The sequence below is a fragment of the Zavarzinia aquatilis genome (assembly GCF_003173035.1).
Classification (GTDB): domain Bacteria; phylum Pseudomonadota; class Alphaproteobacteria; order Zavarziniales; family Zavarziniaceae; genus Zavarzinia; species Zavarzinia aquatilis.
Map to the genome: position 1 here is coordinate 165979 of NZ_QGLE01000002.1, position 57247 is coordinate 223225.

Below are 57247 nucleotides of genomic sequence, written 5' to 3' on the forward strand. Positions count from 1 at the left end.
CCTATCGGACCCTGCCCTATCAGGTCCCGGCCCGCTGCCTGCTGCCCAAGGAAGCGGAGGCGAGTAACCTGCTGGTGGCATCGAACATCAGTCTCTCCGCGGTCGCGCAGTGGTCTTTGCGGATGGAAAAGGACAGGATGAACACGGGCGCGGCTGCTGGCGTCATCGCGGCGCTGGCCCTCGATGGCGGGCGCACCGTGCACGAACAGGCCAAGGACGAAATCGCGCAGGTTCAGTCAGCGCTGACCGGTCGAGGCCATGTAATCGCCCTCGACCCCTATCACCTGTGAGGCCGCCATGCTGAACCGGATTTTCTCCGACGCCACGGCACGCTGGACCTCGCAGGTCTGGTGGTGCGGCATCGCGGGCGGTACCGCCAACGCGCTCGAGCTGTCGCGCGGCGGCCTGCCCGATCTGACCGACGGCATGACGCTGCGCTTTCGCGCGGCATGGACCAATACTGGCGCGGTCACCATATCGTGGGGCGGCCGGACGGCTGTGCCCGTGATGACGCCCGCCGGGGCGTCCCTGCCAGCCGGCACGATCCGCGCCAACGCCATCTATACAGTTACATGTTATTCCGGCGTCCTTGTGATGCCGGACAGCTCGATGCCGGAAGAGGGGGCATGGACCCCTTCTCCATCCTTCTCCACGCCCGGCGATCTCGCCGTGACGTCAAATACCCTGAGCGGAAAATATGAGCGGGTCGGCAACCGGGTCGAAGCAACGCTCGATGGCAATTTTACCCCGACGTGGACGACGGCCGCCGGCAATTTCATCATCAATGGCCTGCCTTTCCTGTCTGGGGCTGTCATCGGCGGTGGCCATATCCAGCTGCTCAACGCGCGCTTTACGGGTTACACGGGTACGCCTGTGGCGCGCGTATCGCCCAACCAGGCGTACATCATGCTCCAGACCAATATCGCCGCAGCGTCGACCGCGACCATGACAATCGCGAACCTTTCGTCGGGTCTGCCTCATACCATCAACCTCGCCGTTAAATACTGGATTTGAGCCATGCTGATCGACCTTATCGAGCGCCACACCCTCGGTCCCATTCAGCTCCGCGAGGTCGACGAGGCCGGCGACTATCACCGGCGCGTCATTTCCCCCGGTGCCGACGTATCTGGCGAGACGCCAGAGGTTCAAGCCGCCTGTGCCGAGCACTGGACGCCGGAGCGCGTCGCGGCGTGGCTGGCCGCACAGGCCGTGAGCGAGGAGTAATCCCATGGAACCCGAGGAGCGTGATCGTTTGACCCGTGTCGAGACCAAGGTCGACAACATCGAGGAAGAGCTGCGGACGCTGAAAGCTGACGTGAGGGAGATCAAATCGCTGCTCACCGAAGCGCGGGGCGGCTGGCGGATGCTGCTGCTGGTCGGCGGCGCGGGGGCGGCGTTGGGCGGCCTCGTTCTCAAGCTTGTCGACTGGATGCGGCTGTGATCTCGCGCCTGACCCCCGATGACCTGACCGCTGCCGCCGGCGCCCTGGCCTGCGACCTGCCGGCTGTCAAGGCGGTGATCGCCGTCGAGAGCGGGGGGCGCGGCATGGGCGATGATGGGCGCCCGATTATCCTGTTCGAGCCGCATGTTTTCTCGCGATTGACGCAGGGGCGCTTCGACGATCAGGCCCCCGATATCTCTTATGAGAAGTGGGGCGCACTGCCCTATCCGAAGACGCAGGCGGAACAATGGGCGCGGCTGAAACGCGCCTCGGTGCTCGATCACGAGGCGGCGCTGTCGGCCACCAGCTGGGGCCTGTTCCAGATCATGGGCCACAACGCGGGCTTCTGCGGCTTCGGCTCGCTCGAGGAACCCGATGTGCCGGCCTTCACCCTGGCGATGGCTCGCGGCGAGCCGGCGCAGCTGGCGGCCTTCGTCGCCTTCCTCAAGGCCAAGGGTCTCGACCAGCCCCTGCGCCGCCACGACTGGTCTACCTTCGCGCGCGGCTACAACGGACCCCGTTACATGGTCAACGCCTACAACACCAAACTCGCCGATGCCTGGCGCAAGGCTGGCGGCAAGGAGACGTGAATGCCCGTGCTCGCTGCCCTCTTGCCGGTGCTTGGCCCCATCCTTGGGGACGTGCTCAAGAGCCTGTTTCCCGATCCCGCGCAGGCCGCCCAGGCCCAGCTGCAGATACAGATGAAGCTCATGGAGCAGAGCGCGTCCATCGAAGCTGCGGCCGCCGACATCATCAAGACCGAGGCGGCGTCCGAACACTGGCTGACCGCCACCTGGCGTCCCATCGTCATGCTGCTTTTCGCCGGCCTGATCACCGCGCGCTGGTTCGGTTGGGCCGCGCCCGACCTGTCGGAGGCCGAATACACGCACCTCTGGGACATCGTGGAATGGGGCATCGGGGGCTATGTGATCGGCCGGTCGGCGGAGAAGACGCTGCCCGCGACCGCTGGCGCAGTAGCCGCCAGTCTCAAAAGGTAGTCGGCAGGCGCTCGCCGACTGCGGACGAAATTGTGCAACTCTTCGTCCAAATACGCTCGAACGGGAATGGGTTGACGCTCTAAGGCATTGACATGCAATGACTGCACGCTCATTCGTAATCAGTAGGTCCGCGGTTCAATTCCGCGCGCCGGCACCACGGGGCACTTCCCGCCCCTGCCTCGAAGTCTCTCAGCCCATGTGCGGTCGCTACACCTATCGTCTGAGCTGGCGGGATATTCACAGGCTCTACAGCCTGACAGCGGACGCGCAGCCGTCCAACCTGCAACCCCGCTATAATGTCGCGCCGACGCAGATCGTGCCCATCGTGCGCGCGAACCGCGACCTCGCCTGGAGCCGCTGGGGCATGATTCCGCCCTGGGTCGGCAGCATTGCCGACATCCGCATCGCGACGATCAATGCGCGGGCCGAGGGGCTGGAGCAATCCCGACTCTATCGCGGCCCCTGGTATCAGGCGCGCTGCCTCGTGCCGGCGTCGGGCTGGTACGAATGGCATACGGTCGGGCGCTCCAAGCAGCCGTATCTGATCCAGCGCCCGGGAGCGGAGACGATCAGCTTCGCCGGCCTGTGGTCGCTCTGGCGCTCGCCCGAGGGGCGGGAGATCGTCTCCCACACCATCGTTGTCACCGATGCCGCGCCTGCCCTGCGCCACATCCACGACCGGATGCCGGTGATCGTCCGTGCCGAAGATCACGCGGAATGGCTGTCCGCGCCGACACCGCCCGCGCATCTGCTGCGCGCCGACCCCGGCCCGTGGGACGATGTGCTGGTCGATGCCCGCGTCGGCCGCGTGGCCGATGATGACGAAGGCCTGATCCAACCCCCGCGCCGGCTTCTCTGACCTTCCTTCAGTGGCAAGATCATCGGCTGCGGGTTGGCCCACTTAAATTAACATTTTTAAATGGTTATTTATATATTTTAACATTTTATTCGAATAGGTATTTCCAATATCTACGTTCTCATTGTAATTTGGTCCGGATCACTCGACGGAGTCCATCGTGTCCGCCCAGCAGAACGTCGTCAGCCTCGAAGCCTATCGTCTCGCCCGTCGGCCGGCCGCCGCCAGGGCGGTGGATTGCGCACAGCCTGCGACGATGCCCGTGGTGTGCTGGGTGCCGTTCTGGATCATGGTGCCGTCGCCCGTGGGCTATTGGCCGACAGCTTCATGGTAAGTGAGCCGTCGCGGGGCGCCGACGCCGAGCCGCTGCACGATGCCGAAGCCTCTCCCCTGCACGAGGAGGAAGGCGACATCCTGATCGTCACGCTGGCGCATAACCTGAAGCGCCTGCGGACCCGGCAGGGCCTGTCGCTGGAGCGCCTGTCCGCCCGATCCGGTGTCAGCCGGTCGATGCTGGGGCAGATCGAACAGGGGCGCTCCGCCCCCAGCATCAGCATCCTGTGGAAGATCGCCCGGTCGCTGAACGTACCCTTTTCCGCCCTGACCACGCCGAGCGGGGACAGTGGCACCGTCGTGCTGCGCGCCGATCAGGCGAAAAGCCTGACTTCTCGCGACGGTCGGTTCGTCTCCCGCGCTCTGTTTCCCTTCACCGCGGAACGGCGGACGGAATTCTACGAGCTGCGTCTCGCTTTCCTCGGTCACGAGGTCGCCGATCCCCATGCGCCCGGCACGACCGAGAATCTGGTGGTCACGCGCGGCCGGGTCGAGATCACGGTGGACGAGCAGCGTCACGAACTGTCCGCCGGGGACGCCATCCGTTTCGAGGCGGATGTTCCCCACGCCTATCGCAACATCGGAAGAGACGACGCGGTCATGTATCTGGTCATGACCTATGTCGATCCGCAGGACTGAAGGCCGCGCCATGACATCTGCTCTCGACCCTCGGCCGCTCGTGCGGCTCTTCGCCGAGCACCCGGGCCGGGCCGCTGCCCGCTTCGCGGCCGCCCACGATCTGACGGGCCCGACCCGGGTCGAGGTTTCGACCGGCTCCGGCCATCGCTTCACCGTCGATGAACCGGCCAGCCTGGGCGGCGCCGATGCCGCGGCGAACCCCGTGGAATATGCCCTTGCCGCCCTCGGCTCGTGCCAGGCCATCACCTATCGTGTCTGGGCGGCGCTGCTCGGTATCGCCTTCGACCGGCTGCATGTCGCGGTCGACGGCGATATCGACCTGCGCGGCTTCTTCGGCGTCGACGACGGCATTCGCCCGGGCTTCGGCGCGATCCGCGTCAAGGTAACCATCGACGGTCCGGAAACCGCGGAACGCTATGCCGAGCTGACCGCGGCCGTAAATCGCCATTGCCCCGTGCTCGACCTGTTCAGCAACCCAGTGCCGGTGACCCACGAGTTGCTGATCCCGCCCCCGGCCTAAGTCCGCCAGCGCGGACCGGACAAGCGAAAGGCCGGAGGACAACCCCCGGCCTTTTTCCGATGCTGCGGAAGACGTGGTCAGGCCACGCACATCATGGCCATGCCACCGCAGGCCATCATGCAGGGCATCCCCATCTTCATCATGTTCATCATCTGCTCGCAGCAGGTCTTGAACATCGCCATGTCCATGCCGGCCATCGGCTCCATCTTGCACATCATGCCCTGCGGCGTCATCTCGCAGGTCATCTTGCACATCATCATCGGCATCATCATGGGCATCATGCCGTTCATCATCTGCGGCATCATGCCGTTCATCATGCCCATCATCGGCATCTGGGGCATCTGCATCATCGGCATCATGCCGTTCATCATCTGGGGCATCTGCATCATCGGGGCGGTCATCATGATCGTTTCTTTCTGGCTGTATCGCCGGTCAGCACCGGCCTCCCCCTCTGATTAATTCGCCAATCCCCCGCCGTGAAACGTAACGGCGCCATGATCACCACTTTCCTCCGCTCGAATGGAGGAACGGCCGCCACAACGGACGGGCTGTCGGCGCGCGCGGCCGAACATCCGCCTTAGCGGATGTGGGCGCGGCGCGTCTCACCGGGCATCGCGGCCCCTGCTGCGCGATCAACACGGGTGATCGCGCCCTGCTGATTTTCGCGCAGGCAGACGTCGGCGCATCGAGGCGCCGGGCCGCGAACCAGACCGCCGCTTCTTGGCACGGAGATTGCTTAATACACTCTGAAATCAGAATATTTTTGATTTCACCTCATTATGACGTATTAGGGAGACCTTCCATGTCCCACCCGCTTCGCTTGACCTGCCGTCTTCCGCTTCCCTGTTGTCGCGGAACGGCCCGGCACGGGCATGACAGGCATTCTCCTTCCTCACAAGATTTCGGGCAGACCCCATGACCATCATTCCCAGGATCGACCCCGCTACCGCCCCGCGGGTAAATACACCGGAGTCCTTCGCGGCCCGGCCTAAGCCGGTGACGCCGGCCCATGTCATCGCCTCCGATGCCGAGGCCCTTGCCGTTGCCGGGCAGCTGGCGCCGCTCTTCTCCGCAGAGGCCGCACTGCGCGACCGCGAAGGCCTGCTGCCCATCGCCGAACTCGACGCCTATTCGCAGAGCGGCCTCTGGGGCATCAACATTCCCAAGGCCCATGGCGGCGCCGGGGTTTCCTACGCGACCCTCGGCAAGGTCATCGAGATCATCTCGGCCGCCGATCCGGCGATCGGCCAGATCACCCAGAACCATCTCGTGCTCTCGGTCCATCTCGCCCTCGACGGGACGGAGGAGCAGAAGCGTGATCTCTTCGGTCTCGTCCTGAAGGGCTATCGCTTCGGCAATGCCTTCTCGGAGCTGCACAGCAAGACTGTCGCGGCTTTCGAGACGATCATCCGCTTCGAGGGTGACGAGGCCGTCGTGAACGGCCGGAAGTTCTACACGACGGGTGCCCTCTTCGCCCATATCGTGCCGATCATCTCGGTCACCACGGATGGCAAAGGTTACATCGCCTTCGCCGACCGCGAGGCGCCGGGCCTGACCGTCACCAACGACTGGTCGAGCTTCGGCCAGCGCACCACGGCCTCCGGCTCGGTCACCATCGAGAATGTCCGCGTGCCGAAGAGCCGCGTCATCCCGATCAAGGTGTTCGAGCGGCCGACGGCGGCGGGCGCCATCTCGCAATTCGTCCAGGCGGCCATCGACACCGGCATCGGCGCCGGCGCCATCGCCGACGCCATCGACTTCGTGCGGACGAAATCCCGCGCCTGGATCGACACCGGCAAGGAAAGGGCGAGTGACGATCCCTTCACCATCCAGGCCGTGGGCGAACTCGAAATCGGCCTGCACGCCGCCGAAGCCCTGTTGGAGCGGGCGGGTCGTCTGATCGACGAGGCGCTGGCCGATCCGACCGAGGAAAAGGTCAACGCCGCCACCGTCGCCACCGCCGAGGCCAAGGTCCTGTCGACCCGCATCGCGCTCGATGCCTCCAACCGCCTGTTCGAGCTGGCGGGCACCCGTTCCACCCTGGCCGAGCATAACCTCGACCGGCACTGGCGGAACGGCCGGGTTCACACCCTGCACGATCCGTCGCGCTGGAAGCCCTATCACATCGGGAATTTCTACCTGAACGGTGTTTCGGCCCCCCGCCATCCCTGGAGCTGATCGACGCTTTCGCCGGTGCCCCGCGCGGCACCGGTCCTGCCTTTGGAGTTTTCTCATGTCCAAGTTTGTCACGCGCCTCGCCGGCGCGACCGCCCTCGCCTTGCCGCTTCTCGCCGGGGCCCTGCCCGCCCATGCGGGCGACCTGTTCGATTCCGCCCGGCCGACCGCGACCGGCGGCGTCAACACCATCGAAGGCGCCGGCGGCGGCGGTCTCGCCGCCTGGGCCCTCATCACCGGTTACGGCTCGGGCGAGGCCATCGGCGGCAGCGCCTATACGACCTTCGCCAAGACCGACGACTACACGCTGACCTCGAGCGGTGTCGCCATCGGCCTGTTCAACCGGGTCGAGCTTTCCTTCGCCCAGCTCGGCTTCGACACGGAAGCCGTGGGCGGGAAACTCGGCATCGGCAAGAACAAGACCTTCTTCACCAATATCGCCGGCCTGAAGGTGCGGGCGTTCGGCGACGCCCTCGACCAGGAAAAATGGTGGCTGCCGCAGGTCGCGGTCGGCGTGCAGTACAAGGATTCGGGACAGGAGAACATCCTGAAGGCAATCGGCGCCAGGGACAGCAGCGGCGTCGACTATTACCTCGCCGCCAGCAAGGCCTTTCTCGACTGGAAGCTGCTGGTCAATGGCACCCTGCGCCTGACCAAGGCCAATCAATTCGGCCTCCTCGGCTTCGGCGGCCCGGGCGAGGACAGTTACAAGCTGCAGCCCGAGATTTCGATCGAGTATCTGCTGACCTCCAACTTCGTCATCGGCGGCGAATATCGCTTCAAGCCCGACAACCTCGGCTTCGCCAAGGAAGACGACTGGCAGGACATCCATGTCGCCTATTTCCCGGTGAAGAATGTCTCCTTCACCGTCGCCTATGTGAATGCCGGCTCCATCGCCAATGAAGACGACCAGCAGGGCCTCTATGCCTCGCTGCAAGTCTCCTTCTGAAGGATACGCCCATGTGCGAGAGCAAGATCCTGCATGAAGTCACCGCCGCCAACGACGCCTATGCCGCCGATTTCGGCGACAAGGGCAAGCTGGCCCTGCCGCCCGCGCGCGGCTTCGCCATCCTGACCTGCATGGATGCCCGCCTCGACCCGGCGAAATACGCCGGGCTCGCGGAGGGCGACGCCCATGTCATCCGCAACGCGGGCGGCCGGGCATCGGACGACGCCATCCGCTCCCTCGTCATCTCGCACAAGCTGCTGGGGACGAAGGAATGGTTCGTCATCCATCACACCGACTGCGGCATGGAACTCTTCACGACCGAGATCATCGGCGACCTGCTCGCCGATGATCTGTCGACCGCCCATTTCGACGGCAAGAGCTGGAGCAACCCGCAGCACAAGGGCGGCTCCGTCGCCGGGCGCTACATCAACTGGCTGACCATCCGCGACCTCGCCGGCAGCGTGATCGAGGATGTCCGGCGTATCCGCAGCCATCCGCTGGTGCCGGGCGACATCCCGGTTTATGGCTTCATCTACGATGTCCGCACGGGCAGGCTGATCGAAGTGCCGGATGCAACGGCGGCGGGCAAGATCGTCGCTTGATCCCAGGCAAAAGGAAACCCCCGGCACCGCGCGGTGCCGGGGGTCTTTCTTTGCGCCTTGTCAGCTCCAGGCGTGGAACGGCGGCTTCACGTCGTTCAGGACGTAATTGCCGACGATGGCGTATTTCCAGCGCACCGGATCGTGCAGCGTGTGGGTCCGGGCGTTGCGCCAATGCCGGTCGAGATTATGCTCGGCGAGGGTCGAGCGGGTGCCGGCCAGCTCGAACAGGACATTGGTCGCCTCGATGGCGATTTCGGTCGACAGGACCTTGGCTTCCGCCGTCACCACCTGCGCCCAGGCGACCTTCTCGGCGGTGGCGTCGATCAGGGCGTCGTCGATGGCCTCCGCCGCCTGATAGAGCAGGGCCTGCGCGGCGTGGAGCCGGATGCTGAGGCGGCCGACGGCCTGGATCGTGTAGGGATCGTCGCTCGCCTTGTCGAGGCCGCTGTCGATCCACGGCCGGCTCTTCGATTTGACGAATGCGATGGTGTCGTCGAGGGCCGCCTTGGCGATGCCGGTGTCGACCGCGACCTGGATGATCTGGAAGATCGCGCCGTCGGCCGACGGCTTCTCGTAGCCCTTGTAACCGGGCACGACATGGCTCTTCGGCACCTTCACATTGTCGATGATCACCGTGCCGGAGAAAGTCGTGCGCTGGCCGAAGGCGGACCAGTCGTTGATCACGGTGAGGCCTTCCGCGTCGCGGTCGGCGATCACATACCAGGCGCGGCCCTGGTCGTCGGTCGCGACGATGGGCACCAGATGGGCGAGGATCGCGCCCGAGGAATAGAATTTCTTGCCGGTGACCACCACGTGATCGCCCGCGTCGACAAAGCTGGTCTCGAAATCGGCGGCGCGCTTCGAGCCGAATTCCGAGAAGGCGTTGCCGAAGCGGACGCCCTTCAGCACTTCGCCGAACAGCTGGGCCTGCTGCGCCTCGTCCGAGACCGTGCGGATGGCGGCGACGATGCCGAGATGGTTCTGGGTGATCTGACCGATGGACGGATCGGCGGCTGAGATGATCTCGATCACCTTGACCAGGGTCTTGTAGGACACTTCGGCGCCGCCGAACCGCTTCGGCACATTGATGCCCCACAGCCCGCTCTGGGAATAGAGGTCGAGTTCGGCCAGCGGCAGGCTGCGGTTCAGGTCGCGCTCGGACGCGCCCTTGACGATTTCGGCCGCGACCTTATGGGCGACCGCGATCGCCTCGGCGTCGGACGCGATCACATGGGCCGGGGTCGCCGGACGGGGCACGCCGGGAACGCCGGCCGGCGCCTTGATGGATTCATGAACGGTCATGTCGGATTTCCTGTTGATGGTGACGGGACGGGATCAGGGCGATTCCGTCAACACCGGGGCGCCGGGCGCATGGGGCGTCCTTTCGCTGCTGGCACTGAGACCGAAATAGAGGTCGCGCACGTCCGGCCGGGCGGCGATGTCCGCCGCGGGACCGTCGACGACGGCGCGGCCGTTCTCGACGATATAGGCATGGTCGGCATGGCGGAGGGCGACCGCCGCGTTCTGTTCGGCGATCAGCAGGCTGATCCCCTCCTCGTCGCGCAGGCGGTGCAGGATGTCGAAGATTTCCTCGACGACGAGGGGGGCGAGCCCCATCGACGGCTCATCGAGGGCGATGAGGCGCGGCCGCGCCATCAGCGCCCGGCCGATCGCCAGCATCTGCTGCTCGCCGCCCGAGGTGTAACCGGCATTGATACCCCGCTTCGGCACCAGACGCGGAAACAGGTCGTAGACCCGGTCGAGGGCGGCGCGCAGGGCGCGGCCCCGCAGACGGCGCGAGACGGCGCCGCTGATCAGGTTTTCCTCGACCGTCAGCTGCGGGAAGCAGTGACGGCCCTCGAGCACCTGGATGACCCCCGCCTCCACGAGGTCGGCGGTATCGAGACGGCCGATGTCCTGCCCCTCGAACAGGACACGGCCCCGGGTCACCCGGCCGCGCTCGGCCCGGAGCAGGTTCGAGACGGCCTTGAGGGCCGTGCTCTTGCCCGCGCCGTTGGCACCGAGCAGCGTCACCGCCTGCCCGGCGTCGACGCTCAGGGACAGCCCGCGCAGGGCGAGGATCGCCTGCTGATAGACGACCTCGATATCGTCGACGACGAGAAGCGGCGTGCCGGTCATGGTCCCGTCCTCAGCTCGGGTTCGCCGCCGAGCAATCGCGAAGCTGGATGCCCTTTTCCTTGGCGTAGGCCTCGGCCGACTGCTCGATCAGCGGGCGCAGCAGGGCGCGGTCGGAGGCGACCCAGTCGCTGACCACGTTCCACGTCTTGCCGTCCCATTGCTGGAACTTCACCGCGCCGCCGCCTTCGTGGTCGGCGCAGGTCACCTGCAGCGGCTGGACGAGGCCGGTGGCGCCCAGTTCGGCGATGCGCTTGTCGTCCAGCACCAGATGATCGAAGCCCCACTGCACTTCCTCGCCGGTCAGGGCGCGGTTGCCGAAATGGGCCTGGGCGATGCGCACGGCTTCCACGTTCAGGATGCCGTTCACGATGCCGAGGTTGTGGTAGACGCTGCCGATGCGCCCCTTGTCCTCGAGATTGCCGACGCCCTTGCCGTAGACCTTCTCGACGATTTCCTTGACCACCGGGAATTCGGTGCCCGAGGGATGGGTGGTGACCGAGACGTAACCCTTGGCGGCATCGCCGGCCGGGATCACATCCTCCTCCGAATTGGACCAGACGTTGCCGATGATGTGATCGACCGGGAAGCCGGTCTTCACCGCCGTCTTCAGGGCAACCGGATTCATCACGCCCCAGCCGCGCAGCACGACATATTCCGGCTTCAGGCGGCGGATGGTCAGCCACTGCGCCTGCTGTTCGTTGCCGGGGTGCGGCACTTCGATCTGGGTGACCTCGAAGCCGTATTTCTTGGCGAGGAGATCGAAGATCGGGATGGTTTCCTTGCCGTAGGGCGAGCCGTGATAGAGCACGGCGATCTTCTTGCCGGCCAGCTTGTCGAGGCCGCCGAGCTGCTGGCCGATGTAATTGACCGTGGCCGAGGCTTCGGACCAGGGATTGAGCTGGAGCGGGAAGACATAGGGGAAGACGCGGCCGTCGGTCGAATCCGTGCGGCCGTGGTTGATGGTGATCAGCGGGATCTTGTCCGAGGTCGCGCGGTCGATCAGGGCATAGGCGATGCCGACCGAGAGCGGATTATAGGCCGCCGGGCCGGCCGGCTGATGGGTCGAGCGGGTGCGCTCGTAGCATTCGACGCCGCGCTCGACCTTGTATTCGGTCTCGCATTCGTCCCAGACGAATTTGACGCCGTTCACGCCGCCGTCGCGCTCGTTGATCAGGTTCAGATAGTCGATGAAACCGCCGAAGAAGCCGGTGCCGCCAGCGGCATAGGGGCCGACGCGATAGGATTGCAGCGGAAAATAGATCTCGCCGTCGGCTTTTGCCGCGACACTGCCGAGGCCGCCGAGCAGCGCGGCGGCCAGCGCGAGGCGGCTGATGGTCTTCCTGAAGGACATGAAACGACTCCTGGGGGTGTCCGGTATCAGTTGAGGTTACGCCGGGTCAGCCGCGCGACGAGCGCGGAGAGACCGGCGGGTTCGGCGATGAGGAAAGCGATGATCAACCCGCCGACGACGATCTTCTGGGCGTTCTCGAGCACGCCCGAATCGAAGGTGTCGCCCAGCAGCGCCTGGCCGAGACGGCTGAGGATCAGCGGGAAGATCACGATGAAGCCGGCGCCGAGGAAGGCGCCCCGGATCGAGGCGAGGCCGCCGATGATGACGATGAAGAGGATCTGGAACGAGCGGTCGAGGTCGAAGCCCGCCGGCTCCACCGTGCGCAGGTAGGCGAAGGCCCAGAGCGCCCCGGCGACGCCGACGATGAAGGACGAGACGGCGAAGGCGAGCAGCTTCACCCGCAGGACCGAGATGCCGAGGCTGGACGCCGCCACGTCGCGGTCGCGAACGGCGATGAAGCTGCGCCCGATCTCCGAGCGGGTGAGACGCCAGGCGGCCAGGGTGAGCAGGGCAACGACGATGAGCGAGAACAGATAGCGCCCGACCGAGCTGTCGAAACTGATGCCGAGCACGGTCAGCGGCGGCGCGGTGATGACACCCGAGGCATTGCCGTTGGAGAACCAGTCGAATTTGGTCAGCGCCCACTGCACGAAGAATTGCGCGGCGAGGGTCGAGACAGCGAGATAGAAACCCTTGAGCCGCAGCGACGGCAGCCCGAAGACAAGGCCGACCGCCGCCGCCGTGACCCCGCCGAGCGCGAGCCCGGCGAGCAGCGGCAGCCCCTCGATCCGCAGGATGAAATTGTAACTCGCGAAGGCCCCCACCGCCATGAAGGCGGCGGAGCCGAGCGAGACCTGCCCTGCATAGCCGGTCAACAGGTTGAGGCCGACACCGGCGAGCGAGAGCGCCAGGAACGGCACCAGGATCGCGTCGAACAGATATTGATCGCCGACGAAGGGCACGACCCCAAAGGCGACGGCGAGCAACAGGGCCACCGGCAGGCGCCCGGCCCAGGCGGGCAGGCCCTGACGGGGCTGGGACAGGGTCAGATCGGTCATGGTCACACCCGCTCCACCAGCTTCTGGCCGAACAGGCCGGAAGGACGCACCAACAGGAACGCGAGGGCGGCGACATAGGCGAACCAGCCCTCGATCCCGCCGCCGAAGAGGGGACCGATGTAAACCTCGGCCAGTTTCTCGGCCGCGCCGATCAGCAGGCCGCCGACGATGGCGCCGGCAACGGAATCGAAGCCGCCGAGCACCAGGACGGGCAAAGCCTTGAGGACGACGAGGGAGAGGGAGAACTGTACCCCGAGCCGCGCGCCCCACAACAGGCCGGAGACCAGGGCGACGACACCCGCGGCGATCCAGACCGCGACCCAGACCCGGGGCAGGCGGATGCCGACGGAGAGCGCCGCCACCTGATCGTCGGCCACCGCGCGAAAGGCAAGGCCGGTGCGGGTCTTGCGGAAGAACAGCACGAGCGCGAGCACCATCGCCCCGGCGATACCGGCGGCGAAGAGATCGAACTGGCTGATGAAGATGCCCGCCGCCTCGATCGGGGCATCGTCGATGCCGAGGTCGAGGCCATGGACCTGCGCGCCCCAGAGCAGTTGCGACGCGCCTTCGATCACATAGGAGAGGCCGAGCGTCGCCATGAAGAGGGTGATCGGCGGCTGATTGACCAGCGGCCGCAGCACGAAACGCTCGATCGCAAGGCCGATGACGACCATGGCGCCGAGCGTGATCGCCAGCGCGGCGACGAAGGGCACCTCACGCTCGACGAGGCTGACGAAGGTCAGCGCGGCGAAGAGCAATTGCGCCCCTTGGGCGAAATTGAGCACGCCCGAGGTTTTGTAGATCAGCACGAAACCGATCGCGACCAGGGAATACATCACGCCGGACAACAGGCCGCCGACCAGCACTTCGAGCAGGAAATCCATGGCTTCAGCCTTTCAGTGACCGGCGCCGAGATAGGCTTCGATCACGCGGGGGTCGTCGCGCACCGCGTCCGGCGTGCCGTCGGCGATCTTCTGGCCGTAGTCGAGCACAAGGATGTGATCGGACAGGTTCATGACGACGCCGATGTCGTGTTCGATCAGGACGACGGTCATGCCGAAGCGGGCCTTGGCGGCGAGGATGGCGTCGGACAGGTCCTGCTTCTCGCCCGCGCTCATGCCCGCCATCGGCTCGTCGAGCAGGAGGAGCCGGGGCCGCGCCGCGAGCGCCCGCGCGAGTTCCACCCGCTTCTGCAGGCCATAGGGCAGCGCGCCGACCTGACGCTCGGCGAAGGCGCCCAGCTGAAGGAAATCGAGCAGGCGGAGCGCCTCCTCCCGCGCCTCGGCTTCCTCGCGGCGGGCGCGCGGCAGGCCGAGGATCTGCTCGAAAAGCCCGGCGCGATGGGCAAGGCTGCGGCCGGTGACGATATTGTCGATCACCGACAGGCCCTTGAACAGGGCGATGTTCTGGAAGGTGCGGGCGATCCCTGCGCGGGCGGCATTCCGCGCGCCGCGACCGGTCAGGTCCAGGCCCCGGAACAGCACACGTCCCGACTGCGGCCGGTAGATGCCGTTGATCACGTTGAGGAGCGAGCTTTTGCCCGCGCCATTCGGCCCGATGATCGCCAGCGTCTCGCCCTCGCGCGCGGCGAAGCCGATATCGGACAGCGCCCTCACCCCGCCAAAGGCGAGGCTGACGCCCTGCAGGACGAGGAGTGCGTCGCCCCGATACACCGGAGGCGCCGCTTCCTCCTCCTCGCGGCGCAGGAAGGCGGGGGTTACCCCGGCCTGTTCCAGCGCCCAGGCGGTCGCGATCTGTTCAGACATCACCATCATCATCTTCATCCCGGTAACCGGATCGGTGCCGCTTTGGCACCGATCCGGCCTGCCGCCCTCGTGGTTTCGGGGCAGCGATCAGGCGACGGCGGCGGTCGCCGGCAGGGGCTTCGCCCGCTCCAGCTCGCGCACCAGCGGCAGCACCTTCTCGCCGAAATAGGCGACTTCTTCCTGGAAGTGCAGGAAGCCGCCCAGCACCAGATTGACGTCCAGCGCCTTCAGGGCGTAGATGCGCTCGGCGATCTGTTCGGGGGTGCCGATCAGATTGGTCTTGAAGCCGTCGTTATACTGGACGAGATCGTTGAAGCCCGACTTCGACCACATGCCCTGCCCGTCGGGCGAGGCCTGACCGGCCTGTTTCACCGCGCCGCCAAAGGCATTCACCGCCTCGGCGTCCGCCTGGTCGATGATCGCCTGGAGTTCCGCCTTGGCTTCCTTCTCGGTATCGCGGGCGATGATGAAGGCGTTGACGCCGAACTTCACCTGACCGGCACGGCCGTTGCGGGCGGCGATCGCGTTCACGTCGTCGATCTGGGCCTTGTGGCCTTCGGGCGTGTTGCCATTCATGAAGTACCAGTCGGAGACGGCACCCGCGTTCTCGCGCGCGGCCTTGCTGTTGCCGCCCTGGAAGATCTCGGGATGCGGCGCCTGCACCGGCTTGGGCCGCAGGTTGAAGTCGTTGATCTGGTAGAAGTCGCCCTTGTAGGTGAAATTGTCCCGGGTCCAGATGCCCTTCACCACCTCGATGAACTCGCGGCTGCGGCGGTAACGCTCGTCGTGCTCGAGCCAGGGCAGGCCGAGCGCCGTGAATTCGCCCTTGAACCAGCCCGAGACCACGTTGATCGCCCAGCGGCCGCCGAACAGCTGATCGGCGGAAGCGCCGAGCTTGGCGATGACGGCGGGATGCCAGGGACCGGGCAGGATCGCGGCGATCACCTTCAGCTTCGTCGTCGCCGCGAGCAGGGCGGTCGAGAAGGTGGTCGATTCATGCTGGTATTCGGCGCCATAGGAGCCGATGAAACGGATCTGCGACAGGGCGTAATCGAAGCCCGCCTCCTCGGCGATGCGCGCCAGCTTGATGTTGTAGTCGAGGTTCCAGTCCGTCCGCTGCGGGATCTTCGAGACGACGAGGCCGCCCGAGACGTTGGGCACCCAATAGGCGAATTTCACGGCGTCCTCGGTCTTGGCGGCGATGGGAGCGATGGCGTTCATGGCGATGGTTCCTTGTGTTTCCGGTCAGGCGGTACGGGCGAGAACGACCGGCGACGGCACGACCGTCGCGCGACGCTCCAGAAGGCGGGCGGCTTCGCTGGCGGCACGGTCGATGCGGGCCGAAATGGCAGGATTCGACAGCTGGAGATCGGTGAAATCGGTCTCGGTCGCGAAAATCGTGGTCGGCACCGTGTAGGCGCCGAAGAAACCCAGCAGCGGGCGCAACTGGTGCTCGGTCACCAGCCCGTGCAGAGGCGAGCCGCCGGTGGCCGAAAGCACCGCGATCTTCCCGGCGAGGGCGTCATGTGCGACGAGATCGAACAGATGCTTGAACAGCCCGGTGTAGGAGCCGCGATAGACGGGCGTGCCGAGGACCAGGATGTCCGCGGTCTCGATCCTGCGGACCAGTGCCTCCCCTTCCGGCGGGAGGTCCGCGCGGCCCGGCGCGGCCAGCAGCGGCCCCGAGACCGCACCAAGGTCGATCGCCTCGTGGATCACCGGAATGCGGACCGAAACGGCATCGGCGATGGCCCGCACGAGATGGCCGGTCCGCGACGGCTGCCGGGGACTGCCGTTGACCGACACGAGACTGAAAGGCTGAGAGTGAGGCACGACGACATCCGGGGGCAATTTACACACCCCGATCACCTATCAATAATCATGCCAACACATAATGTTCGTAGTTTTCCTTAATTAACTTATTTAAAAAGTACAAATGCTGCTGGATTCTCGACAAACGATGCTGACCCCCTGCACCGATTTCAACAGATCGAGCCTGGGCCGACATGCGAAAGGGGCACCGTCTCGCGACGATGCCCCTTTCCTTCCGCTGTATCGCGAGCGATATCAGGGCTCGCGGTTCGTCGGCTTCAACAGTCCGTGACGCTGCATCAAGGTACGCAGCACATTCCGCGTGACGCCGAGATTGGCCGCGGCGCGCACCTGATTGCCGTGGCAGGCCGCGAGGGCGCGCAACACCAGCAACTCCTGGACCCGTTCGAACAGATCGGGTGTGTCGAAGGCCAGCAAATCGTCAACGAGGCCGGAAAGCAGACCGAGACTGTCGGGCACCACTTCAGGCGCGGCGGTCGCGCGCCGGACGGTCAGGGTCAGGTCAGCCGGCGTGACATGGGGCGTTCGCAGTCCGACCAGCGCCGCCTGCACGACATTTTCCAGCTCGCGGATATTGCCGGGCCAATCGTGGCGCAACAGGGCGGCCTCCGCTTCCGCCGTGAAGGGGATCCCCCCGGGCTGCGCGGCGTAATGCCGGCTGAAATGGCGGGCCAGGGGCAGGATATCGGCGGGCCGATCGCGCAAGGGCGGAATGCGCAGCGTGGCGACCCTGATGCGATAGTATAGATCCTCGCGGAAACGGCCGTCGGCGATGGCCTGTTCAAGATCGACGTTGGTCGCCGTGATCAGGCGAACGTTGATCGGCCGCGCCACACGGGCGCCCACGCGCGTTACTTCGCGTTCCTGGATGACGCGCAGCAGCTTTGCCTGCATGGCCGGCGCCAGTTCGCCAATTTCATCGAGGAACAGCGTGCCGCCGTCCGCGGCCTCGAACCAGCCGGCGGTCGCAACGAAAGCACCGGTGAAGGCCCCTCTTTCATGGCCGAACAATTCGCTCTCGAACAGGCTCTCGGACAGGGCGGCGCAGTTGACCGCGACGAAGGGCCGGCCTTGCCGGGCACCCAGCGCATGAATGCGCCGCGCCACCAATTCCTTGCCCACGCCGGTTTCGCCGCGGATCAGGATATGGACGGATGACTTCGCCACCCGCTCGATCTCGGCCTCGAGGCCGAGCGAGACGGGATCGACGAATATGGCTGAGGCCCCGTCGCTACGCTGCGTTGGCATGGCGACCACCTTGTTAACAGACATGTCATTACCCGATACAGAAGCTGAAGCGCCCGGGAAGGCGCCCATGGCGGTCGACGTCGACAATCCTCGCCAGTCGGCAATGCCGACTTGGCATGATGGTCAACATCGCGCCGCGTGATGGGCCCCTGTGGCCCCGGAGCTTCCGGCGAAGGCGACATGGCGACCGGACATGACCTTCCTCCTTCATGATCGGAACAGATTCCATGTTGTATCTAAATTATTCACATCAATTTCTCAATTATTATAAATATCAACACTATTATAATGTTATTTATGCTCCGCCACGATCCAGCGCGCGTGCCGCGACATTCTCCCACGAAGGAAATGCGGCAACGGGATAATCCCGTCGGGATCGGTTCTGCTGGAAAGGGATGGTGTCCCCGGCGGGATTCGAACCCACGGCCCCAGGATTAGGAATCCTGTGCTCTATCCTGCTGAGCTACGGAGACACGCGGGCAGTTTTAGCGGTGCCGGCACAGCCTGTCAAAGGCCGAAGGCGTTGCCGGGCAGTACCTCGCCGAACTGGCCGAGGCGGTTGCTGTGGCAGCGGTCCGACGAGTTGAAGGGGCATTCGCCGTAGTAGAAGGCCATCTTCTTGTCGACGTCCTGCACCCGGAAACAATCCTTGGCGCCGAGGTCGATGATCTTCTCGAACTTCAGGCACATGCGGCCGTTCTCGAGGCTCCACACCCCGCGCTCGGTCACGACCTTCTCCTCCATCGCGCCCTTCTTGCCGATGGCCTTGTAATAGATGCGGGCGATCACCGTGCCGTCCGGCTTCACATAGGCCTGCCAGGTCACGTCGAAGCGGCCGGCGGCGCCGTCGCGGCTGCCCATCTGGCCCGACAGCGTGTTGCCGATCAGCCGGTTGCGCAGTTCCTCGGTCCCGACATCCTTGCCCCGGGCGACGCGCGGCACGCCATTGCCGACGACGCCGCCATCGCCCGCCACCTCGCCCGCGGCGGCATTGGGATCGGCGGCACCGGCCGCCGTCCCCCGCCCTTCCCCGGTTGTAACCTGTCCCGTACCCGTGCCCGGCAGGCTGGCCGGCGTGGGCGGCGCGGGCGCGGGCCGGGCCGGGGCGGCAACCGTCGGCCGGGGCGGGGTCGGCGCCTTGGGCTTTGGCGGCGGCGGTTTCTGCACCACGGGCTCGGGCACTTTCGAGACCGGCTCGGGCGGGGGCGGGGGCGGCGCCTCGGGCACGGGCGGGGCCTCGGCCACGACGGGCGGCGCCGGCGCGGGCGGAACCGGTGCCGGCTCGACCGGCGTCACCTCGGCGGCGGTCGGCACGGCGGAAGCCGCGGCATCGTCGCCGTCGCCCCTGGTGGCGTCACCCGGCACGTCATAGACGATGTCGATCGCCATGCCGCCCGCGCCATCCTGCGCTTCGTCGGGCAATTTCAGCAGGATGGCCAGCAGGATCAAGACATGAAGCAACGCAGATGCAAAAACCGCGAGCCGATCCATGCTGCGCCTGCGGGACGCAGGTGCGGTAACTTCTGATGTTGCATTCAGTACCGACATGACGTCATGATGCCCGTCAGCAAGAAAAAGAAAAGCGCCAGCTGCGAATCACGTCGAACACATCGGCGACCTGCTGGCGGGGGAGAAATTCGGCGGCCCAACAAAAAGAAAAGGCCACCGGAACAACCGAGGGGATAAAAAAACAACCCCCGGTGATCGGTTGAAGGCACGCTGGGGAGGGTGTCGGCAATCGGCAGGGACTATGGGATGGACCCCGGGAATGGGCGGTCCGGCGACACTCCGCGCCGGGCCGCTTTTTTTTGGCCGAAAGCCCCCTCGCCCGCCTTAGGCCGCGACCGGCATCGGCCCCGTTTCGCCCCCGGCGTTCATCAGGCCCGACGCGTGATAAAGCGCGGGCGTGCCGACATTCAGCTGGCGGCGCACCTCGTCGAGCGGCAGCGGCAGCAGGGCTTCCCAGTCGGCGCCGGGCAGGAAGGTGGCGGCGCGGCCGATCTTCCACGCCTGCCAGGCCATGCGCGCGACGGGCTGACCCGGCAATTCCTTGCGGAACTTGCCGATGCCGCCGAGGATCACCAGCAGGATGCCGGGATTGCCGGAAACGCCGTGGGTGAAGGACAGCACGCAAACCTCGCCCATGCCGTCGCGGCCGAACTGACCGACGACGTGGTAGAGATCGTGGGAATCGCGCAGGCGCTCGCCAAAGCGGCGCATCAGGGGATCGACCTCCTCGCGCTCGCCATAACCTTCGTCGCTGGCGGCGACGAGACCGTCGGCCGTCAGTTGCTCGCGCTCGACGAAGCCGAGATAGGCGCGGCCGAGGCTGCCGTCGGGCAGGCTGGCAAGATAGGCCCGGTCGGACAGCACGTCGCATAGGGTACGCGGCCGCTCGAGCAGGGCAAGGGCATGGGGCAGGCGACGAAAGCGGTGATAGAGCGCCTCGAAGGCGGGACCGCCCAGGGCGTCGATGATGCGGAAGACCTGAGCGGTATCTTCCTTGTCGCGCAACAGGATGCGCAGGGCCCGCAGCGCCTCGAGCGGGCGATAGCGGCGATTGCCCGCCAGCTTGCCGATCCCGGCCTTTTCCTCACCCTTTACCGCCATGGTCATAGCCCCGGTCTTATTTTTCGTGTAACAGAAACCTATAGTCGGTTGACATAATTGTCAATTCGCGGGGCGATTCGGGATCGCGGCGGGGAGAGCGGCATGGCAGCGGTCATCGGGAGCAAGCGCATCCGGCGCACGTCGGAAGAAGCCCGGCGCCAGATCCTCGACGCGGCGGAAGCCCGCCTGACCAACCTCGGCCCCGAAGGCTTGCGGCTGCAGGATATCGGCCGCGACGTCGGCCTGTCCCATTCCGCCATCCTGCACCATTTCGAGAGTCGCGACGGCCTGGTGAAGGCGCTGTCGATCCGGGCAACCGAACAGCTGCGCGCCGACGTTCTGGCCGCGCTGGCGACACCGGCGGGCAAGACGCCGGACGCGACCCAGGTCATGCAGAAAGTCTTCGAGGTTCTGTCCGAGCGCGGCTATGCCCGCCTCGCCGCCTGGCTGACGCTGGAGCATGACGGCGGCAATCAGGGTTTCTCGCAACAGATGATCGCGGAGCTGATCCGCGTCATTCACAGCATCCGGATGGAACATCACGCGACGGCGGGCGTCGCCCCGCCGTCAGAGGAAGATACGTCCAATATCGTGCTGCTGGTCGCGACCGTCGCCTACGGCGACGGCATCATGGGCCACGCCCTGCGCGGGGCGGCAAGGCGGCCCGACGACCCGGTTGCGCGCAAGGATTTCCGCCTGTGGTTCGGCCATCTGATCCAGGCCCATATGGACAGCTATTTCCCGCCCAAGGACGCTGCCCGGCCAAAGGCCTAACATGGAAACGGGGCGCCCGTTGGGGCCGCCCCGTTTTTCACCATTCGCGCCTGTGTGACTTGGGTCTGCAGCTTGGCTCAGACCAGTCCGACGACCAGCGCCATCAGAAAGGTGAAGACGACACCGGTGAGAAGATGATTGGCGGTCATTGACCTTCTTTCCTTTCTCGTCGGTGAGGTGGCTTCATCGTTACTTAGAAATCCGTCACTGAAAACCCGAATTCGTCGCTGCGCCGCAATGCTGCCCGGGCCTTACCACGGCACTTCGTTTCCGTACAGATTCAGGAACTTGCCGTTATCTCTTGAGGTCAGACCTTCGATGGTGCGGTGCATGGCCGAGACAGATTCTTCGATCGACAGCGGTGCCTCGGCCCCACCCATCGCCGTCCGCACCCAGCCGGGGTCGAGGGTGACGACACAGAGTCCCCGCGAAACGACATCGCGCGAGAGCGAGCGCATGGCCATGCTCGCCGCCGCCTTGGACGAGCGGTAGATATAGTCCCCGCCCGAGCTGTTGTTGGTGATCGAAGCCATGCCGCTGGTGATGGTGACGATCCGCCCCCGCCCCCGGGCTAGCGGATCGAGCAGCGCCTCGGCGACGTAATAGGGGCACATGGCGTTCACCCGGAAGGCGTCCAGCCAGGCGTCGGCGTCGATGGGGCCGAGGTCTTGCGCCTGCGGTCCCCAGATGCCGGCATTGTTGATCACAAGGTCCAGCCGCGCCTCGGCGAAACGGGTGCGCAGGGTGGCGATGGCCTTGCGGTCGGTGATTTCCAGCTCGTGCGCGGTGATGCCGGACACGGATTCGAGATCGCCCGCCTGCCGCGCCACGGCGTGAACCTGCCAGCCCGCCCGGGCATAGGTCTCGGCCAGCCCGCGGCCGAGGCCCCGGCTGGCGCCTGTGATCAACATGGTCTTCGGCATCGCCCTCTCCCTCGCTTCAATCTCGCGGCCGGCCGAAGCCGCCGCCGCCCGGTGTCTCGATCTCGATGGCATCGCCGGGCGCGACCGCGACCTCGGCGCAAGGCCCCAGCAACTCCACCGTCCCATCCACCCGCAGGCAGCGGTTGATCCCGGGCGCGCCCGCATCGCCGCCGTCGAGGCCGAAGGGCGGTACCTCCCGCCGGTTCGACAGAATGGCCGCGGTCATCGCCTCAAGGAAGCGAATCCGGCGAATGACGCCATCGCCGCCCCGGTGGCACCCGGCCCCGCCGGAGCCGCGACGGATGCCGAAAGCCTCCACCCGCACCGGGAAGCGCCATTCCAGCACCTCGGGATCGGTCAGGCGGGAATTGGTCATATGGGTGTGGACGGCATCGCAGCCGTCGAAATCGGGGCCGGCCCCGGCACCGCCGCAGATCGTCTCGTAATATTGATAGCGGTCGTTGCCGAAGGTGAAATTGTTCATCGTGCCCTGCGCCGCCGCCATCACGCCGAGGGCGCCATAAAGCGCGTCGCACAGCGCCTGGCTGGTCTCGACATTGCCGGCGACGACCGCCGCCGGATAGACCGGCCGCAGCATCGAGCCTTCCCCGGCGATGATGTCGAGCGGTTCGAGACAGCCCTGGTTCAGCGGAATGTCATCGTCGACCAGGGTGCGGAAGACATAGAGCACGGCGGCCTTCACCACGGCGAAGGGGGCATTGAAATTGCTGGGCACTTGCGCCGAGGTGCCGGTGAAATCGACCCGCGCCCGCCGCGCCGCCCGATCGACCGTGACCGCGACATGGATCACGGCGCCATTGTCGAGCCGGCAGGTGAATTCGCCGTCCGACAGGCGGTCGATCACCCGGCGCACCGCTTCCGCCGCATTATCCTGCACATGGCGCATATAGGCGTGGACGGTGGCGAGGCCATAAGTCCCGACCATCGCCAGCAATTCCTGCGCGCCCTTCTCGCAGGCGGCGATCTGCGCTTTCAGGTCGGCGACATTCTGCGCCGGATTGCGCGCGGGGTAAGGCCCGGACGAGAGCAGCGCCACCACCTCGTCCTCGAGGAAGCGGCCCTTCGCGAGCAGGGGCAGATTGTCGATCAGCACGCCTTCCTCGATCACGCTCGTCGAATGGGGCGGCATGGAGCCGGGCGTGATGCCGCCGATATCGGCCTGATGCCCGCGCGCCGCGACGTAAAAGATCACATCGCGGCCCGCCCGGTCGAACACTGGCACGATCACGGTCACATCCGGCAGATGGGTGCCGCCGTTATAGGGCGCGTTCAGCATGAAGGCGTCGCCCGGCTGCATGGTGGCGCGGTGACCGCGGATCACCGTCTCGACCGATTCCGACATGCTGCCGAGATGGACCGGCATATGCGGTGCATTGGCGACGAGGCCGCCCTTGCCGTCGAACACAGCGCAGGAAAAGTCGAGCCTTTCCTTGATGTTCACCGAATGCGCGGTCTTCTCCAGCGTCAGGCCCATCTGTTCCGCGATCGACATGAAGAGGTTGTTGAACACCTCCAGCATCACCGGATCGCGGCCGGTGCCGATGTCGCGCCGCGCCGCCTCGCCCGTGCGGTCAAGGAACAGGGTGCCGTTGCCGTGCATCCGCGCCCGCCAGCCCGGTTCGACCACCACGGTCGAATGGGCCTCGACCAGGATCGCGGGGCCGTCGACGATATCGCCGGCGAGCAGGCCCGACCGCTCGACCACCGCCGCGTCGTGGAACCCGCCCCGACTGAAGATGCGCGCCGTCTCCGCCACGTCGACGGTGCTGCCGTCGGCACGAGTTGGCAGAACGGGTTCGGCGACGGCGCTGCCGCCTCCCGCCGCCTCGACCGAGATCGCCTCGACGATCAGGCGCCGGTTGCCGGAAATGAAGCCGAAGCGGGCACGATGCGCCGCCTCGAACGCCGCCCTGATGGCGTCCGGCGTGCCATGGGCCACAATGAGGGCGGTATCCGTTCCCTCGTAACGCAGGTGGATACGCCTGTGCAGGGCGATGGCGTCCCGCGCGATGCCCTGACCCGCGACCTCGTCGATCGCATCCGCGCCGAGGGCATCGAGGCGGGCCTCTGCAGCGGCGAGGCCGGCGGCGTCCAGCACCGCCTCCACCGCCTCTTCCCGCGTCGCCGCGATATCGGCGAGGCCCATGCCATAGGCGGACAGCAGCCCCGCCATCGGGTGCAACATCACGCGGCCCATGCCCAGCGCCTCGGCGACCAGACAGGCGTGCTGCCCCCCGGCACCGCCGAAACATTGCAGCGTGTAGGTCGTCACGTCGTGGCCGCGCTGCACCGAGATCTTCTTGATCGCATTGGCCATGTTCTCGACCGCGATGGCGACGAAACCGTCGGCCATGGCCTCGGCCGTCGTGGGCTTGCCGGTCGCGGCGGAAACCTCGGCCGCCAGCGCCTCGAACTTCGCCCGCACAGCAAAGGCGTCCAGCGGCTGATCGGCGCCCGGACCGAAGACGGCGGGGAAACGGTGCGGCAGCAACTTGCCCAGCAGCACATTGGCGTCGGTCACCGTCAGCGGCCCGCCCCGGCGATAGGCGCAGGGGCCCGGATTGGCCCCGGCGCTTTCAGGGCCGACCCGCAGGCGCGCGCCGTCGAAGCCGAGAATGGAGCCGCCGCCCGCGGCGACGGTGTGGATTGCCATCATGGGCGCGCGGATGCGGACGCCCGCCACCAGGGTCTCGAAGGCGCGCTCGAAGCTGCCGGCGTAATGGCAGACGTCGGTCGAAGTGCCGCCCATGTCGAAACCGATGATCCGCCCCTCCCCCACCTGCGCCGCGGTGCGGACGGCGCCGACGACACCGCCGGCCGGTCCGGACAGGATGGCGTCCTTGCCCTGAAACAGATGGGCGTCGGTCAACCCGCCGGAGGACTGCATGAACATCAGCCGGCTGTCGCCCAGCGCCGCCGCCACCCTGTCGACATAGCGCCGCAGGATGGGCGAGAGATAGGCATCGACCACCGTGGTATCGCCGCGCCCGATCAGTTTCATCAGGGGGCTGGCGCCATGGCCGGTCGAGACCTGGGTGAAGCCGATCGCCCGCGCCAGCGCCGCCAGCGCCCGCTCGTGCGCGGGAAAGCGATAGCCGTGCAGCAGCACGATGGCGATCGAGCGGATGCCGGCCTCGAAAGCCGCCTGCAATCCCGCCCGCGCGCCTTCGAGGTCGAGGGGATGCAGCACCTCGCCCCGGGCCGACACGCGCTCGTCGATCTCCACCACCTGTTCGTGGAGGAGTTCCGGCAGGCGGATGTCGAGGGCGAAGATATCGGGCCGGTTCTGATAGGCGATGCGCAGGGCATCGGCGAAGCCGCGGGTGATCGCCAGCACCACCCGCTCGCCCTTCCGCTCGAGGAGGGCGTTGGTCGCGACCGTGGTGCCCATCTTCACGGCATTGACCGGGCCGGGCAGGCTCGCGCGCAGGCGGCGCACGCCCTCGACCGCGGCATCCTCGTAATGTTCCGGATTCTCGGACAGCAGCTTTTCCGTGACGATGACGCCGTCCGGGCGGCGGGCCACGATATCGGTGAAAGTGCCGCCGCGGTCGATCCAGAAATCCCAGGTGCTCATATGCCCTCTTGTCTTCCCTGCCCAAGGCTTCACACCATGGCGGCGGTTCACGAGTCAATCACGGGTCGGGCAGGACAGCCATGAGCATCTGGGGCAAGATCATCGGCAGCGCGGCGGGCTTCGCCCTCGGGGGGCCGATCGGGGCTCTGCTGGGCGGGCTGGCCGGCCATGCGGTCGACACGCTGGCAGGAGGTCTGCCTGGCGCCCCGCGCGAGGCTGCCGGCCGGGAACAGACAAGGCGCGTCGCCTTCACCGTCGGCGTCATCGTGCTGGGCGCCAAGATGGCCAAGGCTGACGGCACGGTGACCCGGGACGAGATCAAGGCCTTCCGCGAAGTCTTCCATGTGCCCGAGAGCGAGGTCGGCCAGGTCGCCCGCATCTTCGACCGCGCCAAAGAAGACGCCGCCGGCTTCGAGCCCTATGCCGCGCAGATCCGCGCCGTGATGGGTGACGACCGGACCGTGCTCGAGGAATTGCTGGACGGGCTGTTCCACATCGCCAAGGCGGATGCGGTCGTCCATCAGGCCGAGCTGGATTTCCTGATCGCGGTCGCCCGCATCTTCGGATTCTCCGACACGGAATTCGCCGCGATCCGCGCCGCCCACCTCGGCCCCGACCGGGGCGACCCCTACACGGTGCTGGGTGTCACCCGCGACCTCGACGAGGCTGCGCTGAAGGCCGCCTATCGCAAGCTGGTGCGCGAGCATCACCCGGACATGCTGGTCGCCAAGGGCATGCCCGAGGAATTCATCCAGATCGCGACCGAGCGCCTGGCCAAGATCAACGCCGCCTGGGAACAGGTGAAGAAGGAGCGGGGCATCGCCTGACGCCCCGTTTCCCGTAAACCGTCAGTCGTAGGCGCTGGTCTCGCCGCCGGTCGCGCCGGTCTGCACCTCGATGAGGCGCAAGGGAAGCTCGCCCGGATTGTCGATCACCCGCTTGTCGCCCACCGGGATATGCACGGCCTGACCGGCCAGCACGGTCTGGCTTTCCGCGCCGGTGCCGATGACCGCCGTGCCGCCGACCACGATCCAGTATTCGGGAATACGCAGGCGGCTCTGCAGCACGAGGCGGCCGCCCGGCTTCACCGTGATTCGCTTCACGCTATAGCCGTCGCCCGCGTCCAGCGCCTCGAAGGCGCCCCAGGGCCGCAGGGTCTCGCGGTGATGGCTGGCCTCGCTGCGGCCGCCCTTCTCCAGCTTGCCGACGAGCTGCTTCACATGTTCCGAATAATCGCGCGAGACGACGAGGACCGCGTCCTTGGTCGTCGCCACGATGACATTCTCGAGCCCGCCGACCACGGTCAGCTTGTCCGGGGAATAGACGAAGCAGTTGCGGCTGTCGGCGACGATGCCGTCGCCGACCACGGCACAGCCGTTCTCGTCGGCGGGGGAGACGCCCTGCACCGCCGACCAGGTGCCGACGTCGGACCAGTCGAAGCGGGCGGCGATCACGGCGGCGCGCGCCGTCCGCTCCATCACCGCGTAGTCGACCGAAATCTTGGGCGCCTGGCCGAAGGCTTCGGGGTCGAGCAGCACAAAATCGAAATCGCGCGCGGCCTTGGCCACCGCGGCATCGGCCGCCGCCAGCACGGCGGGCTGGAAGGCGGCGAGTTCGGACAGGAAGACATCGGCGCGATAGGCGAAATTGCCCGAATTCCACAACAGGCCTTCGGCGACATAGCGTTTCGCGGTCTCGAGGTCCGGCTTTTCGACGAAGGCGCCGATTTCGTGGACCTTGCCGCCCAGCAGCGGCCGGCCCGGCCTGATATAGCCGTAACCCGTCGCGGGCGACGTCGGCTTCAGGCCGAAGCAGACGAGCAGGCCCTGCCCCGCCGCCTCGACCGCGAGGGCGACATCGGCGAGGAAGACATCCGTATCGGGAATCGCATGGTCGGCGGCGACGACGACCATGGTCGCGGCCGGATCGCGGCGGACGGCGAAGGCAGCGGCGGCGGCGATGGCGGCGCAGGAATCGCGGCCGAAGGGCTCGAGCAGGATATCCGCCTCCACCCCGATCAGGCGCAGCTGTTCGGCGACCAGGAAGCGATAGGCGGCATTGGTGACGATCAGCGGCCGGCCGATGCCGGCGACCCTGGCGACAGCCTGCTGGAACAGCGAGGTCTCGTCGGCGAAGGTCAAGAACTGCTTGGGGTAGCTGCTGCGCGAGGCGGGCCACAGCCGCGAGCCAGAACCGCCGCACAAAACGACGGGAACGATAGTCGACATCAAATCCTCCACCCCTTGGAAATGCTTAAGCGAACCGGACCCGCCGCTCAGGGCCCTCCTCCCGTTCGGCGCATCCTTTTTCCGGCCGTCCGGCAACGGCGGGAAGCCCCTGTTTGACCACGGCGGGGCGGCAGAGACAATGCCCCGAATAGGTCTAACGAATCCATCTCCCCTCGCTGTGGACAGCAGGCTAGGCTGCGTTAATATCCGCCCGCTTTTCCAGGAGACCGAACAGCCATGGCGACCGAAGCGCCCGAGACGAAGAAAGTCGACACCCCCATCGTGGCCTGCGACGGCGGCGAAGGCGCCCTGGGGCATCCGCGCGTCTATCTGAACATGGAAGGCCGGGGCGAGGTGCAGTGTCCCTATTGCGGCAAGCTCTACATCCTCGAGGGCGATTCGCACGCTCATGCCCACTGAGACGGGCGCGGCGGCCGGGGGCGAGCATCTCTATCTCGTCGACGGCTCGGGCTATATCTTCCGGGCCTACCATGCCCTGCCGCCCCTGACCCGGGCCGACGGCACGCCGGTCAACGCCGTGCTGGGCTTCGCCAACATCATGGCGCGCTTCCTCGCCGATCTCGACAATGGCGACCGGCCGACCCATCTCGCCGTCGTCTTCGATGCCGGCCGGCGGACCTTCCGCAACGATATCTATCCCCAATACAAGGCCCACCGGCCCCCGGCGCCGGAAGACCTGATCCCGCAGTTCGCCCTGATCCGCGAGGCGACGGCGGCCTTCAACGTCCCCGCGCTCGAACTCGAAGGCTATGAGGCGGACGACATCATCGCCACCCTGGCCGCCACCGCCAAGGCGCGCGGCGCCCGCTGCACCATCGTCTCCTCGGACAAGGACCTGATGCAGCTGGTCGGCGGCGGCGTCGACATGATGGATCCGGTGAAGATCCGCTCGATCGGCCCGGATCAGGTGATCGAGAAATTCGGCGTGCCGCCCGAGAAGGTGGTCGACGTCCAGGCCCTGATGGGCGATCCGACCGACAATGTGCCGGGCGTGCCCGGCATCGGCCAGAAGACCGCGGCCGAGCTGATCAATACCTATGGCGATCTCGACACGCTGCTGGCGCGGACGGGCGAGATCAAGCAGCCGAAACGGCGCGAGAATCTGGAGACCCACGCCGACCTCGCCCGGATCAGCCGCGAGCTGGTCCGCCTGAAGGCCGACGTGCCGATGGACACGGGCTTCGACGACCTGCGCATCCGCGCCATCGACAGCGCCAAGCTGCTGCCTTTCCTCGAAGAAAACGATTTCCGCAGCCTGCGCAACAAGCTGGGCAGCCGGCTGGCCGCCCCCCTCGCCGGCACCGCCGCCCGCGCCGCCGACGCGGCCGCCGTCGCGGCCAAGCCGGCCGAGGCCCCGGCGGCGCCCGGCACCACGGCTTACGAGACGGTAACCGATCTTGCCGCGCTGAAACGCTGGATCGCGCGGGCGCGCGCCGCCGGCATCGTCGCCTTCGACACGGAAACCACCTCGCTCGACGCCATGCAGGCGGAGCTGGTCGGTTTCTCCCTCAGCATCGAGGCGGGCAAGGCGGCCTATGTCCCCTTGCGCCACCGGGCGCGCGGCGGCCTTGCCCTCGACGGCGAGGTCGCGGCGCAGATCCCGGTCGCGGACGCGCTCGACGCGTTGAAGCCGCTCCTTGAAGCGGACGATGTGCTGAAGGTCGGGCAGAACCTGAAATACGACATGCTGGTGCTGCGCCAGCACGGCATCGCCATCGCGCCCTTCGATGACACGATGCTGATCTCCTACGCCCTCGAGGGCGGCGCCCACGGCCATGGCATGGACGAGTTGGCCAGCCTGCACCTCGGCCACCAGACGGTGAAATACGACGAGGTGACGGGCACCGGCAAGGATCGCATCGGCTTCGACGAGGTCGGCCTCGCCGAGGCGACGCGCTACGCCGCCGAGGATGCCGATATCACCTTGCGCCTCCATCAGGCCCTGAAACCCCGCCTGTTCCGGGAAAGGGTGCTGACGGTCTACGAAACGCTGGAGCGGCCACTGTCGCCCGTCCTCGTCGACATGGAAGCGGCCGGCATCCTGGTCGACCGGGCCGAACTCGCCCGCCTGTCGGCCGATTTCGCCGCCCGCATGGCCGAGATGGAGGCTGAAATCCACCAGCTCGCCGGGCGCAGCTTCAATGTCGGCAGCCCCAAGCAGCTGGGCGAGATTCTGTTCGACGAGATGAAGTTGCCGGGCGGCAAGCGCATGAAGACCGGCGCCTGGGGCACTGGCGCCGATGTGCTGGAAGAACTGGCCGGCCAGGGTCATGCCCTGCCGCAGAAAATCCTCGACTGGCGCCAGCTCGCCAAGCTGAAATCGACCTATACCGACGCGCTGCAGGCCCAGATCAACCCGAAGACCGGCCGGGTCCATACGTCCTACGCCATGGCCTCGACCTCCACCGGGCGCCTGTCGTCGACCGATCCCAACCTGCAGAACATCCCGATCCGCACCGAGGAAGGCCGCAAGATCCGCCGCGCCTTCGTCGCCGCGCCGGGCACCGTGCTGATGTCCGCCGACTACAGCCAGATCGAATTGCGCCTGCTCGCCCATATCGCCGACATCGGCGCCCTGAAGGACGCCTTCGCCAGGGGCATCGACATTCACGCCATGACCGCGTCCGAAGTCTTCGGCATTCCGGTCGAAGGCATGGACCCGATGATCCGGCGCCGGGCCAAGGCGATCAATTTCGGCATCATCTACGGCATCTCGGCCTTCGGTCTCGCCAATCAGCTGGGCATCCCGCAGGGCGAGGCCGGCGCCTACATCAAACGCTATTTCGAGCGTTTCCCCGGCATCCGCGCCTATATGGACGCGATGAAGGAACTGGCGCACCGGCAGGGCTTCGTCGGCACGATCTTCGGCCGCAAATGCCATGTCCCCGGCATCAACGACAAGAGCGCGGCGCGCCGCGCCTTCATGGAACGGGCCGCGATCAACGCCCCGATCCAGGGCTCCGCCGCCGACATCATGCGCCGCGCCATGATCCGGATGCCGGACGCCCTGCGCGAGGCCGGCCTCGCGGCGAAGATGCTGCTGCAGGTCCACGACGAACTGGTGTTCGAAGTGCCCGACGCCGAGGTCGCGGCAACCAAAGCCGTCGTCGTCCGCGTCATGCAGGGCGCCGCCTTGCCCGCCGTCGACATATCCGTTCCCCTCGTCGTCGAAGCCGGCACCGGTCATTCCTGGGCCGAGGCGCATTAAGAGCGGAATCGCGATCACGCGTTTCCACTCATGGCGCCTTGACTTCAATCGCGGCGTTCAGCCTGCTGGACTGCCCCGCCCCATTGGTCGCAACGATATCCCAGGTGCCCGTCGCCATGTCGGCCGGCGGATCGAATGAGAAGGCCACCTCGCCGGGTGCGGCCGAGACGACGGTCGCCGGCAGTCGCAAACTGCCATTGGCGAGGTTCAGTTCCGTGACCCCGTCCAGAAATTCGCCGAGCAGACGCCCCCTGGCCTTGCCGCTACCGGGGGCGAAGGCCTTGGGCTCCACCGACTGGACCTGCGGCACCGCGTCTTTCTTGCCCTCCTCGGGCAGCAGGGGCCGGTTCTTTCCTTCGCCTCCCGACCTGGAGCCGAAATAGAAGCTGGATATCGACGTGACGAGGGTGCCGACGAGCACCAGGACCTGCTTGGCGAAATCATTGCCCTCGGGCGTCACGCCCAATTTGATCCAGACATTCTGGAATCCGCTCCTGCCCGGAACATCCACCGCGACAATGTAACCTTCTGGGAATCGCGCCTTCAGCGTCTCGACGGACGCGGACGCGACTTCACCCAGGGCGGAGAACTGGCCGGACGATATGCTGCCATAGAGATAAATCGCCAGAATGGCGAAGAGCACAACCAGCATCAGCGCGATCACGGCACGGATCGACCCTTCAGGCAGGGCCAGAGCCTGTGACTTGTCCTGGAGATTATAGGCCGCGTAAAGCACGGACATCACGCCGAGCAGGCAGAGCATCAGGGCGACTGCGGCGATGGCCAGCATCGGCAAGCCGACCGCGGCCGACACATCCTTGAACATCAGCACCCCGGCGCTCACCACCAGGATCGTGAAGATCAAGGCGATCAATCCGGCAAGGACCTTTCCACTTTGTGTTAAAACCCCTTCACCTTTCATCGCAGACCTCCCCCCATGCTGTGGATGACGGCCCCCAGACCACCGCCGTCCCGGCGATAGGGCACGACGAACTCGCGCGTGCCATCCCCATCGAGATCGACGACCATGAACGGCCCGCTCGCGATATTTTGAGTTTCCGACGCGGTCAGTGGCGCTTGCCCGGCGGCGGACTCGCTCTCCGCCCTCTCCGACATGCGGCCGCATCCGAGGCGAACCGGCATCCCGCCGCTGCCCACCCGCCAGAATGACCACTCCAGGGTCAGCCCGGGTCCCTCGTCCGGCCAGGTCACCCGGGAGAAATAGATCGTGCTTTCTCCCCGCTCGGTAACGACGACCGGCGGCCGGATCAGCCATGACGCATCGAGGCCGGAAAAGATCGCGGCGTCATCCAGCGGCTCGACGAGGATTCCTTTGTCGCGATCCACCGCCTCGGGCGCAGGCAGCGGCCAGCGGTCGAGATGGAAGTCGCTGTCCTTCGTAACGAAAGCCGCCATGACCGGATGGTCCGTATGGCGTCCCAGCAGGAAGGCCGGGTCATGCCCCTGCGTGAACCCCTTCAGCCGCAGGTAGCCCTCGGTTCCGCCGGTCAGTCCATGGCCATCGCTCCGCGGAACGACCGCGAGCCGACGCAAGATCGTCTCGTGCTTGAAATCTTTGGCGGAGCGGAACCACATCAGCGACGGCTTCGCCGCGCCCGGCCACTGGCTCGCGATCGGCATCGCGACGAAATTGCCGTAACGGAGTTCCTCATTGAATTTGCTGACGTCCTCCTCCGCCTTGCTGAAACTATCCCGGGCAATGAGCTGATCCTGCCTCTGGACGCCGAAGGTGTGCTTCAGGTCGATGTCGAACAGGGCAAAACACAGGGCGTTACCACCGGCATTGCAGCCGTGCTGCGGCCTCGCCATGAAACGCAGCACGTCCCCATCGGCGAAGACGCCGGGCACGGGCAGGAGTTCGGACAGATTGGGGTCAGCTTCGGTCAGGTCGCTATATCCGACCTTGAGATCGAGCAAAGGGGCACGCACCTTCCTGCAATCCGCCTGGGGCCGTCGTCCACCGAGGCAGGCCCAGTCCGCTGTGGTCGCCCGTCCCGGGGCGATGCCCACCAGTTGCCCTTTGGTCGACAACAAAGTCTCGCGGCGCCACCAGATCAGCCAATCCTCGCCATTGCCGGCGCGCATGACGAGGGGGGCGGTGGTCAGGAAATTCGGATTGCCGTCGAGTTCGTAACTGACGCGGGCCTTCCCCAGGGGTCCGGTGGCGCTCAGGGAATAGATGTCGACGATCATGCCCGATGGCCGGACCCAGAAATCGTACAGCGCCTTTGGCGTCGGGCCGTCGGCCGGGGCATCGGCGATCCGATAGATGTGATAACTCGCCGATTTCAACGGATAGGGATCGTAGTCGAAATAGCTCGACCCCACTTCGTGCGGGCCGCGATCGGGCGGAAGTTCGGCCGTGCGAAAGGCACCGCTGCCCCCGAAAGTAACACCCAGCGACATGAGCCGCGCCCGATTCAGGCACGCTTGCCATTCGGGTCCCTGATTGTCGACCTCCTCTTTACTCACGATAAAGACACATTGCTTCAGTGCCTGGTCCAGCAGTGCGCGATCGCAATCGGCTTGCGTGTAGTCGTAGGTCGCCGCCCCATGCCTGTAGCAATAATCGTGTGTCACGCAGGCTTGGCGCATTTCCAGGACCAACGGCTGTCCCTTTGCGCCAGGAGGAAGCACCAGGGCGGACGCCAGCCAGGGGACCGAGCAGTCGATACCTTCCCCACGACCGCCAATGACCTGCACATCGTCACTGGAATAGGGCCGATCTCCGCTGGTTTGGGGGGGCTCCCTCACATCCGGGGGCTTGGCAGTGGACATGATGATGCCCGCGCCGCTCAGGGCCAACGGCTCCGCGAAGATCAGCCCGGCAACGAGGGTCAGGATGACCGCGCCGCCGATCACCGCCGTGGCCACACGGATACACCGCCAGAGCCTTCGCAAAATGGCCATGGCCACGCTGAAACATCGCTGGACCGCCTGCGGAATGACCATTTGCCACCATTGGTTTATAATTATATCTGAAATAAATTATATCGAATCAAAACACATTAAACACAACCATGAATTTACATTTGCTCAGCCGCATCCCGCCCTTCCATCCCCGTCCCCCGCCTGAAAAGACCTGCTGGCGTCGCTTTTCCGAACGGCCTACCCTCGATCCAAAAGAACAATCGGCCATAAAGACCGATTGGGGGGGAGGAACGTCATGGCGACGCATTACCGGGCCTGCCATCTGTGCGAGGCGATCTGCGGGCTGGAAATCACGGTCGAGGACGGCAAGGTCACGGGTATCCGCGGCGACAGGGCCGATGTGCTGTCCCATGGCCATATCTGCCCCAAGGGCGTCGCGCTCAAGGACCTGCATGAAGACCCGGAGCGCCTGCGCCATCCGGTGAAGCGCGTCGGCGACGACTTCGTCGAGATTTCCTGGGACGAGGCGTTCGAGACCGTGGGCACCCGCCTCGCCGAGATCGCCAGGGTCCATGGCCGTGACGCCATCGGTGCCTATCTCGGCAACCCGACGGTTCATTCCGTCGGGATGCTGACCGGGGGCGGGCCGCTGCTGCGCCTGCTCAAGACCAAGTCGGTCTATTCCGCGACCTCGGTCGACCAGTTGCCGCACCAGTTGATGGCCTATTGGATGTATGGCCATCAGAACTACCTGTTCATTCCCGATATCGACCGTACCGATTTCCTGCTGGTCTTCGGCGGCAACCCGATGGCTTCCAACGGCAGCCTGATGACCGTGCCCGACTTCCCCGGCCGGCTGGCCGCGCTGAAGGCCCGGGGCGGGCGCATGGTCGTGGTCGATCCGCGCCGCACCGAAACCGCCCGCGTCGCCGACGACCACCATTTCATCCGCCCTGGAACCGATGCCCTGGTGCTGCTGGCCATGATCCATGTCCTCTTCGCGGAAGGACTGGCCGATGCCGGGCGGCTGGCGGTGTTCACCGCCGGTCTCGACGCCGTGCGGGCGGCGGTCGAGCCCTTCACCCCCGAATTCGCCGAAGACGGCAGCGGCCTTCCGGCGGCGACCATCCGGCGTCTCGCCCGCGATCTCGCCGCCGCGCCCCGCGCCGCCCTCTATGGCCGCATGGGCACCTCGACACAGGCTTTCGGCACCCTGTGCCAATGGGCGATCCAGCTCCTGAACCTGCTGACCGGCAATCTCGACACGGAGGGCGGCACGCTGCTGTCGCATCCCGCGATCGAGGCCGGCATGGCGCCCCGCGCGGCCGGCGGCTTCGCCCGCTGGACCAGCCGGGTGCGAGCCTTGCCCGAATTCGCCGGCAGCCTGCCGGTCGCGGCGCTGGCCGAGGAAATCGAGACCGGGGGACCGGGTCAGATCCGCGCCCTGCTGACCGTCGCCGGCAATCCCGTTTCCTCGACCCCGAACGGCCGTCGGCTCGATGCCGCCTTCGAGCGGCTGGAGTTCATGGTCAGCGTCGATTTCTTCGTCAACGAGACGACGCGCCACGCCGACATCATCCTGCCGCCCTGCTCGCCGCTGGAGCGGGGGCACTACGATCTCGCCTTCCTGACCCTCGCCGTGCGCAATGTCGCGCGCTGGTCCGATCCGCTGTTCGAGAAGCCGGAAGGCGCCCTGCACGATTGGGAAGTGCTGGCGGGCATCGCCGAGGCCTTCGCCGCCGCCACGGGGCAGGACGCGCCCCACATGATGTCGCCGGAAATGCTGGTCGACATGGGCCTGCAGGTCGGCCCTTACGACCTCGACCTCGGGAGGCTGCGGGCGGCGCCCCATGGCGTCGACCTCGGCCCCTTGCGCCCGTCCCTGCCCGAAAGGCTGCTGACCGCCAGCGGCCGGATCGAGGCGGCGCCGGCCGGCTGCCTCGCCGATCTGCCGCGCCTGATGGCGGCGGCGGGGGAGCGCCACGCCCTCGTCCTGATCGGGCGGCGCCACGTCCGCTCGAACAATTCGTGGATGAACAACAGCCAGCGCCTGATCAAGGGACCGATCCGCAACCGCCTGCAGATGCACCCCGCCGACATGGAATTGCGCCAGATCCGCAGCGGCCAGACCGTCGCCATCACCAGCCGCATCGGCGAAGTGCGGATCGAAGTCGAGGCGAGTGAGGATGTGATGCCGGGCGTCGTCTGCCTGCCCCATGGCTGGGGTCAGGGGACGCGCGACGGCGTCCGCCTGTCCGTGGCCAAGGGGGCCGGCGGCGTCTCCTTCAACGACCTCTCGGACGAGGCGCTGCTCGACGCCGCCAGCGGCAACGCGGTGCTGAACGGAATGCCGGTCGAGGTCCGCGCGGTCGCTTAAGGCGCGAGGCCGTCGACGGTGCGCACCAGCTGGACGAATTCCGCGCGGTAACCTTCGGGGTCGCGACCGCGCGCGCCGTCGGCCAGATTGGCGATCTCGTCCCACGACAGGTCGGCGACCTGGCTGGCCCCCGCCAGTTTCTGAGCATAGGCGGCGACGGCGGCCTGGAATCGCTGATCCTCGCTCGCCTGCGCGAGGCTCGAAACTTCGTCCCGGCTCGTCACCGGGCGCTCGATCAGGCGGCTGGTGCTGTTGCCCGGCAGCTTGTAGCGGATGCGCAGCAGGGCGAATTCGTCGCCATGCTTGCGCACCGGCAGCGGCCCGGCGAAACCGTAACGCAAGGGGTCGATGGCGGTGCGGCCGCCCGCCGGCACGATCTCATAGATCGCGGTCACCGAAGCGCCCGAGCCGACGTCGCCGGCATCGACCTTGTCGTCATTGAAATCCTCCCGCGCGAGGGCGCGGGTCTCGTAACCGATCAGGCGATATTGCGAGACCCGGGCGGGATTGAATTCGACCTGGAACTTCACGTCGTCGGCGACGGGGATCAGGGTCGAGGCGGCTTCCTCCCGCAACACCTTGCGTCCCTCCAGCGCGGTATCGACGTAATAGGCATTGCCGTTGCCCTTCTGGGCGATGGCCTGCATCAGCAGATCGTTCATGTTGCCGACGCCGACGCCGATGACGGAGAGATAGATCCCCTTCTTCTTCTGCCCCTCGACGAAATCGGCGAGCGTCGACGGATCGGTGTTGCCGACGTTGAAATCACCGTCGGTCGCGAGGATGACCCGGTTCACCGCGCCCCGGGCGTAGTGGCGGCGAACGAGATCATAGGCTTCCTTCAGCCCCGCGCCCCCGGCGGTGGAGCCACCGGCGGAAAGTCCGTCGATGGTGTCGATGATCTCGTCCTTGTCCGAGGTCGGCTCCAGCTTCACCTCGGCCGCGCCGGCATAGACGACGATGCCGACCTTGTCGCCCGGCCGCAGGTCGCGGGCGAAATCGCGCAGCGACGACTTGACCAGATCGAGCCGGTCAGGCCCCGCCATCGAGCCCGAGACGTCGATGACGAGCACGAGGTTGAGGGGCGGCCGCGCCCCGGCCTCGAGGCTCATCGCCTTGATCGAGACGGTCATCAGCTTCGCCTCGGCATTCCACGGCGCCGGCATGATGCCAACGCGGGCCGAGAAGGGCTGATCCCGGTCCTGAACCGCCGGCAGCTCGTAGGGGAAGTAATTCACCATCTCCTCGACCCGCACCGCTTCGGCCGGCGGCAACATGCCCTGGCGCAGGAAGCGCCGGGCGACCGCGTAGGACGCGGTGTCGACATCGGCGGCGAAGGTCGAGACCGGTTCCTCCGTCACCAGCTTCACCGGATTGGCCGTTGCCTCCGGGAAACGGTCGCCTGCGGGCTGGGGCATGGGCGCCAGGGTGGCGGGTCTCGATGCCATGGATGCGACGGAAGGCGCGGCAGCCCTATCGTACTGCACCCCCGCGCTCCCGACGGTAGCTTCCCCCACCGTCGAGGGACTACATCCCCAGAGGCCGCCAGCCAGCGACAGGGGCAAAACCAGCGCCGGGACGAACCCGGACTTCATCGGCGACATGATGCAATCTCCCATGGAAAGGCGAAGATCACCTTTCGCAGGGATTGAGGCGGAGACCCGGATAAAGCGCGGCGGATTTGCGGCAACAGTGGTCGAGACGTTCTTAACCCCTGACTGTTATCCTGATGCAACAGTGGCCAGATCGACCACGGGAGTCTTGTCTTGGAGCCGAGTGATTTCGCCCTGTCCGTCGTCGTGCCGGTGCGCAACGAAGAGGATGCCCTGCCTCTCTTCCTTGCCTCGGTGCTGCCGGTACTGCGCGACCTGACCCCATCGTTCGAAATCATCTTCGTCGACGACGGCTCGACCGATGGGACAGCCCGTGTCATCGAAGCGGCCCGGGCGACCGAGCCGCGGCTGCGCCTTCTGTCCCTGTCCCGCAACTTCGGCAAGGAGGCCGCCCTGACCGCCGGTCTGCATTTCGCGACCGGGGACGCGGCGATTCCGATGGATGTCGACCTGCAGGATCCCCCGGAGGTCATTCCGCGCCTGGTCGAGAAATGGCTGGCGGGCTGCGACATCGTCTATGCCCGCAGGCGCAGCCGGCCGAGCGACACGATGCTGAAGCGGGTTTCGGCCGGACATTTCTACACGCTGTTCAACCGCCTGTCGGACATTCCGATTCCGAGCAACGTCGGCGACTTCAGGCTGATGGACCGCCGCGTTCTCGATGCGCTGCAACAATTCCCCGAGCGCAACCGCTTCATGAAGGGCCTGTTCGCTGCCCTCGGCTTTCACCAGGATGAAGTGCTCTACGACCGGCCGGAACGCGCGGCCGGGCAAACCAAGTTCCGCTTCTGGCGGCTGTGGAATTTCGCCCTCGACGGCATCACCTCGTTCTCGTCGATGCCGATCCGGGTGTGGAGCTATATCGGCGCGGCCGTCGCCCTGCTCGGCTTTCTCTATGGCGGCTTCATCGTCGTCCACACGCTGGTCTACGGCCGGGACACCCCGGGTTTCGCGACCCTCGCCGTGCTGGTGACGGTGCTCGGCGGGCTGCAACTGCTGTCGATCGGGATCATCGGCGAATATGCCTCGCGCATCTTCGTCGAGACCAAGAACCGCCCGCTCTACATCGTGCGCGATCTTGCCGGTTTCGACGGTGCCCTGATCGAGGAGCGGCGTGCCGAGTTGTCGCGCCTCGCGGTTCTGCCACGGCGCCCGTCCCGCCGCGCCGGCAATGCCGGGAAGGACTGCTGATGGACCTGAAGGAAGAGAATATCCTCGGCGAATCCGTGTCACGGCACTGGTATTACGCCTCGAAACTCGGTGCGGTGCGGCGTCTGTTGCGCGGCCTCGGCATCCGGTCGATCCTCGACGTCGGGGCCGGCTCCGGCTTCTTCGGCCGCAGCCTGCTGCGGGAGACGAAGGCCGACCGCTGCCAATGCGTCGACATCAACTACCCGGCGGATCGCGACACGGTCGAGGCCGGCAAGCCCGTCCTGTTCCGCCGTCAGCCGGAAGACATCGCCGCGCATGATTTGATCCTCTTCATCGACGTGCTCGAACATGTCGAGGACGATGCGGGCTTCCTCGCCCACTATGTGGCGGGGGCGGCCGAGGGCACGCATGTCCTGCTGTCCGTACCGGCCTTTCCTTCGTTGTGGAGCGGACACGACGTCTTCCTCGGCCACCATCGGCGCTATCGGCTGCGTCAACTCGAAGAGCTGGCCCGGCGGGCCGGGCTGGACGTGGTGCGCGGGCGCTATTTCTTCGGGCTGCTGTTTCCACTGGTCGCCCTGGTGCGCATGGCGAAGCGGGGGGTCGGCACGGTCAGCGAATCCGACCTGCGGCCGGCGCCCACCCTCGTCAACGGCGCGCTTCGCCTGTTGTGCGACATCGAGGCGCGGCTGCTGCTGCCCGTCAACCGGCTATGCGGCGTGACCGCCTTCTGCCTCGCGCGGAAGCCGCGCGGCAAGCAGCAGCGAGACCATCAATAGCGGCGCCGCCACCGGCAGGCCGGCGATATTCAGGATCATGCCGCAGAACGGCAGCAGCCAGAGCATGACCTGGAACCGGCGCTGCCCCGCGGATTGCGCCCCCCCACTCTCCCGGCAGGCAAGGATCTGAGCCCCGGCGAGAACCGCGAGATCGTAGAAGTGCAGGTAAGGCAGGATCAGCGCCGTCGCGAGGGCGACGACCAGCAGATCGCGTCCCTGCCCCGCCCGGCCGCCGCGCCGCCGCCACAGATAGACAAGCGCCGTGCCCAGCGCAAAGACCGCCACCGCCGCCTGCACGCCGTAAGCGGCGGGAAGATCGAGGCCCATCTGACGCGCGGCCATGAAGGCGGTCAGCTTCATGCCCTGGGCGAGGCCGGTACCCTGTTCCAGCAGCTGGCGCTGGAACGGCGCCCCCTCCGTCAGATAGGCTTCCCATATCCCCGGCCCGAAGATCAGCAGGGACGCCAGACACAGGACAAGCACCGTGGCCGTCGCGGCCCCGATCGCCCGCCAGCGCTGGTCGATCAGCAGCACCAGCGGCAGCATCACCGCCAGCATCGGCTTGAAGATCAGCAGGCCGATCAGCACTCCGGCGAGAATCGGCCGACGCGGCGCCAGTCTCAGCCCGCCGATGATCAGGGCAGCACAGATCAATCCGTTCTGGCCGAGCGCGACATTGGTGACGGTCAGCGGCGCCGCGAGCGCGAGCAGCACGGACGAACGGCGGAAATCCGGGGCCGCGATGGCGGCGGCGAATGCGATGGGTCCGGCCAGCGACCACAAGGCCAGCGCCACGGGATAAGGCAAGGCCCCGAAGGGCGCCAACAGCAGCAGGGCCGGCGGTGGATAGGGAAAGACGTGAAGGCCGGCTTCAGGCCCGAGCGCCGCGTTCACTACCCGCTGGAACGCGGGATAATCGTAGATCGACGAAAGGTCGCCCGCGAGGCCGAGCCGGCCGGCGGTCCAGAAGACATAGGCATCGCGCCCGATGACCTGACCGCGGCTGAACCTTTCGGACAGAAAGCGCCATTCGTCCATCGCGACGATGAGCAGGATGAACGGCAGGATGCCGAGAGCGAGGCGCCACAGATTCCGGGTCGCAGGGGTCTCGGGTCGGTCGACGGTCAAGGCAGCCTCGGACGGGACGAAACAGGCGCCGATCCTGACGTAAAGAGGTTAACGCCGGCCGACGGCCACCAAAGAAAAAGGGCCGCGGTTCCCCACGGCCCTTTCCTTTATTCGATCGCGCGGCGATCAGGCGGCCTTGGGGGCCGCCGACTTGATCGCATCGTCGACGTGATCTTCGAACTGGGCGAAGTTGTCGATGAACAGCTTCACCAGATGCTTGGCCTGCGCGTCATAGGCGGCCTTGTCGGCCCAGGTCTGGCGCGGATCGAGGATTTCGGTCGGGACGCCCGGCACGGCGACCGGCACCTCGAAGCCGAAGTTCGGGTCCTTGCGGAATTCGACCTTGTTCAGCGAGCCGTCGAGGGCGGCGCGCAGCAGGGCGCGGGTCACCTTGATCGGCATGCGCTGGCCGACGCCGAACACGCCGCCGGTCCAGCCGGTGTTCACCAGCCAGCAGGAGACGCCGTGGTTGGCGATCTTTTCCTTCAGGATGTTGCCGTAGACCGTCGGGTGACGGGGCATGAAGGGGGCGCCGAAGCAGGTCGAGAAGGTCGCCTGCGGCTCCTTGCCGAGACCCTTTTCGGTGCCGGCGACCTTGGCGGTGTAACCCGACAGGAAGTGGTACATCGCCTCTTCCGGCGACAGACGCGAGATCGGGGGCAGCACGCCGAAGGCATCCGCCGTCAGCATGATGATGTTCTTCGGATGGCCAGCGACGCCGCTGAGCGAGGCATTGGCGATGAAGTCGAGCGGATAGGCGCCGCGCGAATTCTCGGCCAGGGTCGCGTCGTCGAGGTCGAGCTTGCGGGTCTCGGGGTCGATCACGACGTTCTCGAGCACGGTGCCGAAACGCTTGGTGGTCGAGAAGATTTCCGGCTCGGCGGTTTCCGAGAGACGGATCATCTTGGCGTAGCAGCCGCCCTCGAAGTTGAACACGCCCTCTTCCGACCAGCCGTGCTCGTCGTCACCGATGAGCTGACGCTCCGGATCGGCCGAGAGAGTGGTCTTGCCGGTGCCCGAGAGGCCGAAGAAGATGGCGGAATCGCCCGCTTCGCCGACGTTGATCGAGCAGTGCATGGGCATGACGCCCTTCACCGGCAGCAGGTAGTTCAGGATGGTGAAGACCGACTTCTTCATCTCGCCGGCATAGGACGTGCCGCCGATGACGATGGTCTTGGCCGCGAAGTCGACGACGATGAAGGTCTCGGACCGGGTGCCGTCGGCCGCCGGATCGGCCAGCAGGTTCGGGCAGTCGATGATGGTGAACTCGGGCACGAAGTCCTCGAGATCGCCGGCGACCGGACGGACCAGCAGGTTGCGGATGAACAGCGAGTGCCAGGCGTATTCGGTCACCACGCGGACCTTCACCCGGTTCGCCGGATCGGCGCCGCCGTAGAGATCCTGAACGAAGATTTCCTTGTTCTGCAGATAGGCCTTCACCTTCTCGCGCAGCGCCGCGGCCTTGGCCGGGTCGATGGCGACGTTGGACTTGCCCCACCAGACGTTGTCGGCGGTGGTCTCATCCTTCACGGTGAACTTGTCGCTGGCGGAGCGGCCGGTGTGCTGGCCGGTCTTGACCACCAGAGGACCGCCTTCGGCGACGACGCCCTCCTTGCGGCGGATGGCCTCCTCGTAGAGGGCGGGGGCGCCCAGGTTCCAGTAGGCGGCCGCGACGTTGCGGATGCCCTGGAGTTCGAGGCCGTGTTTCGAAACATGGGTGCCGATCTGGCGCAATGTATTTCTCCGCAAGGTTATTCGGCGCGGGATGACGATCCCGCTGCGGCTGATCGAAGACGACGTAGCAACACGCGCCGCCTATTTCGGTTGCATGACGGCCGGAAAATAGATTCCGGCGACCGGGTCCGCAACAACCGACTTGGCCCCCTGTTGTGACAAATCATACAGGATTTTCCGAATTCCGGGCCCGGCGCACCAGATCGACCAGCGCGACACGCGCCTCGGTGGCATTTCCGATCACCCGATCGAAGAAAATCCGGCCCCGGGTGCCATCGGGCGCCATCAGGTCGGCCCCTTCGGGGTCGAGGCCCGTCATGCGCCATTCTGCCGCAGGCAGGCCCAGCAGCGCCGTCGCGTAGAGACCGACCGCATCGGCATGATCGGCGTTCATATGGCCGACGATGCCGGCCTCGTCCTCGGCCAGGGCGACGCAGGGCCGGTCGTCGAACAGGAATTCCGCCGCCGGGATCCAGTGGATGCGGCCGAAGCCGGCGACGAGATGCGCCCTCTCGGGCTCCATGCGCCACAGGCTGAAATCGGGAAAGTCGCGGTACATCTGCGCTTCGGCGTGGCGAGCGATGAAACGGTCCTTCAGGCCCTCGTCGTCGATGCGCACCATGCGCCCGACCAGGCTGACCCGCGCGCCGGTCAGGCGGGCGAGATGCCCCGCCGTGCCATCGAACAGCAGCGATGCGCGGGGCTCCGCCAGCAGCGCCTTCGTGTGCTCGGCGAGACCGGAGATGAAGATGAGCGGCCGCCCGGCGTGATCGACGGCGGCAAGCACCAGCGAGACGTAGGGACCGCCATCCGGCAGCAGGACGCCAAGCGACGCGGTCGGCGTGCGGCGGACGAGATCGCGCGCCATGCGGGCGGGGGACTGGGGATCAGCGGTCAAGGCCAGCTCCTGCGGTCGTGACGATCCGGCGTCGCCGGTCGATTGGCCGAGAATGGTCCCCACAGCCTCCCGGTTTCAATCCTTTAGAACTGCCACCATAGCGGCATAAATAAACAATTACAGGTTGTTTTCACTGTGGAACTCTGTTCTCCGACTACGGGGCGGTAACGGGGGCAACCATGAGGCATCGCATTTCAGGGAAAATTCCTTCCGCGGTCTTGCTGGCGCTCTCGCTGGCGGCCTGCTCGACGACAGCGCCCTCGCCGGGGGCAAGTCCGGCCGTGCCGGACGTCGGGCCTGCCGCCGACGGGGCAAAACAGGACGTGGGGGAAAAGCCGCTCCCCGAGGCACAGAAGCAGAAGGCGACTTTGTTCCTGCAAATGGTCTCGGCGCCCGGCGGAGAAGAACATTACAGGCAGCTGAAGAATTTCTATGTCCGCCTGTTGGTCGAACCGGCGCCCGAATCGGCCGGCGGCCCTGGAGCCGCCCCCCCGATGATCCGTGACTACGAACACGAACGGCGGGATATCCTCAAGCGACTGGTATGGGGCCGGAGCTGGTCGGTAAATCTGTCCGTCGAGCTGAAAGTTCCGTCGCGCAATCTCGATCTCAAACTGCCGCTGATGGTCTGGAGCCACGGCAGCAACGCGACCGTTGGCGAAGTCTGGCTGACCGAATTGAGCGGAAGCAGGCTCATGAACGGTCACTTCCTGGTCTCGCCCGACATGGCGATCCAGATCGGGCTGGTACACACGCAGGCCAGCGAAGTTTCGACCGAGGCGATCCGAACGGCGGTCAATGCCGCCCGCACCATCCTCGAGATCGCCGATCCGGGCGTGAAGGCCATCACGATTCTGAGCGATCAGAAGCTCAACAGCGCTTCGAGCGCGGTCGACCGCACCATCGGGCAGCTGTTCTCGTCCTCGCTCGAGGAGAGGCTGACCAATTCCTATACCGTCAGCCGGCTGCTCGGCAATGAACCGCTCACCTTCGAATCCGGGGTTCCCGGGGACGAATGGCGCGATGGCAGCAGCTATCGCAGGGTCGGAACATGGAGCATCAGGCTATCCACCCCGAAACCTTCGATTTTCTCCAACGTCGAATATTGTGGGGACGGTGAACATCAAGACCGTTCGTGCGTCGCCGACGAGGCCGCCGCCACTCTTGCCGTGATGCAGAATCTCGATCCCTTTGCGGTGCTCGCCACCAAGGTCGCGGCCGAGAAGTCGATCGGGGAATATCTGTCCGAAGCGCCCTGGTACAAGACGCTGTTCCCCCTGATCAAGAAAGCCGCTGACCTGAATCAGCGCGACGCCCTCGGCGGCATGTGCGCGGCGACATTGGAGGAAATGGCGAAGCTCCCCCTGTCCCCGCTCGACGGCAAGATCGTGCTCTGGGCCGTCCTCAAGACCTCGGCCCTGACACCGGATGCCGCCGACGAGGCCGCCAGTCGCGACGAATGCAAGGAGGCCTTGGCCCTGCATCCATAAGCGGCAAGGGTTGTGCGACAGACATTCCGGAGCAATCGCCATCGCGAGACGCTGGCCACATCGCCCCACGATTGCCAAAATCACCGTTCAGGACGTATGTGACCGTCCAAACGGCAGGAACCATGTCGAAAAATCCTTCGAAGATCGCCCTCGTCGACGACGACCGCAACATTCTGACGTCGGTATCCATCGGCCTCGAGGCCGAGGGCTTCGCGGTCGAGACCTATACCGACGGGGCGACCGCGCTCGCCGCTTTCGGCCGCTCGCCGCCCGACCTCGCCGTGCTCGACATCAAGATGCCGCGCATGGACGGGATGGAGGTGCTGCGCCGCCTGCGCCAGGCTTCCAGCCTGCCGGTGATCTTCCTGACCTCGAAGGACGACGAGCTGGACGAGGTGCTGGGCCTGCGCATGGGCGCGGACGACTATATCCGCAAGCCCTTCTCCCAGCGCCTGCTGATCGAACGGATCAAGGCCCTGCTGCGCCGCGCCGACGCCGCCGGCGAGGGCGAGGACGCAAGGCCGGAGCCCCTGATGGTGCGCGGCCGCCTGACCCTCGATCCCTTGCGCCACGCCTGCACCTGGGATGGCCAGCAGGTCACCCTGACGGTGACCGAATTCCTGATCCTGCAGGCCCTCGCCCAGCGCCCGGGCCATGTGAAGAGCCGTGACCAGCTGATGGACGCCGCCTACGACGATCAGGTCTATGTCGACGACCGCACCATCGACAGCCACATCAAGCGCCTGCGCAAGAAGTTCAAGACGGTCGATCCCGACTTCGGCTCGATCGAGACGCTTTACGGCATCGGCTACAAGTTCGACGAGGTCTAGGGCCGGCACCATGTCCGTCTCGGCGCCACATCGCCGGCATCGCGGGCGCGGGCCCTTTTCCTCGCTGACCCGCCGTATCCTGGCGGTCAACGTGGTCGCGCTCGCCGCCCTTGTCGGCGGCGTGCTCTACCTCGACCAGTTCCGCGCCAGTCTCGTCACCCAGCGCGCCGATTCGCTGCTGACCCAGGGCGAGATCATCGCCGGCGCCCTCGGACTCGCCGCCTCCTCCGGGCCGGAGGCGACCGATCTCGACATCCTGCCGGCCCGCGCCCTGCTGCTGCGCCTGACCGATCCGACGGCGACCCGCGCCCGCCTGTTCAACAACGACGGCCAGCTCGTCGCCGACACCAACGACCTGCGCCCCGACGCCCAGGTCTCCCGCGTCGAGCTGCCGCCGCCGGACGACGGCCCCGGCATCGTCGAATTCCTTTACGACCTGCTCGAGCCGCTGCTGCCCGCGGCAAGGCCCCGCTCGCTCTATGTCGATTATCCGCTGCAGCAGGCCCGCGACTATCCGGAAGCGGTCGCCGCCCTCTCCGGCAGCGCGGGCGCGATCGAGCGCATGACGGCGGACGGCACGCCGCATATTTCCGTCGCGATTCCCGTCGTCCGCTTCCGCAAGGTACTGGGCGCTCTCGTCCTCTCGGTCGAGGCGCGGGACATCGACCAGGCGATCCGGGCCGAGCGGCTGGCCATTCTCGAAGTCTTCGGCGTCGCCCTCGCCGTCACCGTGCTCCTGTCGATCTTCCTCGCCCGCACCATCGCCAGCCCGGTGCACCGGCTGGCCGAAGCCGCCGAACAGGTGAAGGCCGGTCGGGGCGAGCGCATCGCCATCCCCAATTTCAGTCGGCGGCGCGACGAGATTGGCGACCTCTCCGTCGCCCTGCAGTCGATGACCGAGGCACTGTATGGCCGGATCGACGCCATCGAATCCTTCGCCGCCGATGTCGCGCACGAACTGAAGAACCCGCTGTCCTCGATTCGCAGCGCGATCGAGGTCTGGGGCCGGACCAAGGACCCCAATGCCCGCCAGCGCCTGACTGAAATCATCGAGATCGACGTCCGCCGCCTGGACAAGCTGATTTCGGAAATCTCCGACGCCTCGCGCCTCGACGCCGAAATGGCGCGCGACCGGCGCCAGCCCATCGCCCTCGATGGCCTGCTGAAGGGTCTTGTCGACACCTATGCCGACCTGAAGCGGGAGGGCTGGCCGAATTTCGAGCTGAGCGTCGCGCCCGAGGCGCGCGACCAGCAGATCATGGCGGCGGCCGAGCAGGTGGGCCGCGTGTTCCGCAACCTGATCGACAATGCCATCTCCTTCTCGCCCGAGAACGGCAAGGTCCGAATCGCGTTGACCCGGGACGGCAACGACCTGGTGGCCAGGGTCGAGGACGACGGGCCGGGCATCCCCGACGAAGCCCTGACCCGCATCTTCGAGCGTTTCTACACCGAACGGCCGAACGAGCAGATCGGCAGCCATTCGGGCCTTGGCCTTGCCATCGTGCGCCAGATCGTCGAAGGCCATGACGGCACCATCGCCGCCAGCAACAGGCCGGGGCCGGCCGGCGGCACCGCCGGGGCCTGTTTCACCGTGCGCCTGCCCGTCTTCACCGACCGGCCGCGCCGGGGCAGCCGGACCGCCGTCGCCGACCTCGATTGACGGGACATGGATTGACGGGACCGAAGGCTCAGCGCACCTTGCCGCCATGTCGGCACCCGTTACCCTGCTGCTTCACGCCACCTGCGTCGCCCTCGGCGCACGCGGGGTACTGCTGCGCGGGCCATCGGGCGCCGGCAAATCCGATCTTGCGCTGCGCCTCGTCGACCGGGGTGCCTGGCTGGTCGCCGACGATCAGGTGGAACTGACGGTCGAGGCGGGCACCCTCGTCGCGCGTTGTCCCGCCGCCATCCGCGGCCTGCTCGAGGTGCGGGGCCTTGGCCTCGTCGACATGCCGGCGACCCGTTCGGTGCCCCTCGCCCTCGTCGCCGATCTGGTGCCGCCTGCCGACGTGCCGCGCCTGCCGGCCGACGAGCGGGTCAGCCTCGCCGACATCAACCTGTCACGGATAGCCCTTAATCCCTTCGAACATTCGGCGCCGATCAAGCTGGAGATGGCCCTCGCCCTCGCTTGCGGCAGCCTCGAGGTAAAACGATGAACGACGCCCCCAAGGGACTGGATATCGCCGGTTCGCAGCGCCGGCCCGGCACATTGCCGGTCATTCTGGTCACCGGCCTGTCGGGTGCCGGCAAGCTGACCGCCATGAAGGCGCTCGAAGACCTCGGCTACGAGACCATCGACAATCTGCCCCTCGCCTTCCTCGCCGCCCTGCTCTCCCCCGGGGCCGAGCATCCGGCGCGCGGCGTCGCCATCAATGTCGACATCCGCAGCCGGGGGTTCGACGCCGAGCAATTCCTGCGCCGGGTCGAATCGCTGCGGGCGCGGCCGGATCTCGACCTCCAGGTCCTGTTCCTCGACTGCGCGGAGGGTGTGCTGGCGCAGCGTTACACCGAGACGCGGCGCCGTCACCCCATGGCGGAAGAGCGGCCGGTGACCGACGGCATCGCCCTCGAGCAGCGCCTGATGAGCGATATCCGCGACGACGCCGACGAGGTGATCGACACCACCCTTCTCAGCATCAACGACCTGAAGCGCCTGATCGCCGGCCTGTTCCCGCTCGACGTCCACGCCGGTCTTTCGGTCTCGGTCATGTCGTTTTCGTTCAAGAAAGGCCTGCCGCGCGAAGCCGATCTCGTGTTCGACGTCCGCTTCCTCGCCAATCCGCATTGGGTGCCCGCGCTGCGCCCCGGCACCGGCAAGGACGTCGAGGTCGGCGCCCATATCATGGCCGATCCCGTCTTCGCCGAATTCGACGAACGGGTCTCGGGCATGCTCACCTTCCTCGTCCCGCTCTACCGGCGGGAGGGGAAATCCTACCTTACCATCGCTTTTGGGTGCAGTGGCGGCCGTCATCGGTCGGTCTTTATGGCCGAACGCATCGGCGGGGTCTTGCGCGAAAGCGGCCATCGCGTCACCGTCATACATCGCGATACGGTGTTCGCTTGAGGTTGTCTTGTCGAATGGAGCCATAATCGGCCTGGTGCTGGTGACTCACGGTCGCCTTGCCGAAGAGTTCATAGCGGCGACGGAACACGTCGTCGGACCGCAACAGGCGATGCGGGCGATCTGCATCGGCGCCGAGGACGACATGGAGCGGCGTCGCGGCGACATCGTCGATGCGGTCGCCGCCGTCAACCGGGGCAAGGGGGTCATCATCCTGACCGACATGTTCGGCGGGACGCCCTCCAATCTGGCCATTTCCGTGCTCGGTGCGGGGATCGAGGTCATCGCCGGGGTGAACCTGCCGATGCTGATCAAGCTCGCCTCGGTCCGCACCAAGATGACCCTCGCCGAGGCCGTCGCCGCCGCACAGGACGCGGGCAAGAAATATATCTCCGTGGCATCCGCCCATCTCGCCGGGGAACAGGCTTGACCGCAGTCGACAATCCCCGCGTGCTGAAAATCTGCAACAAGCGCGGCCTGCACGCCCGCGCCGCCGCCAAATTCGTCAGCACGGCCAGCCGATTCGATGCCGAAGTGAAGGTCACCAAGGACGGCACCACCGTCACCGGCACCTCGATCATGGGCCTGATGATGCTGGCCGCCGCCATCGGCACCTGCATCGAGGTCGGCGCCTCGGGCCGCGAGGCCGATGCCGCGCTCGACGCCATCGCCGAGCTCGTCGCCAACCGTTTCAACGAGGAAGAATAGCCAAGGCTCAGCCGGGCTCGCGGCGCTCGATCGCGATCACCCGTCCGTGCTTCAGGCGATAGGTGCAGTGGCCCCAGTGCACGCGACGCCGGTCCATGCTCAGCACGAAGGCGAGCAGATGGACGCCGTGCACGAGCGGCAGCACCAGCGGCATCAGACGCAGCAGGGCTTCTGCCCTGCCCCGCCCCGCCCCCGCGATGCCCGCGCGCCGCGCCAGCCGCCGCCGCATCTCGTCGGCCAGGGCAACCATCCCCGCCGCCCCGAAAAACAGCACCGCCCCCCAGCCGCCGCGCAGCGCCAGCAGCCACAGGCTGACCGCGCCGAAGACATTGAGCGCCAGCGTCGCCCCGGCCCAGAGCCACAGCGCCGGCTGATAGAGCAGGAACATCTGGTACTGCCGCCGGCCGAAGGCGAGCAGCGAGCCGAGGGAATGGCGAAACGGTGTCGGCACCAGCACGGCGCCGCGAAAGATGATTTTCAGCCCCAGACGCCGCGCTGCCCGCGCCAGGGCGAGATCATCCGACACCTCGCCCTCGAAAAGCGCGGCGAGGTCGAGTTCGCGCACCGCGTCCCGCTTCAGGGCGATGGAGCCGCCCCAGGTCAGCCAGCCGCGATTCGGCTTGGGCAGACCCGCCACCGCCCGGTCGGCCCAGGTGCCGCACAGGGTGCCGAGGGCGGCGTCGCCGGGCACAGGCCAGCGATAGCCGGTGACGATATCCGCCGCCCCCCGGGTCAACGGCCGCAGCAGATGGGCAAGCCAGTCGCGCGGCGGCTCGATATCGGCGTCCGCCAGCACGATGAAAGGCGATTCGTCGCCGTATCGCGCCAGCGCGGCGGCAAGGTTGCGGCATTTCTGGCTGCCCGCGACGGCATCGCCCGCGACGACGAGATGGAGCGGAAAGGGCGCATCGAGCGCGGCGATCCTGTCGTGCGCCGGATCAAGGGCCGATTCGACGGTAAACACCACAGCGCCGGGCGGGCAGCTCTGCCCGGCGAGGGCGGCGATCAGCCGCTCCAGCCGGGGCAAGGGACCGGTCGCGGGGATGATCACCAACACTTCCGCCGCCACAGTCTCGGTCAGCGGCGGCACCCGGCGGCGCATCAGGTCGGCGCACCACAGCGCGGTCAGGGCACCGGCAAGGCCGATGCCGCCACCGGCGGCGAGAAGCGCGTCGCCAAGGCTCATTCGGCGGCGGCGGACGAATCGGCCGCCGCGTCCCGGCGGCGCAGCCTCAGCATGACGCCGTTCTCGGAGCGGAGCGTGAGGCGGGCGACCGGCTTCGGCGTGTGGCCCGGCACGGTCTCGAAGCGATAACGGCGCACGAGGCTGGCAAGGATCAGCGCCGCTTCCTGCTGGGCGAAGGCGGCGCCGAGGCAGACGCGCGGCCCCATGCTGAAAGGCAGATAGGCACAGCGCGCCGCCTCGATGCCCCTGTCGGTGTTGAAGCGGTCGGCGTCGAATTCGTCCGGCGCGTCCCAATGGTCGCGGTTGCGGTGAAGCATCCAGGGCGAGATGAAGACGATGGAGCCGGGCGCCACCGTCTTGTCGCGCATGCATTCCGTCGTCGCCGGTTCCCGCGCGAAGAAGGCGACCGGCGGATAGAGCCGCAGCGACTCGCGGAACACGTCGCGCAGAAAATCCATGGCGCGCAGATCGCCCAGCTCCGGCTCCCGCTCCGGGCCGATGACGCGGAGGATTTCCTCATGCAGGCGCTCCTGCACGTCGGGCTGGCAGGCGATGAGGTAAAGTGTCCAGGCAAGGGCGCTGGCCGAGGTCTCGTGCCCGGCGAGAAACAGCATCGCGACCTGTTCGTAAAGCTCGCGGAAGCCGAAGGGCGCGCTGCTCTCGGGATCGCGGGCCTCGATCATGGCGGCGAGGAAATCGCGCTCCGGCGGCGTCTTGCCGGCGGCAATCAGGTCTAGCCGCTCCTGGATCAGCGGCTCGAGCAGGCCCTTGATCTCGCGCGCGACCCGATTGGCCTCGCGGTTGCGCCGGACATAGAGAAAGGTCGGCACCCGGAACACCCGCAGCATGCCGAGGGCATAGGCGATTTCCTGGAAAAGGTTGAAGGCGGTGAAAATCTGCTCCGCCTTGTCGCGCGACAGGGTCTTGCTGAAGATCGTGCGCAGGATGATGTCGGCGGTGACATGGGTCGTCTCGACGTCGATGGCCTGCGGGCTGCCGTCGGCGACCAGGTCGAGCCGGCCGATCATGGCCCGCGTCGCGTCCTGCATCTGGCCGAACACCAGCTTTACCCGCGTCGCCTCGAAGGCGGGGTTCAGCATCGCCCGCTGGCGCCGCCACAGCGCGCCGTTCGAGGTGAAGATACTGTCGCCCATCAGGCGCTTCAGCATGAAGCCGAGGATGTCGCTCTTCGGGTAATTATCCGCCTGATCGACCAGCACGCGGCGGATCAGCGGCGGATCGTTCAGCATGAAGAAATGCCGCGTGGGCAGCCGGAACTGCCCCATCTTCATGCGGTACGCCTTGTCGGACAGTACCGAGAGCCCGTCGTGCAGCCAGGCCGGCAGCACGCGCCAGAAGGGCAGTCCGCCCGGCTTGGGTTCGGGTTTCGGGGGCTTGAAACCGGCCATTTCCCTATCTCCGCTTGCGCGGCGCAGTGTCGGGGAAGCGGTCGGCCAAGGCAAGCGGTCCGGCGCAGAGGGCGAAGAAGTCGCACCTGCCCTGCCGCTGGGTCGCCATGAGATAGAGCGTGTGCATCATGCCCCGGTCGCGCTTCAGCGGCGCATAGCGGTCGGGATCGAACAGTTTGTGGAACTGGGGCGAGGTCAGCAGCGGACTGACCCGGTCGCCCTCCTTGCGGCTGTGGCCGGCGAGGGTCAGCGGATCGACCAGGGGAAAGCAGACGACATCCGCCCCGGCGCAGGCATCGACCCAGGTGACGGCGGGGTCGAGGCCGATGGCCGCGACCTCGTCGCGGAACCACCCGCAGCGCGGCTCGGCGGCCAGAAGTGGCGTCATCGCGCCGAGGGTGACGAAGCCCACCCGGGACAGGCCGGCGAAATCCGCCCGGCGGCGCATCAGCGCGCGCCCCAGGGCCGAGATGGCCACCGTCGTGCCCACGCTATGGCCGATCACCAGAAATTCGTCGCAGTCGCCCTTGGCGGCGGCATCGGCGATCAGATCGGCCATCTGGTCCATGCGCGCGTCGAGCGGGGCGGCCTTGTGATGGATCTGCCGGAAATAGAAATTCACCAGCTGCCCGCGCCAGAGCACGCTGCCCGTCCTCCCGAGGAAGGCGAGGGCCCGCGGCACGCCGAGCAGACCGAGGGGGATGCCGGCAAGGATGGCGAAGCCGGGCAGCGGCGAGAAGGCGACAATCGCCGCCAGCAGGGCACAGGCGATCAATGGCAGGCCGAGCAGGAGCAGGCACAGGACCGCCACCGGCTGCAGGATGGTCAGCATATAGACCGGCCGCACCTGGTAGATGCGCCGGAAATAGCCGGCCCATGTGGCCCACACGACGGTGCGAAAGGTCTCGGTGACGAAGGACCAGTCGGCTTTCGGCCACATCTCGCGCGCGACATCGTCCCAGCGCAGGAAGCCGAAGCGGGTTTCGGTCTCGACCGTCTGCCCGTCGATCCCGGCCTTGCCGGTCATGGTCCATTCGACGAGATGCGGCCCGGCGGACTTGCGGGAGCCGATGCCATATTCGACCCGATCGCCGGCAGAAGCGGCGGCTTTGGGCGCCTCGCCCCGCCACAGTTCGTGGTAGTGGCGGGCACCGCGCGGGTCGAAGCCGCTGACGAACAGCACGCGCCGGCGGCGGATGCTGCGGTCGGCGGATGCTGCTTGGCTCGTCGTCATCTCAACGCCTCTTTCCCCATCGCGGCATCGGGGAATGCCACCCCGCCCGCCTGTCCCGCCCATGCCATCACGGCGCGCCAGCCCGCGGCGGCGCCGTCGATCAGCGCGAGGCGACGTTTCTCCATCCGCCCGACGAAGGCGCCGGGGCCACCCGGCGTCACCACCGACAGGGCGGCACCACCCGGCAGCCGCGCCGCCCCCAGCAAGCGGGCGAGCGCCGCGTATCGCTCGCCCCGGGCGGCGAAGGCGGCGCCAATGGCCGGCGACAGGCGCCGCACCAGCAGCCGGCGCATCAACGCCCCGCCGCCACCGGGCGCGGGCCGCGCGGTCGGCCGCGTCAGCAGGACGAGGACATGGCTCGCCCCTTCCCGCTCGGCGATGCCGACCGGCACCGGCGCCGACAGGGCGCCGTCGACCAGCAGGGCGCCGTCCGGGCCCGGAACCGGCGGCCCGCTCAGCAGGGGCACCCGGCTGGTGGCGCGCAGGGCCCGCATCACCTCGCCATGATCGCGAAAGCCGGTGAGCGGAACGGGCGCGGCATCTGCGACACGGGTCGCCATCATGGTCAGGGGAATGGCCGCGGCGATCAGCCGGGCCGTATCCAGCGGCTTGACCGCGGTCATCACATGATCGACCAGAAAATCGACATCCATCGCCGGCCGGCCGCGGGCCAGACGGGGTAAGCTGATGAAGCGCCGGTTGTTGATATCCTCGTAGAAGATGCGCGTGCCCGGCAAGGCCTGTCCCGCCAGCAGGTAGGCCCCGGCGCAGGCCCCGGCCGAGGTGCCATAGACCGCGTCGAATGCCGTCGTCAGGCCGAGATGTTCGAGCGCGGAGACCATGCCCCCGGCAATGACGCCGCGCATCCCGCCGCCTTCGATCACCAGCGCGAGACGCTGGCCATCCGCCCGCGCCCCCGGCCGGGAGCCGGCGCGCCGCCGCGCCAGCGCGAGGGCGGCGACCGGATCGGGCCTCCCGGTCATCCGCCCCGTCAGAAATTGAAGGTCAGGGCGGCGCTGCCGTATTCGAAAGCCTGCGGCTGGCCGTCGAATTCCTCGGACCGCTTCACATAGGTCGCGTTGAAGCGCATCCCGACGGCATAGACGACGAAGCCGACATTGAATTCGGCGACCAGCGGCTTCTTGTCGACGCTGGGCGAATCCTCGAACGTATTGCCGTCGAGGAAGACATCCCGCGCGCTGGCCCAGCCCTCGACGCCGGTGAAGACGTACCAGCCGCCGCCGCGCCGGACGACCGGCACCGGCGCGCTGCCGGCCGGCCGCACCCGGGGCAGGCCGAAGTCGGCGTCCAGCTTGTTGCCGAGGCGCAGCAGGGCGCCCGCGCCGGCATAGGTCTGCACATTGCCGACCGCGACATTCACATGCGGCACGAGGTCGAGGCCGATGCTGCGTGTCAGCTCCAGCGGCGGCGTGCGCCAGCGCCGCGACAGGCCGATCAGCAGCCCGGGCTCGTCGGAGAGCTGATGATCCCAGCCCATGGACTTGTTGGAGCCGATGAGGTTGTGGGTGATGTCCTGGATCTGCTCGCCGAGAGCGGCGGGGCCGACCACGCCGGCCTGGATTTCCAGCGTGTTCTGGGCGTAGCGATTCTCCGTCACCGCCAGCGCCGAGAGATAGAGCCAGCCGGCATAGGGCCGGTCCTTGGGGTCGGGCGGGTTCAGCGATTCGTCGGAAGGTTCATAGATGTTCTGGCCGAGGGCGAGTTCCCAGCGGCTGCGCCCGGCCTCGCCGAAGGTCCAGCGATTGGCCGAGACGAGGGGCGCGAAGACGAAATCGGGCGCGGGCGCCGGCTTGCTGAAGATCAGCTTCACGCCGCTCGTGTACCATTTGTCGGTGCCGTTGAACTTGTCGTTCTCCATCACCACCGTGAAGCTGGCACGGCGGAAGGTGGAACCCGAGGACGCACCGACATCGTCGTCGTCTTCCGCGAAGGCCGGCGCGGCCATGGACACGGCCGTCAATCCAGCCAGCAGCACAGCCCCGAAAACGCGCGTCAAACCCATGTCGATACCCCCAGACAAGCGCGCGGATGTTACGGGTGCGGGCGCCACCCCGTCAACGGAGGCCCCCTGCTTTGGGACTTGCGGCCGACGTTATCTCTGTCACCCTCCCGGACATGCCAGTCTGATATAGCCGTCGCCGGAGGTGCGGCACCGAAATGAGCACGATCGTCGGCACTGTCTTTGCGATTGCGGGCCTGCTCGCCCTGATCAGCGTGTTGCCCGCCCTGGCCCAGCGCCTGGCGGTGCCCTACAGCGTGGTGCTCGCCGTGGTCGGCATCGGCATCGGCGCCCTTTCCTCGGCCGCGGCGGCGACGGCGATCAGCGGCCCGGTCGGCGACATGCTGCTGGAATGGCGCGACTTCACCTCGAGTTCCGTCGTCTTCATGGTCGTGTTCCTGCCGATCCTGCTGTTCGAGGCTTCCCTCGGCATCGACGTCCGGGAATTGCTGGACGATCTGTTCCCCGTGCTGTTGCTCGCCGTGGTCGCCGTGGTCGCGGCCACGGTCGCCGTCGGTTTCGCCCTGTCCGTCGCCGGGCCCTTCGGTCTCGTCCCCTGCCTCCTGCTCGCCTCGATCATCTCGACCACCGATCCCGCCGCCGTTGTCGCGATCTTCCGCGATCTTGGCGCGCCGAGGCGCCTGTCGCTGCTGGTCGAAGGGGAATCGGTGTTCAACGACGCCGCGGCCATCACCCTCTTCACCATGCTGATGGGGGCGCTGACCCGGGGCACCAGCCTCGACGGCATGGACGGGCTGTGGCTGTTCCTCGAGCATTTCGCCATCGGCCTTGCCATCGGCATCGGCTTCGGCTGGCTCGCCACCATGGTCGTGCCCTACCTGCGCGACAATCGCCTCGCCGAATTGACCCTGACCGTGGGCGGCGCCTATCTCGCCTATATCGTGCCCGAGACCTATCTCCATGCTTCGGGTGTCGTCGCCGTCGTCGTCTTCGCCCTGACCTTCGGCGCCATCGCCCGCCTGCGCATCGCGCCCGAGAACTGGCGGCACCTGCATCATTCCTGGCAGACCCTCGGCTTCTGGGCCAATTCGCTGATCTTCGTGCTCGCCGCCATGCTGGCGCCGAAGACACTGGCGACCATGACCTGGGCGGATTTCGTGCTGCTGCTCGTCCTCGTCGGCTCGGCGCTGGCCGCGCGCGGCCTTGTCATCTTCGGGATGCTGCCGCTGATCACGGCGACCGGTCTCGCCCGCAAGGTGGCGTGGAGCTACAAGTCGGTCATCGTCTGGGGCGGCCTGCGCGGCGCCGTCACCCTCGCCCTCGCGCTGGCGGCGACCGAGAATCCCGCCCTCGCCCCCGAGCTGAAGCGTTTCATCGGCGTGCTCGCCACCACCTTCGTGCTGTGGACCCTGCTGGTGAACGGCCTCACGCTGAAGCCGCTGATCCGCCTGCTCGGCCTCGACAAGCTCTCGGCCGCCGATATCGCCACCCGCGACCGGGTGATG

At 66.7% G+C, this 57247-nt stretch carries 53 protein-coding genes and 1 tRNA gene (2 of these 54 running past the window's edge); 27 read left to right on the plus strand and 27 right to left on the minus strand.

What is annotated here, in order from left to right; translation table 11 throughout:
* The 9 genes from DKG74_RS04260 to DKG74_RS04295 form a co-directional block, all read left to right on the plus strand.
* Positions 1 to 290 carry the final stretch of an FAD-dependent oxidoreductase gene (locus tag DKG74_RS04260; protein WP_109902987.1) on the plus strand. Its footprint begins 1273 nt before the window's first position, so 290 of the gene's 1563 nt are visible here — the last part of the coding sequence; its start codon lies beyond the left edge, outside the window; it ends in the stop codon at positions 288 to 290.
* Between the two features lie 7 nt (positions 291 to 297).
* Positions 298 to 1014: a hypothetical protein gene (locus tag DKG74_RS04265; protein ID WP_109902989.1), complete on the plus strand. Its 717-nt coding sequence runs from the start codon at positions 298 to 300 to the stop codon at positions 1012 to 1014.
* A gap of 3 nt (positions 1015 to 1017) precedes the next feature.
* On the plus strand, positions 1018 to 1224 hold the full coding sequence (locus tag DKG74_RS04270) for a hypothetical protein (RefSeq protein ID WP_109902991.1): 207 nt from the start codon (positions 1018 to 1020) through the stop codon (positions 1222 to 1224).
* 4 nt (positions 1225 to 1228) lie between these two features.
* Complete coding sequence (locus DKG74_RS21640; RefSeq protein WP_165837523.1) at positions 1229 to 1441, plus strand: hypothetical protein; 213 nt, start codon at positions 1229 to 1231, stop codon at positions 1439 to 1441.
* On the plus strand, positions 1438 to 2031 hold the full coding sequence (locus DKG74_RS04275; protein WP_165837524.1) for an N-acetylmuramidase family protein: 594 nt from the start codon (positions 1438 to 1440) through the stop codon (positions 2029 to 2031). The genes DKG74_RS21640 and DKG74_RS04275 overlap by 4 nt, the downstream gene beginning before the upstream one ends.
* Positions 2032 to 2439 (plus strand): 3TM-type holin, encoded by a 408-nt coding sequence (locus DKG74_RS04280; protein ID WP_109902995.1) that lies wholly within the window; start codon positions 2032 to 2034, stop codon positions 2437 to 2439.
* Between the two features lie 196 nt (positions 2440 to 2635).
* Positions 2636 to 3298, plus strand: coding sequence for an SOS response-associated peptidase (locus tag DKG74_RS04285; protein WP_165837525.1), 663 nt, complete (start codon positions 2636 to 2638; stop codon positions 3296 to 3298).
* Between the two features lie 234 nt (positions 3299 to 3532).
* Positions 3533 to 4267, plus strand: a complete 735-nt coding sequence (locus DKG74_RS04290) for a helix-turn-helix domain-containing protein (RefSeq protein ID WP_243404017.1) — start codon at positions 3533 to 3535, stop codon at positions 4265 to 4267.
* 10 nt (positions 4268 to 4277) lie between these two features.
* A complete protein-coding gene (locus DKG74_RS04295; RefSeq protein WP_109902999.1) occupies positions 4278 to 4787 on the plus strand; it encodes an OsmC family protein in 510 nt (169 codons plus the stop codon).
* 77 nt (positions 4788 to 4864) lie between these two features.
* Here DKG74_RS04295 and DKG74_RS21645 read toward each other — a convergent pair whose 3' ends face one another.
* On the minus strand, positions 4865 to 5191 hold the full coding sequence (locus tag DKG74_RS21645) for a hypothetical protein (protein WP_165837526.1): 327 nt from the start codon (positions 5189 to 5191) through the stop codon (positions 4865 to 4867).
* 511 nt (positions 5192 to 5702) lie between these two features.
* Here DKG74_RS21645 and DKG74_RS04305 point away from each other — a divergent pair.
* The 3 genes from DKG74_RS04305 to DKG74_RS04315 are packed head-to-tail and all read left to right on the plus strand — an operon-like array spanning position 5703 to position 8513.
* Positions 5703 to 6965 (plus strand): SfnB family sulfur acquisition oxidoreductase, encoded by a 1263-nt coding sequence (locus DKG74_RS04305; RefSeq protein WP_109903003.1) that lies wholly within the window; start codon positions 5703 to 5705, stop codon positions 6963 to 6965.
* Between the two features lie 55 nt (positions 6966 to 7020).
* A complete protein-coding gene (locus DKG74_RS04310; RefSeq protein ID WP_109903005.1) occupies positions 7021 to 7911 on the plus strand; it encodes a DUF3034 family protein in 891 nt (296 codons plus the stop codon).
* Positions 7912 to 7922: 11 nt separating this feature from the next.
* The gene (locus DKG74_RS04315; RefSeq protein ID WP_109903007.1) at positions 7923 to 8513 is read left to right on the plus strand and encodes a beta-class carbonic anhydrase; all 591 of its coding nucleotides are present in this window, start codon (positions 7923 to 7925) and stop codon (positions 8511 to 8513) included.
* A gap of 60 nt (positions 8514 to 8573) precedes the next feature.
* Here the strand turns inward: DKG74_RS04315 and DKG74_RS04320 are convergent, their stop codons facing one another.
* The 12 genes from DKG74_RS04320 to DKG74_RS04375 form a co-directional block, all read right to left on the minus strand.
* Positions 8574 to 9815: an SfnB family sulfur acquisition oxidoreductase gene (locus tag DKG74_RS04320; protein ID WP_109903009.1), complete on the minus strand. Its 1242-nt coding sequence runs from the start codon at positions 9813 to 9815 to the stop codon at positions 8574 to 8576.
* Between the two features lie 33 nt (positions 9816 to 9848).
* On the minus strand, positions 9849 to 10652 hold the full coding sequence (locus DKG74_RS04325) for an ABC transporter ATP-binding protein (RefSeq protein WP_109903011.1): 804 nt from the start codon (positions 10650 to 10652) through the stop codon (positions 9849 to 9851).
* Positions 10653 to 10662: 10 nt separating this feature from the next.
* On the minus strand, positions 10663 to 12003 hold the full coding sequence (locus tag DKG74_RS04330) for an ABC transporter substrate-binding protein (protein ID WP_109903013.1): 1341 nt from the start codon (positions 12001 to 12003) through the stop codon (positions 10663 to 10665).
* A 26-nt stretch (positions 12004 to 12029) separates the two neighbouring features.
* On the minus strand, positions 12030 to 13061 hold the full coding sequence (locus DKG74_RS04335) for a branched-chain amino acid ABC transporter permease (protein WP_109903015.1): 1032 nt from the start codon (positions 13059 to 13061) through the stop codon (positions 12030 to 12032).
* A gap of 2 nt (positions 13062 to 13063) precedes the next feature.
* Complete coding sequence (locus DKG74_RS04340) at positions 13064 to 13945, minus strand: branched-chain amino acid ABC transporter permease (protein WP_109903017.1); 882 nt, start codon at positions 13943 to 13945, stop codon at positions 13064 to 13066.
* 12 nt (positions 13946 to 13957) lie between these two features.
* Complete coding sequence (locus tag DKG74_RS04345; RefSeq protein WP_207779235.1) at positions 13958 to 14827, minus strand: ABC transporter ATP-binding protein; 870 nt, start codon at positions 14825 to 14827, stop codon at positions 13958 to 13960.
* An 87-nt stretch (positions 14828 to 14914) separates the two neighbouring features.
* Complete coding sequence (sfnG, locus tag DKG74_RS04350; protein ID WP_109903021.1) at positions 14915 to 16048, minus strand: dimethylsulfone monooxygenase SfnG; 1134 nt, start codon at positions 16046 to 16048, stop codon at positions 14915 to 14917.
* A 24-nt stretch (positions 16049 to 16072) separates the two neighbouring features.
* The gene (locus DKG74_RS04355; protein ID WP_109903765.1) at positions 16073 to 16660 is read right to left on the minus strand and encodes an NAD(P)H-dependent oxidoreductase; all 588 of its coding nucleotides are present in this window, start codon (positions 16658 to 16660) and stop codon (positions 16073 to 16075) included.
* A gap of 234 nt (positions 16661 to 16894) precedes the next feature.
* Complete coding sequence (locus DKG74_RS04360; protein ID WP_165837527.1) at positions 16895 to 17908, minus strand: sigma-54 interaction domain-containing protein; 1014 nt, start codon at positions 17906 to 17908, stop codon at positions 16895 to 16897.
* Between the two features lie 396 nt (positions 17909 to 18304).
* A tRNA-Arg gene (locus DKG74_RS04365) sits at positions 18305 to 18381 on the minus strand.
* A gap of 34 nt (positions 18382 to 18415) precedes the next feature.
* Positions 18416 to 19399: a hypothetical protein gene (locus DKG74_RS04370; RefSeq protein WP_133251496.1), complete on the minus strand. Its 984-nt coding sequence runs from the start codon at positions 19397 to 19399 to the stop codon at positions 18416 to 18418.
* Between the two features lie 342 nt (positions 19400 to 19741).
* Positions 19742 to 20518: a Coq4 family protein gene (locus DKG74_RS04375; RefSeq protein ID WP_165837528.1), complete on the minus strand. Its 777-nt coding sequence runs from the start codon at positions 20516 to 20518 to the stop codon at positions 19742 to 19744.
* Positions 20519 to 20620: 102 nt separating this feature from the next.
* Between DKG74_RS04375 and DKG74_RS04380 the strand changes: the two genes are divergently transcribed.
* Positions 20621 to 21292: a TetR/AcrR family transcriptional regulator gene (locus DKG74_RS04380; protein ID WP_109903029.1), complete on the plus strand. Its 672-nt coding sequence runs from the start codon at positions 20621 to 20623 to the stop codon at positions 21290 to 21292.
* Positions 21293 to 21543: 251 nt separating this feature from the next.
* On the opposite strand, the gene DKG74_RS04385 is transcribed toward DKG74_RS04380, so the two are convergent.
* Complete coding sequence (locus tag DKG74_RS04385) at positions 21544 to 22215, minus strand: SDR family oxidoreductase (RefSeq protein WP_165837529.1); 672 nt, start codon at positions 22213 to 22215, stop codon at positions 21544 to 21546.
* Between the two features lie 16 nt (positions 22216 to 22231).
* Entirely contained in the window at positions 22232 to 25813 is a 3582-nt protein-coding gene (locus DKG74_RS04390) for a hydantoinase B/oxoprolinase family protein (RefSeq protein WP_109903033.1), read from the minus strand.
* An 80-nt stretch (positions 25814 to 25893) separates the two neighbouring features.
* On the opposite strand from DKG74_RS04390, the gene DKG74_RS04395 reads away from it, so the two are divergent.
* Positions 25894 to 26640: a TerB family tellurite resistance protein gene (locus DKG74_RS04395; RefSeq protein WP_109903035.1), complete on the plus strand. Its 747-nt coding sequence runs from the start codon at positions 25894 to 25896 to the stop codon at positions 26638 to 26640.
* 21 nt (positions 26641 to 26661) lie between these two features.
* On the opposite strand, the gene DKG74_RS04400 is transcribed toward DKG74_RS04395, so the two are convergent.
* The gene (locus DKG74_RS04400) at positions 26662 to 28041 is read right to left on the minus strand and encodes a mannose-1-phosphate guanylyltransferase/mannose-6-phosphate isomerase (RefSeq protein WP_109903037.1); all 1380 of its coding nucleotides are present in this window, start codon (positions 28039 to 28041) and stop codon (positions 26662 to 26664) included.
* 237 nt (positions 28042 to 28278) lie between these two features.
* Between DKG74_RS04400 and DKG74_RS04405 the strand changes: the two genes are divergently transcribed.
* Together DKG74_RS04405 and polA are read left to right on the plus strand one after the other, a co-directional pair.
* Positions 28279 to 28461, plus strand: a complete 183-nt coding sequence (locus DKG74_RS04405; protein WP_109903039.1) for a zinc-finger domain-containing protein — start codon at positions 28279 to 28281, stop codon at positions 28459 to 28461.
* The gene (gene polA / locus DKG74_RS04410) at positions 28451 to 31270 is read left to right on the plus strand and encodes a DNA polymerase I (protein WP_109903041.1); all 2820 of its coding nucleotides are present in this window, start codon (positions 28451 to 28453) and stop codon (positions 31268 to 31270) included. Before DKG74_RS04405 ends, polA begins: the two co-directional genes overlap by 11 nt.
* Before the next feature lie 28 nt (positions 31271 to 31298).
* Here the strand turns inward: polA and DKG74_RS04415 are convergent, their stop codons facing one another.
* Both DKG74_RS04415 and DKG74_RS04420 read right to left on the minus strand, forming a co-directional pair.
* A complete protein-coding gene (locus DKG74_RS04415) occupies positions 31299 to 32192 on the minus strand; it encodes a hypothetical protein (RefSeq protein WP_133251497.1) in 894 nt (297 codons plus the stop codon).
* A complete protein-coding gene (locus DKG74_RS04420; RefSeq protein ID WP_109903045.1) occupies positions 32189 to 34165 on the minus strand; it encodes a hypothetical protein in 1977 nt (658 codons plus the stop codon). The genes DKG74_RS04415 and DKG74_RS04420 overlap by 4 nt, the downstream gene beginning before the upstream one ends.
* A gap of 292 nt (positions 34166 to 34457) precedes the next feature.
* Here DKG74_RS04420 and DKG74_RS04425 point away from each other — a divergent pair, with 292 nt between their 5' ends.
* Positions 34458 to 36539: a molybdopterin-dependent oxidoreductase gene (locus DKG74_RS04425; RefSeq protein WP_109903047.1), complete on the plus strand. Its 2082-nt coding sequence runs from the start codon at positions 34458 to 34460 to the stop codon at positions 36537 to 36539.
* On the opposite strand, the gene DKG74_RS04430 is transcribed toward DKG74_RS04425, so the two are convergent.
* Positions 36536 to 37987, minus strand: coding sequence for a vWA domain-containing protein (locus tag DKG74_RS04430; protein WP_165837530.1), 1452 nt, complete (start codon positions 37985 to 37987; stop codon positions 36536 to 36538). The genes DKG74_RS04425 and DKG74_RS04430 overlap by 4 nt on opposite strands.
* Positions 37988 to 38305: 318 nt before the next feature.
* Between DKG74_RS04430 and DKG74_RS04435 the strand changes: the two genes are divergently transcribed.
* Entirely contained in the window at positions 38306 to 39343 is a 1038-nt protein-coding gene (locus DKG74_RS04435; RefSeq protein ID WP_109903051.1) for a glycosyltransferase family 2 protein, read from the plus strand.
* Entirely contained in the window at positions 39343 to 40083 is a 741-nt protein-coding gene (locus tag DKG74_RS04440; protein ID WP_109903053.1) for a methyltransferase domain-containing protein, read from the plus strand. The genes DKG74_RS04435 and DKG74_RS04440 overlap by 1 nt, the downstream gene beginning before the upstream one ends.
* Here DKG74_RS04440 and DKG74_RS04445 read toward each other — a convergent pair.
* From DKG74_RS04445 to DKG74_RS04455, 3 genes are all read right to left on the minus strand, one after another.
* Positions 40015 to 41211 (minus strand): glycosyltransferase family 87 protein, encoded by a 1197-nt coding sequence (locus DKG74_RS04445; RefSeq protein ID WP_109903055.1) that lies wholly within the window; start codon positions 41209 to 41211, stop codon positions 40015 to 40017. The genes DKG74_RS04440 and DKG74_RS04445 overlap by 69 nt on opposite strands.
* 126 nt (positions 41212 to 41337) lie before the next feature.
* On the minus strand, positions 41338 to 42945 hold the full coding sequence (locus DKG74_RS04450) for a phosphoenolpyruvate carboxykinase (protein WP_109903057.1): 1608 nt from the start codon (positions 42943 to 42945) through the stop codon (positions 41338 to 41340).
* A gap of 163 nt (positions 42946 to 43108) precedes the next feature.
* Positions 43109 to 43843, minus strand: coding sequence for a HugZ family pyridoxamine 5'-phosphate oxidase (locus DKG74_RS04455; RefSeq protein WP_133251498.1), 735 nt, complete (start codon positions 43841 to 43843; stop codon positions 43109 to 43111).
* 179 nt (positions 43844 to 44022) lie between these two features.
* Between DKG74_RS04455 and DKG74_RS04460 the strand changes: the two genes are divergently transcribed.
* The 7 genes from DKG74_RS04460 to DKG74_RS04490 all read left to right on the plus strand — a co-directional run bounded on the left by DKG74_RS04460 (position 44023) and on the right by DKG74_RS04490 (position 49932).
* On the plus strand, positions 44023 to 45333 hold the full coding sequence (locus DKG74_RS04460) for a hypothetical protein (RefSeq protein WP_133251499.1): 1311 nt from the start codon (positions 44023 to 44025) through the stop codon (positions 45331 to 45333).
* Between the two features lie 122 nt (positions 45334 to 45455).
* Positions 45456 to 46163 (plus strand): response regulator transcription factor, encoded by a 708-nt coding sequence (locus DKG74_RS04465; RefSeq protein WP_109903063.1) that lies wholly within the window; start codon positions 45456 to 45458, stop codon positions 46161 to 46163.
* A gap of 10 nt (positions 46164 to 46173) precedes the next feature.
* On the plus strand, positions 46174 to 47823 hold the full coding sequence (locus DKG74_RS04470; protein ID WP_109903065.1) for a stimulus-sensing domain-containing protein: 1650 nt from the start codon (positions 46174 to 46176) through the stop codon (positions 47821 to 47823).
* A gap of 46 nt (positions 47824 to 47869) precedes the next feature.
* On the plus strand, positions 47870 to 48319 hold the full coding sequence (locus tag DKG74_RS04475) for an HPr kinase/phosphorylase (protein ID WP_109903067.1): 450 nt from the start codon (positions 47870 to 47872) through the stop codon (positions 48317 to 48319).
* Complete coding sequence (gene rapZ / locus DKG74_RS04480) at positions 48316 to 49227, plus strand: RNase adapter RapZ (protein ID WP_109903069.1); 912 nt, start codon at positions 48316 to 48318, stop codon at positions 49225 to 49227. The genes DKG74_RS04475 and rapZ overlap by 4 nt, the downstream gene beginning before the upstream one ends.
* Positions 49228 to 49249: 22 nt before the next feature.
* Positions 49250 to 49654 (plus strand): PTS sugar transporter subunit IIA, encoded by a 405-nt coding sequence (locus DKG74_RS04485; protein ID WP_109903767.1) that lies wholly within the window; start codon positions 49250 to 49252, stop codon positions 49652 to 49654.
* Positions 49651 to 49932: an HPr family phosphocarrier protein gene (locus DKG74_RS04490; RefSeq protein ID WP_109903071.1), complete on the plus strand. Its 282-nt coding sequence runs from the start codon at positions 49651 to 49653 to the stop codon at positions 49930 to 49932. Before DKG74_RS04485 ends, DKG74_RS04490 begins: the two co-directional genes overlap by 4 nt.
* 7 nt (positions 49933 to 49939) lie before the next feature.
* On the opposite strand, the gene DKG74_RS04495 is transcribed toward DKG74_RS04490, so the two are convergent.
* The 5 genes from DKG74_RS04495 to DKG74_RS04515 are packed head-to-tail and all read right to left on the minus strand — an operon-like array spanning position 49940 to position 55784.
* Positions 49940 to 51118 (minus strand): glycosyltransferase family 2 protein, encoded by a 1179-nt coding sequence (locus DKG74_RS04495; RefSeq protein ID WP_109903073.1) that lies wholly within the window; start codon positions 51116 to 51118, stop codon positions 49940 to 49942.
* Positions 51115 to 52527, minus strand: a complete 1413-nt coding sequence (locus DKG74_RS04500) for a cytochrome P450 (protein ID WP_109903075.1) — start codon at positions 52525 to 52527, stop codon at positions 51115 to 51117. The genes DKG74_RS04495 and DKG74_RS04500 overlap by 4 nt, the downstream gene beginning before the upstream one ends.
* Positions 52528 to 52531: 4 nt before the next feature.
* Positions 52532 to 53761 carry a hypothetical protein gene (locus tag DKG74_RS04505; RefSeq protein WP_109903077.1) on the minus strand — a complete coding sequence of 410 codons (1230 nt, stop codon included), beginning with the start codon at positions 53759 to 53761 and terminating at the stop codon, positions 52532 to 52534.
* Positions 53758 to 54744 carry a patatin-like phospholipase family protein gene (locus tag DKG74_RS04510; RefSeq protein WP_109903079.1) on the minus strand — a complete coding sequence of 329 codons (987 nt, stop codon included), beginning with the start codon at positions 54742 to 54744 and terminating at the stop codon, positions 53758 to 53760. The genes DKG74_RS04505 and DKG74_RS04510 overlap by 4 nt, the downstream gene beginning before the upstream one ends.
* Before the next feature lie 8 nt (positions 54745 to 54752).
* Entirely contained in the window at positions 54753 to 55784 is a 1032-nt protein-coding gene (locus DKG74_RS04515; RefSeq protein WP_109903081.1) for a lipid A deacylase LpxR family protein, read from the minus strand.
* 155 nt (positions 55785 to 55939) lie between these two features.
* On the opposite strand from DKG74_RS04515, the gene DKG74_RS04520 reads away from it, so the two are divergent.
* On the plus strand, positions 55940 to 57247 hold the 5' portion of the coding sequence (locus tag DKG74_RS04520) for a cation:proton antiporter (protein WP_109903083.1). The gene runs 1200 nt beyond the window's last position; the window shows 1308 of its 2508 coding nt (coding positions 1–1308); its start codon is at positions 55940 to 55942; its stop codon lies off the right edge, out of view.

Coding starts and splice junctions, on each gene's coding strand:
- DKG74_RS04265 (WP_109902989.1), top strand. CDS start 298: ATGCTGAACCGGATTTTCTCCGACGCCACGGCACGCTGGACCTCGCAG.
- DKG74_RS04270 (WP_109902991.1), top strand. CDS start 1,018: ATGCTGATCGACCTTATCGAGCGCCACACCCTCGGTCCCATTCAGCTC.
- DKG74_RS21640 (WP_165837523.1), top strand. CDS start 1,229: ATGGAACCCGAGGAGCGTGATCGTTTGACCCGTGTCGAGACCAAGGTC.
- DKG74_RS04280 (WP_109902995.1), top strand. CDS start 2,032: ATGCCCGTGCTCGCTGCCCTCTTGCCGGTGCTTGGCCCCATCCTTGGG.
- DKG74_RS04285 (WP_165837525.1), top strand. CDS start 2,636: ATGTGCGGTCGCTACACCTATCGTCTGAGCTGGCGGGATATTCACAGG.
- DKG74_RS04295 (WP_109902999.1), top strand. CDS start 4,278: ATGACATCTGCTCTCGACCCTCGGCCGCTCGTGCGGCTCTTCGCCGAG.
- DKG74_RS21645 (WP_165837526.1), bottom strand. CDS start 5,191: ATGATGACCGCCCCGATGATGCAGATGCCCCAGATGATGAACGGCATG.
- DKG74_RS04305 (WP_109903003.1), top strand. CDS start 5,703: ATGACCATCATTCCCAGGATCGACCCCGCTACCGCCCCGCGGGTAAAT.
- DKG74_RS04310 (WP_109903005.1), top strand. CDS start 7,021: ATGTCCAAGTTTGTCACGCGCCTCGCCGGCGCGACCGCCCTCGCCTTG.
- DKG74_RS04315 (WP_109903007.1), top strand. CDS start 7,923: ATGTGCGAGAGCAAGATCCTGCATGAAGTCACCGCCGCCAACGACGCC.
- DKG74_RS04320 (WP_109903009.1), bottom strand. CDS start 9,815: ATGACCGTTCATGAATCCATCAAGGCGCCGGCCGGCGTTCCCGGCGTG.
- DKG74_RS04325 (WP_109903011.1), bottom strand. CDS start 10,652: ATGACCGGCACGCCGCTTCTCGTCGTCGACGATATCGAGGTCGTCTAT.
- DKG74_RS04330 (WP_109903013.1), bottom strand. CDS start 12,003: ATGTCCTTCAGGAAGACCATCAGCCGCCTCGCGCTGGCCGCCGCGCTG.
- DKG74_RS04335 (WP_109903015.1), bottom strand. CDS start 13,061: ATGACCGATCTGACCCTGTCCCAGCCCCGTCAGGGCCTGCCCGCCTGG.
- DKG74_RS04340 (WP_109903017.1), bottom strand. CDS start 13,945: ATGGATTTCCTGCTCGAAGTGCTGGTCGGCGGCCTGTTGTCCGGCGTG.
- DKG74_RS04345 (WP_207779235.1), bottom strand. CDS start 14,827: ATGTCTGAACAGATCGCGACCGCCTGGGCGCTGGAACAGGCCGGGGTA.
- sfnG (WP_109903021.1), bottom strand. CDS start 16,048: ATGAACGCCATCGCTCCCATCGCCGCCAAGACCGAGGACGCCGTGAAA.
- DKG74_RS04360 (WP_165837527.1), bottom strand. CDS start 17,908: ATGCCAACGCAGCGTAGCGACGGGGCCTCAGCCATATTCGTCGATCCC.
- DKG74_RS04370 (WP_133251496.1), bottom strand. CDS start 19,399: ATGGATCGGCTCGCGGTTTTTGCATCTGCGTTGCTTCATGTCTTGATC.
- DKG74_RS04375 (WP_165837528.1), bottom strand. CDS start 20,518: ATGGCGGTAAAGGGTGAGGAAAAGGCCGGGATCGGCAAGCTGGCGGGC.
- DKG74_RS04380 (WP_109903029.1), top strand. CDS start 20,621: ATGGCAGCGGTCATCGGGAGCAAGCGCATCCGGCGCACGTCGGAAGAA.
- DKG74_RS04385 (WP_165837529.1), bottom strand. CDS start 22,215: ATGCCGAAGACCATGTTGATCACAGGCGCCAGCCGGGGCCTCGGCCGC.
- DKG74_RS04390 (WP_109903033.1), bottom strand. CDS start 25,813: ATGAGCACCTGGGATTTCTGGATCGACCGCGGCGGCACTTTCACCGAT.
- DKG74_RS04395 (WP_109903035.1), top strand. CDS start 25,894: ATGAGCATCTGGGGCAAGATCATCGGCAGCGCGGCGGGCTTCGCCCTC.
- DKG74_RS04400 (WP_109903037.1), bottom strand. CDS start 28,041: ATGTCGACTATCGTTCCCGTCGTTTTGTGCGGCGGTTCTGGCTCGCGG.
- DKG74_RS04405 (WP_109903039.1), top strand. CDS start 28,279: ATGGCGACCGAAGCGCCCGAGACGAAGAAAGTCGACACCCCCATCGTG.
- polA (WP_109903041.1), top strand. CDS start 28,451: ATGCCCACTGAGACGGGCGCGGCGGCCGGGGGCGAGCATCTCTATCTC.
- DKG74_RS04415 (WP_133251497.1), bottom strand. CDS start 32,192: ATGAAAGGTGAAGGGGTTTTAACACAAAGTGGAAAGGTCCTTGCCGGA.
- DKG74_RS04425 (WP_109903047.1), top strand. CDS start 34,458: ATGGCGACGCATTACCGGGCCTGCCATCTGTGCGAGGCGATCTGCGGG.
- DKG74_RS04430 (WP_165837530.1), bottom strand. CDS start 37,987: ATGGCATCGAGACCCGCCACCCTGGCGCCCATGCCCCAGCCCGCAGGC.
- DKG74_RS04440 (WP_109903053.1), top strand. CDS start 39,343: ATGGACCTGAAGGAAGAGAATATCCTCGGCGAATCCGTGTCACGGCAC.
- DKG74_RS04460 (WP_133251499.1), top strand. CDS start 44,023: ATGAGGCATCGCATTTCAGGGAAAATTCCTTCCGCGGTCTTGCTGGCG.
- DKG74_RS04465 (WP_109903063.1), top strand. CDS start 45,456: ATGTCGAAAAATCCTTCGAAGATCGCCCTCGTCGACGACGACCGCAAC.
- DKG74_RS04470 (WP_109903065.1), top strand. CDS start 46,174: ATGTCCGTCTCGGCGCCACATCGCCGGCATCGCGGGCGCGGGCCCTTT.
- DKG74_RS04475 (WP_109903067.1), top strand. CDS start 47,870: ATGTCGGCACCCGTTACCCTGCTGCTTCACGCCACCTGCGTCGCCCTC.
- rapZ (WP_109903069.1), top strand. CDS start 48,316: ATGAACGACGCCCCCAAGGGACTGGATATCGCCGGTTCGCAGCGCCGG.
- DKG74_RS04495 (WP_109903073.1), bottom strand. CDS start 51,118: ATGAGCCTTGGCGACGCGCTTCTCGCCGCCGGTGGCGGCATCGGCCTT.
- DKG74_RS04500 (WP_109903075.1), bottom strand. CDS start 52,527: ATGGCCGGTTTCAAGCCCCCGAAACCCGAACCCAAGCCGGGCGGACTG.
- DKG74_RS04505 (WP_109903077.1), bottom strand. CDS start 53,761: ATGACGACGAGCCAAGCAGCATCCGCCGACCGCAGCATCCGCCGCCGG.
- DKG74_RS04510 (WP_109903079.1), bottom strand. CDS start 54,744: ATGACCGGGAGGCCCGATCCGGTCGCCGCCCTCGCGCTGGCGCGGCGG.
- DKG74_RS04515 (WP_109903081.1), bottom strand. CDS start 55,784: ATGGGTTTGACGCGCGTTTTCGGGGCTGTGCTGCTGGCTGGATTGACG.